Origin of the sequence: Geodermatophilus sabuli (genome assembly GCF_900215145.1) — a bacterium.
GTDB lineage: Bacteria > Actinomycetota > Actinomycetes > Mycobacteriales > Geodermatophilaceae > Geodermatophilus > Geodermatophilus sabuli.
On the sequence record NZ_OBDO01000012.1, the window covers coordinates 57400 to 114274 of the forward strand.

At 73.9% G+C, this 56875-nt stretch carries 54 protein-coding genes, 1 tRNA gene and 1 pseudogene (1 of these 56 cut by a window edge); 25 read left to right on the forward strand and 31 right to left on the reverse strand.

The features are described from left to right. Nucleotides 1–37: 37 nt before the first annotated feature. The 6 genes from CRP39_RS28180 to CRP39_RS27300 all read left to right on the forward strand — a co-directional run bounded on the left by CRP39_RS28180 (nucleotide 38) and on the right by CRP39_RS27300 (nucleotide 8478). The gene (locus tag CRP39_RS28180) at nucleotides 38–2641 is read left to right on the forward strand and encodes a putative bifunctional diguanylate cyclase/phosphodiesterase (protein ID WP_097208680.1); all 2604 of its coding nucleotides are present in this window, start codon (nucleotides 38–40) and stop codon (nucleotides 2639–2641) included. A gap of 85 nt (nucleotides 2642–2726) precedes the next feature. Further along, a complete protein-coding gene (locus tag CRP39_RS22755; protein ID WP_245854047.1) occupies nucleotides 2727–3662 on the forward strand; it encodes an MBL fold metallo-hydrolase in 936 nt (311 codons plus the stop codon). Beyond that, entirely contained in the window at nucleotides 3659–4288 is a 630-nt protein-coding gene (locus tag CRP39_RS22760; protein ID WP_097208682.1) for a DedA family protein, read from the forward strand. The genes CRP39_RS22755 and CRP39_RS22760 overlap by 4 nt, the downstream gene beginning before the upstream one ends. Beyond that, nucleotides 4285–6435, forward strand: a complete 2151-nt coding sequence (locus CRP39_RS22765) for a phage holin family protein (protein ID WP_097208683.1) — start codon at nucleotides 4285–4287, stop codon at nucleotides 6433–6435. Before CRP39_RS22760 ends, CRP39_RS22765 begins: the two co-directional genes overlap by 4 nt. 83 nt (nucleotides 6436–6518) lie before the next feature. Continuing rightward, nucleotides 6519–7511: a glucosyl-3-phosphoglycerate synthase gene (locus tag CRP39_RS22770; protein ID WP_097208684.1), complete on the forward strand. Its 993-nt coding sequence runs from the start codon at nucleotides 6519–6521 to the stop codon at nucleotides 7509–7511. A 253-nt stretch (nucleotides 7512–7764) separates the two neighbouring features. Continuing rightward, nucleotides 7765–8478: a TetR/AcrR family transcriptional regulator gene (locus CRP39_RS27300; RefSeq protein WP_216359886.1), complete on the forward strand. Its 714-nt coding sequence runs from the start codon at nucleotides 7765–7767 to the stop codon at nucleotides 8476–8478. Between the two features lie 15 nt (nucleotides 8479–8493). Here the strand turns inward: CRP39_RS27300 and CRP39_RS22780 are convergent, their stop codons facing one another. From CRP39_RS22780 to CRP39_RS22790, 3 genes are all read right to left on the reverse strand, one after another. Continuing rightward, complete coding sequence (locus CRP39_RS22780) at nucleotides 8494–9087, reverse strand: TetR-like C-terminal domain-containing protein (protein WP_097208685.1); 594 nt, start codon at nucleotides 9085–9087, stop codon at nucleotides 8494–8496. A 143-nt stretch (nucleotides 9088–9230) separates the two neighbouring features. Continuing rightward, entirely contained in the window at nucleotides 9231–9563 is a 333-nt protein-coding gene (locus CRP39_RS22785) for a hypothetical protein (RefSeq protein ID WP_097208686.1), read from the reverse strand. Nucleotides 9564–9602: 39 nt separating this feature from the next. After that, on the reverse strand, nucleotides 9603–10490 hold the full coding sequence (locus CRP39_RS22790; RefSeq protein ID WP_097208812.1) for a 1,4-dihydroxy-2-naphthoyl-CoA synthase: 888 nt from the start codon (nucleotides 10488–10490) through the stop codon (nucleotides 9603–9605). Between the two features lie 12 nt (nucleotides 10491–10502). On the opposite strand from CRP39_RS22790, the gene CRP39_RS27070 reads away from it, so the two are divergent. Continuing rightward, on the forward strand, nucleotides 10503–10649 hold the full coding sequence (locus CRP39_RS27070) for a nucleoside triphosphate pyrophosphohydrolase family protein (RefSeq protein WP_172442589.1): 147 nt from the start codon (nucleotides 10503–10505) through the stop codon (nucleotides 10647–10649). A 1009-nt stretch (nucleotides 10650–11658) separates the two neighbouring features. Further along, nucleotides 11659–12465, forward strand: coding sequence for an endonuclease/exonuclease/phosphatase family protein (locus CRP39_RS22800; RefSeq protein ID WP_245854048.1), 807 nt, complete (start codon nucleotides 11659–11661; stop codon nucleotides 12463–12465). Between the two features lie 63 nt (nucleotides 12466–12528). Here CRP39_RS22800 and CRP39_RS22805 read toward each other — a convergent pair whose 3' ends face one another. Continuing rightward, nucleotides 12529–12993, reverse strand: coding sequence for an NUDIX domain-containing protein (locus CRP39_RS22805; RefSeq protein ID WP_097208689.1), 465 nt, complete (start codon nucleotides 12991–12993; stop codon nucleotides 12529–12531). Nucleotides 12994–13079: 86 nt separating this feature from the next. On the opposite strand from CRP39_RS22805, the gene CRP39_RS22810 reads away from it, so the two are divergent. Both CRP39_RS22810 and CRP39_RS22815 read left to right on the forward strand, forming a co-directional pair. Next, a complete protein-coding gene (locus CRP39_RS22810) occupies nucleotides 13080–13649 on the forward strand; it encodes an LOG family protein (RefSeq protein ID WP_097208690.1) in 570 nt (189 codons plus the stop codon). Nucleotides 13650–13712: 63 nt separating this feature from the next. Then, the gene (locus tag CRP39_RS22815; RefSeq protein WP_216359887.1) at nucleotides 13713–14834 is read left to right on the forward strand and encodes an NAD(P)/FAD-dependent oxidoreductase; all 1122 of its coding nucleotides are present in this window, start codon (nucleotides 13713–13715) and stop codon (nucleotides 14832–14834) included. On the opposite strand, the gene CRP39_RS22820 is transcribed toward CRP39_RS22815, so the two are convergent. From CRP39_RS22820 to CRP39_RS22835, 4 genes are all read right to left on the reverse strand, one after another. Then, nucleotides 14821–15867, reverse strand: a complete 1047-nt coding sequence (locus CRP39_RS22820; protein WP_245854049.1) for a GGDEF domain-containing protein — start codon at nucleotides 15865–15867, stop codon at nucleotides 14821–14823. The two genes, CRP39_RS22815 and CRP39_RS22820, sit on opposite strands and share 14 nt — an antisense overlap. A gap of 107 nt (nucleotides 15868–15974) precedes the next feature. Beyond that, a complete protein-coding gene (locus CRP39_RS22825; protein ID WP_097208692.1) occupies nucleotides 15975–16646 on the reverse strand; it encodes a GerMN domain-containing protein in 672 nt (223 codons plus the stop codon). After that, nucleotides 16643–18016: a sensor histidine kinase gene (locus tag CRP39_RS22830; protein ID WP_097208693.1), complete on the reverse strand. Its 1374-nt coding sequence runs from the start codon at nucleotides 18014–18016 to the stop codon at nucleotides 16643–16645. Before CRP39_RS22830 ends, CRP39_RS22825 begins: the two co-directional genes overlap by 4 nt. Before the next feature lie 120 nt (nucleotides 18017–18136). Continuing rightward, the gene (locus tag CRP39_RS22835) at nucleotides 18137–18856 is read right to left on the reverse strand and encodes a response regulator transcription factor (protein WP_097208694.1); all 720 of its coding nucleotides are present in this window, start codon (nucleotides 18854–18856) and stop codon (nucleotides 18137–18139) included. Nucleotides 18857–19020: 164 nt separating this feature from the next. On the opposite strand from CRP39_RS22835, the gene CRP39_RS22840 reads away from it, so the two are divergent. The 3 genes from CRP39_RS22840 (at nucleotide 19021) to CRP39_RS22850 (ending at nucleotide 20978) form a co-directional block, all read left to right on the forward strand. Then, entirely contained in the window at nucleotides 19021–19368 is a 348-nt protein-coding gene (locus tag CRP39_RS22840) for an STAS domain-containing protein (RefSeq protein ID WP_245854050.1), read from the forward strand. After that, nucleotides 19365–19613 (forward strand): STAS domain-containing protein, encoded by a 249-nt coding sequence (locus CRP39_RS22845; protein ID WP_097208695.1) that lies wholly within the window; start codon nucleotides 19365–19367, stop codon nucleotides 19611–19613. The genes CRP39_RS22840 and CRP39_RS22845 overlap by 4 nt, the downstream gene beginning before the upstream one ends. A 78-nt stretch (nucleotides 19614–19691) precedes the next feature. After that, the gene (locus CRP39_RS22850; protein ID WP_216359888.1) at nucleotides 19692–20978 is read left to right on the forward strand and encodes an Nramp family divalent metal transporter; all 1287 of its coding nucleotides are present in this window, start codon (nucleotides 19692–19694) and stop codon (nucleotides 20976–20978) included. 15 nt (nucleotides 20979–20993) lie between these two features. On the opposite strand, the gene CRP39_RS22855 is transcribed toward CRP39_RS22850, so the two are convergent. From CRP39_RS22855 to CRP39_RS22865, 3 genes are all read right to left on the reverse strand, one after another. After that, on the reverse strand, nucleotides 20994–21233 hold the full coding sequence (locus CRP39_RS22855) for a hypothetical protein (RefSeq protein WP_097208696.1): 240 nt from the start codon (nucleotides 21231–21233) through the stop codon (nucleotides 20994–20996). A gap of 180 nt (nucleotides 21234–21413) precedes the next feature. Continuing rightward, complete coding sequence (locus CRP39_RS22860) at nucleotides 21414–21857, reverse strand: CBS domain-containing protein (protein WP_097208697.1); 444 nt, start codon at nucleotides 21855–21857, stop codon at nucleotides 21414–21416. A 212-nt stretch (nucleotides 21858–22069) separates the two neighbouring features. Next, a complete protein-coding gene (locus CRP39_RS22865) occupies nucleotides 22070–22651 on the reverse strand; it encodes an NADPH-dependent FMN reductase (RefSeq protein ID WP_097208816.1) in 582 nt (193 codons plus the stop codon). 534 nt (nucleotides 22652–23185) lie between these two features. Between CRP39_RS22865 and CRP39_RS22870 the strand changes: the two genes are divergently transcribed. The 7 genes from CRP39_RS22870 to CRP39_RS22900 all read left to right on the forward strand — a co-directional run bounded on the left by CRP39_RS22870 (nucleotide 23186) and on the right by CRP39_RS22900 (nucleotide 31654). Further along, nucleotides 23186–26023, forward strand: coding sequence for an ATP-binding protein (locus CRP39_RS22870; protein WP_097208698.1), 2838 nt, complete (start codon nucleotides 23186–23188; stop codon nucleotides 26021–26023). Nucleotides 26024–26135: 112 nt separating this feature from the next. After that, nucleotides 26136–26744: a molybdopterin-dependent oxidoreductase gene (locus CRP39_RS22875; protein WP_097208699.1), complete on the forward strand. Its 609-nt coding sequence runs from the start codon at nucleotides 26136–26138 to the stop codon at nucleotides 26742–26744. Continuing rightward, nucleotides 26714–27472, forward strand: a complete 759-nt coding sequence (locus CRP39_RS22880; protein ID WP_097208700.1) for an FAD-binding oxidoreductase — start codon at nucleotides 26714–26716, stop codon at nucleotides 27470–27472. Before CRP39_RS22875 ends, CRP39_RS22880 begins: the two co-directional genes overlap by 31 nt. Next, nucleotides 27469–27786 carry a DUF6510 family protein gene (locus tag CRP39_RS22885; protein ID WP_097208701.1) on the forward strand — a complete coding sequence of 106 codons (318 nt, stop codon included), beginning with the start codon at nucleotides 27469–27471 and terminating at the stop codon, nucleotides 27784–27786. Before CRP39_RS22880 ends, CRP39_RS22885 begins: the two co-directional genes overlap by 4 nt. Nucleotides 27787–28009: 223 nt before the next feature. Next, nucleotides 28010–29050: a thioredoxin family protein gene (locus CRP39_RS22890; RefSeq protein ID WP_097208702.1), complete on the forward strand. Its 1041-nt coding sequence runs from the start codon at nucleotides 28010–28012 to the stop codon at nucleotides 29048–29050. A 43-nt stretch (nucleotides 29051–29093) separates the two neighbouring features. After that, nucleotides 29094–30320 carry an epoxide hydrolase family protein gene (locus CRP39_RS22895; RefSeq protein ID WP_245854051.1) on the forward strand — a complete coding sequence of 409 codons (1227 nt, stop codon included), beginning with the start codon at nucleotides 29094–29096 and terminating at the stop codon, nucleotides 30318–30320. A 92-nt stretch (nucleotides 30321–30412) separates the two neighbouring features. Continuing rightward, nucleotides 30413–31654: an epoxide hydrolase family protein gene (locus tag CRP39_RS22900; protein ID WP_097208704.1), complete on the forward strand. Its 1242-nt coding sequence runs from the start codon at nucleotides 30413–30415 to the stop codon at nucleotides 31652–31654. Nucleotides 31655–32107: 453 nt separating this feature from the next. On the opposite strand, the gene CRP39_RS22905 is transcribed toward CRP39_RS22900, so the two are convergent. The 9 genes and pseudogenes from CRP39_RS22905 to CRP39_RS22935 form a co-directional block, all read right to left on the reverse strand. Beyond that, nucleotides 32108–32194, reverse strand: a tRNA-Ser gene (locus CRP39_RS22905). 80 nt (nucleotides 32195–32274) lie between these two features. Then, entirely contained in the window at nucleotides 32275–34428 is a 2154-nt protein-coding gene (gene helR / locus CRP39_RS22910; RefSeq protein ID WP_097208705.1) for an RNA polymerase recycling motor ATPase HelR, read from the reverse strand. Between the two features lie 148 nt (nucleotides 34429–34576). Beyond that, on the reverse strand, nucleotides 34577–35473 hold the full coding sequence (locus CRP39_RS22915; RefSeq protein WP_097208706.1) for a fumarylacetoacetate hydrolase family protein: 897 nt from the start codon (nucleotides 35471–35473) through the stop codon (nucleotides 34577–34579). Nucleotides 35474–35481: 8 nt separating this feature from the next. Then, the gene (locus tag CRP39_RS28425; RefSeq protein WP_375791632.1) at nucleotides 35482–36339 is read right to left on the reverse strand and encodes a cupin domain-containing protein; all 858 of its coding nucleotides are present in this window, start codon (nucleotides 36337–36339) and stop codon (nucleotides 35482–35484) included. A gap of 265 nt (nucleotides 36340–36604) precedes the next feature. Further along, nucleotides 36605–37315 (reverse strand): 2Fe-2S iron-sulfur cluster-binding protein, encoded by a 711-nt coding sequence (locus CRP39_RS28430; RefSeq protein ID WP_425432568.1) that lies wholly within the window; start codon nucleotides 37313–37315, stop codon nucleotides 36605–36607. Further along, a pseudogene (locus tag CRP39_RS28435) lies at nucleotides 37267–37548 on the reverse strand (FAD-binding oxidoreductase); the annotation flags it as partial. The pseudogene CRP39_RS28435 and the gene CRP39_RS28430, both read right to left, overlap by 49 nt. Then, a complete protein-coding gene (locus CRP39_RS22925) occupies nucleotides 37542–38639 on the reverse strand; it encodes an aromatic ring-hydroxylating dioxygenase subunit alpha (protein ID WP_097208708.1) in 1098 nt (365 codons plus the stop codon). The gene CRP39_RS22925 and the pseudogene CRP39_RS28435, both read right to left, overlap by 7 nt. 74 nt (nucleotides 38640–38713) lie before the next feature. Then, a complete protein-coding gene (locus tag CRP39_RS22930; RefSeq protein WP_097208709.1) occupies nucleotides 38714–39871 on the reverse strand; it encodes an LLM class flavin-dependent oxidoreductase in 1158 nt (385 codons plus the stop codon). A gap of 27 nt (nucleotides 39872–39898) precedes the next feature. Next, the gene (locus tag CRP39_RS22935; protein WP_097208710.1) at nucleotides 39899–40687 is read right to left on the reverse strand and encodes an alpha/beta fold hydrolase; all 789 of its coding nucleotides are present in this window, start codon (nucleotides 40685–40687) and stop codon (nucleotides 39899–39901) included. A gap of 224 nt (nucleotides 40688–40911) precedes the next feature. On the opposite strand from CRP39_RS22935, the gene CRP39_RS22940 reads away from it, so the two are divergent. The 5 genes from CRP39_RS22940 to CRP39_RS22960 all read left to right on the forward strand — a co-directional run bounded on the left by CRP39_RS22940 (nucleotide 40912) and on the right by CRP39_RS22960 (nucleotide 45065). Continuing rightward, entirely contained in the window at nucleotides 40912–41463 is a 552-nt protein-coding gene (locus tag CRP39_RS22940; RefSeq protein ID WP_097208711.1) for a flavin reductase family protein, read from the forward strand. Next, entirely contained in the window at nucleotides 41460–42722 is a 1263-nt protein-coding gene (locus CRP39_RS22945) for a bifunctional 3,4-dihydroxy-2-butanone-4-phosphate synthase/GTP cyclohydrolase II (protein ID WP_097208712.1), read from the forward strand. The genes CRP39_RS22940 and CRP39_RS22945 overlap by 4 nt, the downstream gene beginning before the upstream one ends. Beyond that, nucleotides 42719–43333 (forward strand): nuclear transport factor 2 family protein, encoded by a 615-nt coding sequence (locus CRP39_RS22950; protein ID WP_097208713.1) that lies wholly within the window; start codon nucleotides 42719–42721, stop codon nucleotides 43331–43333. The genes CRP39_RS22945 and CRP39_RS22950 overlap by 4 nt, the downstream gene beginning before the upstream one ends. Nucleotides 43334–43381: 48 nt before the next feature. Then, nucleotides 43382–44239, forward strand: a complete 858-nt coding sequence (locus CRP39_RS22955) for an alpha/beta fold hydrolase (protein ID WP_097208714.1) — start codon at nucleotides 43382–43384, stop codon at nucleotides 44237–44239. A gap of 172 nt (nucleotides 44240–44411) precedes the next feature. Further along, nucleotides 44412–45065, forward strand: coding sequence for a Crp/Fnr family transcriptional regulator (locus CRP39_RS22960; RefSeq protein ID WP_172442591.1), 654 nt, complete (start codon nucleotides 44412–44414; stop codon nucleotides 45063–45065). Between the two features lie 82 nt (nucleotides 45066–45147). Here the strand turns inward: CRP39_RS22960 and CRP39_RS22965 are convergent, their stop codons facing one another. The 11 genes from CRP39_RS22965 to CRP39_RS23015 form a co-directional block, all read right to left on the reverse strand. Further along, nucleotides 45148–46437 (reverse strand): MFS transporter, encoded by a 1290-nt coding sequence (locus CRP39_RS22965; protein ID WP_216359889.1) that lies wholly within the window; start codon nucleotides 46435–46437, stop codon nucleotides 45148–45150. Between the two features lie 428 nt (nucleotides 46438–46865). Beyond that, nucleotides 46866–47573: a class I SAM-dependent methyltransferase gene (locus CRP39_RS22970; protein WP_245854052.1), complete on the reverse strand. Its 708-nt coding sequence runs from the start codon at nucleotides 47571–47573 to the stop codon at nucleotides 46866–46868. Nucleotides 47574–47616: 43 nt separating this feature from the next. Beyond that, nucleotides 47617–47907 (reverse strand): hypothetical protein, encoded by a 291-nt coding sequence (locus tag CRP39_RS22975; protein ID WP_097208718.1) that lies wholly within the window; start codon nucleotides 47905–47907, stop codon nucleotides 47617–47619. 33 nt (nucleotides 47908–47940) lie between these two features. Further along, on the reverse strand, nucleotides 47941–48354 hold the full coding sequence (locus CRP39_RS22980; RefSeq protein ID WP_097208719.1) for a TIGR03668 family PPOX class F420-dependent oxidoreductase: 414 nt from the start codon (nucleotides 48352–48354) through the stop codon (nucleotides 47941–47943). 90 nt (nucleotides 48355–48444) lie between these two features. Beyond that, nucleotides 48445–49479, reverse strand: coding sequence for an ABC transporter ATP-binding protein (locus CRP39_RS22985; RefSeq protein WP_172442592.1), 1035 nt, complete (start codon nucleotides 49477–49479; stop codon nucleotides 48445–48447). Further along, nucleotides 49472–50479 (reverse strand): ABC transporter ATP-binding protein, encoded by a 1008-nt coding sequence (locus CRP39_RS22990; protein WP_097208720.1) that lies wholly within the window; start codon nucleotides 50477–50479, stop codon nucleotides 49472–49474. The genes CRP39_RS22985 and CRP39_RS22990 overlap by 8 nt, the downstream gene beginning before the upstream one ends. Next, entirely contained in the window at nucleotides 50476–51501 is a 1026-nt protein-coding gene (locus CRP39_RS22995; protein WP_245854053.1) for an ABC transporter permease, read from the reverse strand. The genes CRP39_RS22990 and CRP39_RS22995 overlap by 4 nt, the downstream gene beginning before the upstream one ends. Beyond that, on the reverse strand, nucleotides 51498–52439 hold the full coding sequence (locus CRP39_RS23000; protein WP_097208819.1) for an ABC transporter permease: 942 nt from the start codon (nucleotides 52437–52439) through the stop codon (nucleotides 51498–51500). Before CRP39_RS23000 ends, CRP39_RS22995 begins: the two co-directional genes overlap by 4 nt. Beyond that, nucleotides 52436–53962 (reverse strand): ABC transporter substrate-binding protein, encoded by a 1527-nt coding sequence (locus CRP39_RS23005; RefSeq protein WP_097208721.1) that lies wholly within the window; start codon nucleotides 53960–53962, stop codon nucleotides 52436–52438. The genes CRP39_RS23000 and CRP39_RS23005 overlap by 4 nt, the downstream gene beginning before the upstream one ends. 265 nt (nucleotides 53963–54227) lie before the next feature. Beyond that, nucleotides 54228–55991: a glycoside hydrolase family 2 protein gene (locus CRP39_RS23010; protein WP_245854070.1), complete on the reverse strand. Its 1764-nt coding sequence runs from the start codon at nucleotides 55989–55991 to the stop codon at nucleotides 54228–54230. A gap of 128 nt (nucleotides 55992–56119) precedes the next feature. After that, on the reverse strand, nucleotides 56120–56875 hold the 3' portion of the coding sequence (locus CRP39_RS23015) for a MaoC family dehydratase (RefSeq protein WP_097208820.1). The gene runs 99 nt beyond the window's last position; 756 of the gene's 855 nt are visible here — the last part of the coding sequence; its start codon lies off the right edge, out of view; its stop codon occupies nucleotides 56120–56122.

Genomic DNA, 56875 nt, shown 5'->3' on the forward strand with positions numbered 1-56875 from the left:
CCTCCAGCGCGGCCGGAGCCGTTCCGATGGCGGTCTCGTGACCTCCGCACGCGTCCCCCTCGGACCGGCCGCCGCCCTGGCGTTCCGGCCCCTGCGCGGCCGCACCGGCCTGCCGGCCGTCGCCTGGATCGCCGTCCTCAGCGCCGCGGTCTCCGTCGTCGGCGCCCCGGCGCACGTGGCGGGTGCCGCGGACGTCGTCCTGGGCCTGACCACCGCGACCGTCCTGCTCACCCGCGCCGGCCGCACCGTCGTGCCCTCGGGCTGGCGGTGGTTCGCCGCGGCGGCCGTCGTCACCGGCGCGGCCTCCGCGGGCGTCCCACTGATCACCGGCGTGCCGGCCAGCGCGGTGCTCGGCGGCGGCCTCGGCCACCTGCTCACCGTGGTCGCGCTGCTGCGCCTGCGCGAGCGCTCCCCGGGCGGCGGCCGCGCCCAGCAGGTGACCGCGGCCGCGCTGTTCGTCGTCGCCTCGCTGCTGGCGGTGCACGTCGTCCTGCGCCCCATCGCGGGCGTCGGCTCGTCGGCCGCCCTCGCCGTCGCCGTCCACGTGGTGCCGGTCGTCGTCGCGCTCAGCACCGCGGCCGCGCTGGTGTTCCTCGGCGGCGTGGCCCCCGGGCGTCAGCGGGTGGGCCTGCTGCTCGTCGGTGTGCAGTCGGCCCTGGCCGGCACCGGCGTCTCCTCCGTGCTCGCGTGGGGACTGGACTCCCCCGAGCTCGGCGCGTGGGTCCGCCCGGTCATGGGGCTCGCGGCGGTCCTGCTGTGCACGGCCTGCCACCTCGATGTCCCCCGGGGCCCGGCCGGCGACCCGCGACTGTGGCCCGTGGGGGCGGTAGGCGCCCTGCTGCCGCACGCGACCGCGCTCGTGGCCGGCACGCTGTTCCTCCTGCAGAGCTCCGTCACCGGCGCCGTCGACCGCTTCGACCTCGTCCTCGCGATCACCGGCCTGCTCCTCGTGCTGGTCCACCAGGTCGTGACCTGGCGCGCGCAGCACCGGCTCACCGCCGAGCTGCTGAGCAGCCAGGCCTACTTCCGCACCCTCGTGCGCAGCAGCGCCGACCCCGTCGTCATCCTCGACGACCGGTTGCGGGTCACCTTCGCCTCCAAGGCCGTCACCGACCTGCTCGGCCACGCTCCCGACGACGTCCTGGGCCGTTGCCTCGACGAGGTGGTGCACCGCGACGACACCGGCCACCTGACCGACGCCCTCCGCGGGACCGCGCCCGGCGGCGTGCCTGCCGTCCGCACCGCGCGGGTCCGGCACGCCGACGGCAGCTGGCGGCTCCTCCAGGCCACCGTGCGCGACCTGCGCGACGACCCCGACGTCGGGGCGTTCGTCCTGTACTGCCGGGACGTCACCGGATCCGGGGCCGACGCCGCCAGCGAGCCCGCGCTGGTCGAGCTCGCCCTCACCGACCCGGTCACCGGGCTGCCCAACCGGGCGGCGCTGGTCCGGCGGCTGGCCGCGCTGCGGCTCGAGGCCCGCGGCCGGCCCCGCGCGCTGGCGCTGCTCGGCGTCCCCGGCCTGGCCGGCCGCGCGCCCGAGGACGCCGCCGTCGCCCTGCGCGCGCTCACCGCCCGGCTGGTCCGGCTGCTGCGCACCGAGGACTGGCTGGCCCGCACCAAGGACGGCGACTTCGCCGTCCTCGCGCACGGCAGCATCGCCGACGCCGAGGTCCTGGCCGCCCGGCTCGTGGCCACCGCGGGCTCCGATCTCGCCCCCTCCGCCGGTGTCACCGCCCTCCCCGACGACCTCGACCCCGGTGAGGCCCTGCGCCACGCCGACCTCGCCCGCCGTGCCGCCGGCCCCGGCCAGGTGCACCGGTACGACGACGCCGTGCGGCAGCAGCGCGACCGCCGCGAGGCCCTGCGCGCCGACCTGGCCGGCGCCCTCGACCGCGGCGAGCTGCGCCTGGTGTTCCAGCCGGTCGTGGACCTGGTGCTGCAGCGCACCGTCACCGTCGAGGCGCTGCTGCGCTGGCGGCACCCGGTCTACGGCGAGGTGTCCCCGGCGGAGTTCGTACCGCTCGCCGAGGAGTCCGCCCTCATCACCGAGCTCGGCCGCTGGGTGCTGCACGAGGCCTGCACCACCGTCGCCGCGCTGCCCGGCACCGAGCTGGCCGTGGCGGTCAACGTGTCGGCCCGCCAGCTGCACGGCGGCTCCCTCGGCGCCGACGTCCTCGCCGCGCTCGACGCCAGCGGGCTGCCGTCCCGGCGGCTGTTCCTCGAGCTCACCGAGTCGATGCTGCTCGACGACGACGCCGTGATCGAGGAGCTCGAGGCGCTGCGGCAGCTCGGCATCCGCATCGCCGTCGACGACTTCGGCACCGGGTGGTCCTCGCTGGCCTACCTGGTGGGACTGCCGGTCGACACCCTCAAGATGGACCGCCAGTTCCTCGCCGGCGTCGAGCACGACCAGCAGCGGCAGGCGCTGTGCCGGGCGGTGCTCCACCTGGGCGCGAGCCTCGGCCTGCCGGTGGTGGTGGAGGGCGTCGAAGGTGACGCCGAGGCCTCCCTGCTGCGCGACATGGGGCACCGCTACCTGCAGGGGTTCGCGCTGTCCCGCCCGATGGAGGCGGCCCAGCTGGCGGCGGGTGGGTGGCCGACCGGCCTGCCCACAGCCGCCGTCGCTCCCTCCCCGCGTTGACCCCCGCCGGCTCCCCGCCCCGCGTCGTCCCCCCATGCCCGCGTTGACCATGGGGTCGTCGTCGGCTGTTGCGGCGAGTCGTCCCGTGTCACCGGCGACCAGCCCCATGATCAACGCGGGGTGGGGTGAGCGGTTCGGCGGGTGGATCAGGGTCTTCCCGGAGGGGTTCAGCCGGTCCCGGAACGTCGTCGGCGGGGTCGATACTGGCCGGGTGGGGAACCCGGAGCTGCACTTCCTCGGCCACTCGACGGTGCGCGTCGAGCTGGCCGGGCACACCGTGCTGACCGATCCCCTGCTCACCCCCCGCGTCGGTCCGCTGCGCCGCGTGGTCCCGGCACCCGACCCGTCCACCTGGGCCGGCGTCGACCTCGTGCTCATCAGCCACCTGCACGGCGACCACCTGCACCTGCCCTCGCTGCGCCTGCTGGGCCCCGACGTCCGCATCGCCGTCCCCCGCGGCGCCGGTGAGTGGCTGCGCGCCCGCGGGTTCCGGCACGTCGTCGAGGTGCTGCCGGGCGAGGGGTTCACCCACGGCGCGCTGCACGTCACCGCCGTCCCCGCCCACCACACCGGGCACCGCTGGGGGCCGCGCCTCACCCACGGCCCGGACACCCGAGCCGTCGGCCACCTGGTCGAGGGCGCCGGGCAGACGCTCTACGTCAGCGGTGACACCGGCCTGTTCGACGAGATGCACCTGCTCGGCGAGCGCGGCCTCGACGTCGCCCTGCTGCCGGTGTGGGGGTGGGGGCCGACGCTCGGACCCGGCCACCTCGACCCGGACGGCGCGGCCGAGGCCACCGCGCGGCTGCGCCCGCGGGTCGCCGTGCCGGTGCACTGGGGGACCCTCGCCCTGCCCGGACACCGGGTGCTGCCCGGGCTGCGGGGCCGGATGCGCCCGCTGCTGACCGAGCCGCCGCGCGCCTTCGCCGCCGCCGTCCGAGCCCTCGGGCTGGCCACGCACGTCGCCGTGACCGAGCCCGGGCAGCCGGTCGTGCTGGCCGCACCTACGGGGACGGCGTGAGCGTGCTCGCCGCGTGGGCCGACGGGTCGGCGATCGGCTACCCCGTGCTGTTCGGTGGCGTGCTGCTCGGCTCGATCGTCCCCGTCGTGCCCACCGGCGCGGTCGTCGGTGCAGGCGCCGCGTTCGCCATGACCGCGAACGAGCTCAACCTGCCGCTGGTCCTCCTCGTCGCCACCCTCGCCGCCTGGACCGGCGACGTCATCACCTTCGCCGTCTGCCGGTTCGGCGGCCCGTCGGCGGTGCGCTGGGTGGCCCGCGGGCAGCACGCCGAACGGATCGAGGAGGTCCGCGAGCAGTTCCGCCGGCACGGCTGGCAGATCGTCGTCGTCGGCCGGTTGCTGCCCGCCGGCCGGATCCCGGTACTGCTCGCCGCCGGCGCCCTGGCCTACCCGTGGCGCCGGCTGCTGCCCGCCTCCCTGCTCGCCTCGTTCCTCTGGGCGGTCGCGTACGCGCTGCTCGGGGTGGTCAGTGGCGGCATCTTCGACTCGCCGCTCACCGCCGTCCTGCTGGCCACCGTGCTCGTGCTCGTCGTCGGCGCGGTGCTGAACCTCGTGAGCGCGCGCCGCCGCAGGTCGGCGCCGGAGGAGGAGCAGCCGGCCGAGCCGACGCACTGCGGGCCGGCATGAGCCGCCCCGTCCCCTCCGGCCGGGTCCTCCAGCGCGGCCGGACGCCGGCCCGCGTGCTCATCACCTGGGCAGCGACCACCGCCGCGCTGGTCGCCCTCGACGACTGGCTCCGTGACTTCACGATGGCCTCGTGGTGGCAGCCGCCGGTCATCGCGCTGCTGCTCGGCCTGCTCACCGCCGTCGTGTGGCCGTTGGTCATGCGGATCGCGCTGCCGCTGGCCTTCTTCACCCTCGGGCTGGGCAGCTTCCTGCTGCTCGGCGCCGCGGTGCTGGGGCTGTCGTTCCTCGTGCCCGGCGTGGTCGTCGAGGACCTGCGCACCGCCGTCTGGGTCGGGATCGCCATGGCCGGCGTCTCCGGGGTGGTCAGCAGCGTGCTGGCCATCGACGAGGACGAGCTGTTCTTCCGCCGGGCCCGCCGCCGCGCCCGGCCCACGGCGCAGGAGGGGCCCCGCCCGCCCGGCGTGCTGTTCCTGCAGATCGACGCGCTGTCGTTCGACACCGCCCGCCGCGCCGTCCGCGACGGGTCGATGCCGAACCTCGCCGCCTGGCTGCGCGACGGCAGCCACACGCTGACCTCCTGGCACACCGACTGGAGCTCCCAGACCGGCGCGGCGGTCTGCGGCATCCTGCACGGCTCCAACCACGACATCCCCGGTTTCCGCTGGCACGACAAGGAGCGCGACCGCATCGTCCGCGTCTCCTCCCCCGTCGACGCCGCCGAGATCGAGCGTGCCCACTCCGACGGGCGGGGGCTGCTGTCCGGGGGCGGCGCCAGCCGGGGCAACCTGTTCACCGGCGACGCCACGCACGTGAGCCTGACGATGAGCTCGCTGTCGCACGTCGTCCCCGCGGCCAGCCGCCGGCCGCGCCAGGCCCGGGAGCGGGTCGGCTCCGGCTACTACGCCTACTTCGCCAGCCCGGTGAACGCGCTGCGCACCATCGCGGTGTCGGCCGTCGACATCCAGCGCGAGCTGCTCGCCGCCGCCCGGGAGCGCCGCGACGACGTCCGGCCCCGCGTCCCCCGCGGCGGCATCTACCCCCTGGCCCGGCCGGGGACGACGGTCATCGCCCGCGACGTCGTGGTCTTCGCGCTGCTGGAGGACATGCTCGCCGGCCGCCCGGTCGCCTACGCGGACTTCCTCGGCTACGACGAGGCCGCCCACCACGCCGGGCTGGAGCGGGCCGACAGCCTGGCGGTGCTGCGCAGCATCGACCAGCAGATCGGCCGGCTGCACCGCGCGGCCCAGCTGGCGCCGCGGGAGTACCACCTGGTGTGCCTCTCCGACCACGGGCAGACGCAGGGCGAGGCGTTCACCGCCCGCTTCGGGGAGTCGATCGAGGAGTTGGTCGGCCGACTCTGCGGCGGGTCGCTGGAACTGCCCGAACGGCACCTGACCGGCCCCCGGGACAGCCGCCGGCTCACCGAGAGCTGGCAGGTGGGGGCCGCACTGGCCGAGGGCGGACCGATCGCGCGCCGGCTGCGCGAGCGGGTCGAGCGGGCGGGCAGCGTGCCGCACTCCCACGAGCTCCCGGCCGACCGCGAGGGCGGCGCGCCCCGGGCGGCCCCGGGCGTGGTGGTCGCCGTCTCCGGCCACACCGCGATGGTGTCCTTCGCCGACATCCCCGGCCGGGTCTCGCTGGAGGAGATCGAGCGGCACTGGCCGGCACTGCTGCCGGGGCTCGTCGACCACGACGGCGTCGGATTCCTGCTCGTGCACTCCGAGGAGTTCGGCCCGGTGGTGCTCGGCCGCGACGGCGTGCACCGGCTCGCGGCGGGGCTCGTCATCGGGGAGGACCCACTCGCGCCCTACGGGGAGCACGCCGCCCGGCTGGTGGCCCGCGCGTCGACGTTCCCGCACTGCCCCGACGTCGTCATCAACAGCCGCTACGACCCCGACACCGACGAGGCCTCGGCGTTCGAGCCGCACGTCGGGTCGCACGGCGGGCTCGGCGGCCCCCAGCAGCACGGCTTCCTCCTGCACCCGAGGTCGTTCCGCGCGCCCGGCGAGATCGTGGGCGCCGAGGCCCTGCACCAGGTGTTCCGCGGCTGGCTGACCGACCTGGGCCACCCCGAGCCGACCGGGGACGACGCGGCCATCGGCCCCCTCAGCGCGACCGCGCTGCACCCCACCCGCGCGGAGGTGTGACCCGAGCGGGACAGTGGGTGACGTCCTCGTGAACTCGGTCGCGGCGCGTGGCGCCGGTCGTCGGTGTCCCGGAAGGTGGACCGATGAGACCCGACGCGCGCGCCTGGTTCGACCACCGCACGACCTCGGCTCCGTCGCTGGACGCCCTGGACCCGGACGCGCTGCTGCGCGCCAAGCGCCGGGGACGGCACCGGGTGAGCGTCGTCCTGCCCGCGCGCGACGAGGAGGCCACGGTCGGGCGGCTGGTCACCGACCTGCGCGAGCACTGGGTGCTGCGGACGCCGCTGGTGGACGAGCTGCTCGTCGTCGACTCCGACTCCACCGACGCCACGGCGCGGGTGGCTCAGGCCGCCGGCGCCGACGTCGTCGCCAGTGCCGACGTGCTGCCCGGCCACGGCACCCGCCCCGGCAAGGGCGAGGCGCTGTGGAAGTCGCTGGCCGCGACGACCGGTGACCTGCTCGTCTTCCTCGACGCCGACCTCCTCGGCGACGTCACCCACTACGTGCCCGGACTGCTCGCGCCGCTGCTCACCGAGCCGCAGGTCAGCTACGTCAAGGGGTGTTACACCCGGCCGCTGGAGGTCCCCGGCGGCACCGTCCCCGCCGGCGGTGGGCGTGTGACCGAGTTGACCGCCCGGCCGCTGCTCAACGCGCTGTGGCCGGAGCTGGCCGGGTTCGTGCAGCCGCTCGGCGGGGAGTACGCCGGCCGCCGGTCGGTGCTGGAACGGGTACCGTTCGTCTCCGGCTACGGCGTGGAGGTCGGGCTGCTGGTCGACCTGCTGGCGCTGGTCGGCCTCGGCGGGCTCGCCCAGGTGGACCTCGGCGTCCGGCGGCACACCTCGCAGAGCCAGGAGGCGCTCGGCCGGATGGCGGGGCAGGTGGTGTCCACGGTGCTGTCCCGCGCGGGGCAGGGGCGGGCGGCCTCGCTGCACGACGGCGCGGGCGGGCTGCTCACCCAGTTCCAGCACGACGGGGCGCGGTTCGTGCCGCACAGCACGCCGGTCGCCGTGGACCAGCGGCCGCCGATGGGGAGCGTGGCGGAGTACCACGCCCTCCTCGTCGATGTCGTCGGCTGACGCCGCCGGGAGCATCGCAGGGAGCGCAGCGAGCGAGGAGCGGACCGGTGGCGGAAGCCGACTCATGGGCACCGTCGGCTGACGCCGCCGGGAGCATCGCAGGGAGCGCAGCGAGCGAGGAGCGGGAACCAGCACGCGTTCCGCTCGCCGAGTGGCGAGCTGGGGTGGTGTCCGGGGCGCGGAGACCACGGCAGCGCACCACTCGCCGCCGGTGCGGCACGCTTCGCTTACGTACCGCGTTTACGCTGGCACGGTGAGTGATCTACCGAGCCGCCGTGTTCGCAAGAAGGCCCAGAACCGGGCGCACATCCGGCAGATCGCCCAGAGTCTCTTCGCCGAGCGCGGCTTCGAGACCGTGACCATCGCCGACGTGGCCGCGACCGCGGGCGTCGCCGTGCAGACCGTCTTCAACCACTTCTCCAGCAAGGAGGAGCTGTTCTTCGACGGCCACACCCCGTGGGTGGCCGGCCCCGCGGAGGCCGTCCGCTCCCGCCCGGCCGGGGTCGCGCCGCTGGACGCGCTGCACGAGTACCTCACCACCCGGGTGGGCCTGCACGCACACCGCCTCGCCACCGCCGACGGCCGCGCGTTCGTGGCCACCCTCGAGGCCTCGCCCGCACTGCGCGCCCACGAGCGGGAACTGCACCACGAGTCCATGGCCTTCCTGGCCGAGGCGCTGCAGGAGGCCTGGGACGGCGACGGCGGCTCGCCCGCCCTCACCGAGGACCCCTGCACGGTCGCGTCGGTCACCGCGTCGGTGTGGCTGGCCGCCGTCCGCACCCTGATCCGCGACCAGCGCCGCGGCCTCAGCGAGGCGACCGGCCACTGCCCGCACGGGACCGAGCGGGGCGCCGCGGCCGCCCGCGCCACGGCCGACCGGGTCTTCACCGGCCTGGTCCGCGCCATGCCCCTGGCCGGGGCCGTGCCCGCGACGCCGGCGTCCGCCCTGCTGAGCCGCACGGGCTGACCGGCCGACATCTGCTCAGACGCGGGCGCCCTCGCAGGCCGGCTGCAGGATCGGCACCAGCACCTCGTCGACGACCCGCCGCAGCGCCTCGGCGGTCATGACGCCGGAGGCCGAGGTGAACCGCTGCCACCAGAAGGCCTCGAGCACCGAGCCGAGCAGTGCCAGGCGCTCCTCGGGCACCGCGTGACCCCGCTCCGCCTGGCGGGCACCGAGAGTGGCGACGGCCGCGGTCAGCGGGCGGACCAGCGCGTCGTCCAGGCCGGCCTGCAGGTCCTCGTCGTGCCGCGCGGCCCCGACCAGGCTCGCGGTGGCCCGCTCCTCGCGGTCCAGCGGCCGCCGCCAGCGGTCGACCAGGCCGGCGACGTCGTCGCGCAGCGAACCGGTGTCCGGCGGGACCCGCACCAGGGTGAAGCGGCCGACGGCGTGCCGGGCCATCGCCGCCATCGTCGGCCACCGCCGGTAGATGCCGGCCTTCCCGGCACGGGCACGGGCGGCGACGCGGTCGCTGTTGAGCTTCCCCCAGCCCTCCTCGGCGAGGATGTCGACAGCGACGGAGAGCAGCTGGTCGGACAATTCGGCGCTGAGCGGGCGACCCGGCGTACCCGTCACGTCGTGGCCCGGTCACAGGTGGACATCACCGCGACATCGTGGACGTTCGTTGGAGTGACCACAATGACCCGGCCCGAACTCCCAGCACTTTTCTTGACAGTCTCAAGTTTGTGCGCAGACCGCACACCGGACGGACGTCCGCGTCATCCGCTCGCGGCGCTCTCGACATGGACCTGCAGACTCGCACCGTCGTCGGCCAGCCAGCCCTTCCGCCCGGCGTACTCGACCATGCCGTCCCACTGCTGCGCCCAGTCCGCGGCGCCGGCCTGTGGCTCGGCCGCGGCCCGCAGCGCGGCGACGTCCAGGAAACCGGTCTCAGCGTCCTGCAGGCGGCCCAGCCCCGCCTCCCGGAGCACCTGGTCGGCCTCCTCGTCGGTCACCGCCCCCAGGGCCAGGTGCAGCTTCGTCAGGTCGTCGACGTTGACCACCCGCACCTCGGGCACCTCGTCGGTGCCGCCCACCACCTCGACGATCACGCTGTCCTCCTCATGGGACCTTCATGACCACTTCGGCCCCTAGACATGCCACGGGAAGCGGGAGAAGTCGGGGTCCCGCTTCTCCAGGAAGGCGTCCCGGCCCTCGACGGCCTCCTCGGCCATGTACGCCAGGCGCGTGGTCTCGCCCGCGAACAGCTGCTGGCCGACCAGCCCGTCGTCGATCAGGTTGAACGAGTACTTGAGCATCCGCTGGGCCGTGGGGCTCTTGGCGACGATCCGCCGTCCCCAGTCCAGCGCCGTCGCCTCCAGCTCGCCGTGCGGGACCACCCGGTTGACCATGCCCATGGCGTGGGCATCGGCCGCGGAGTACTCGTCGCCCAGGAAGAAGACCTCGCGGGCGAACTTCTGGCCGACCTGCCGCGCGAGGTAGGCCGACCCGAAGCCGCCGTCGAAGCTGCCGACGTCGGCGTCGGTCTGCTTGAACCGGCCGTGCTCGGCGCTGGCCAGGGTGAGGTCGGAGACGACGTGCAGGCTGTGCCCGCCGCCCGCGGCCCAGCCCGGGACGACGCAGATGACCACCTTGGGCATGAAGCGGATCAGCCGCTGCGCCTCGAGCACGTGCAGCCGGCCGCTGGAGCCCTGGCTGTGCTCGTACCCGTACTTCCCGCGCACCCGCTGGTCGCCCCCGGAGCAGAACGCCCAGCCGCCGTCCTTCGGGCTCGGCCCGTTGCCGGTGAGGATCACGCAGCCCACGTCGGTCGACAGCCGGGCGTGCTCCAGCGCGGTGATCAGCTCGTCGACGGTCTGCGGGCGGAAGGCATTGCGCACCTCCGGGCGGTCGAACGCGATGCGGACCACGCCCGCGTCGACCGCGCGGTGGTACGTCAGGTCCGCGAAGTCGAAGCCCTCGACCGGCTGCCACGCCGCGCTGTCGAAGATCTCGGAGACGTCGTTCCGGGCGGTCATCCCCCGAACGTAGTGCGCGCCGCGGAGCAGCACTCAGGGGAGGAGGCCGTCGACGAGGTCGCTCGCGCCGTCGGCGGCGCCACCGACCACGATCCCGGCGCCGCCCGTCATCCCGCCGATGACGTCGTCGAGGAGGTCACCGACACCGCCGCCGGATGAGCCCCCGGTCGACGGGGCCGGATCGGTCGACGGAGCCGGTGCCGGCGACGGAGCCGGTTCCGGCGACGGAGCCGATTCCGGCGACGGAGCCGGGGCGGGCGACGGAGTCGGATCGGGCGACGGAGCCGGGGCGCGGGGAGGTGCCGGGTGTCCGCCCGTGGAACCGCCGGACCCGCGGGTCGGATCCGCGGAGCCGCGGGTCGGATCCGCGGAGCCGCCCGTCGAGCCACGCCCCCGCCGGTTCCCGCCGTCCCGGTCCGGCTCGGGCGCCGCTGAGCTGCGGGCGGCCGGCCCGTCCCCGCGCGTCGGCGCAGGGGTGCCGGGGACCGTCGGTGCCGCCGCCCCCCGGGGCGGCGGCACCGTGCCCGGAGCCGCGGGGGCCGTGCCGGGTGCACCGCGCGTGACCGGGGCCGTCGTCCCAGGGACGGGCGCCGGCGCGCCCGGCGCCGTCGTCGCGCCGGCCGGGTCGCCACCGGCGGCCGGGTCGCCACCAGCGGCCGGGCCCGAACCGGTGTCCGGACCGGTGTCCGTGCCGGCGGACGGGAGGGCCGCCGTCCCGGGAAGCAGGGCGGCGGCCACCGAGCCCGCGTCGACCGCGCTGCCCGCCGCCTCGAGCGACGGGGTCACGGGGGCGTCGGTCGCGACGCGGGCCGCGGTGCCGATCCCCCGATCGCCGACGTCGCCACCGGCGGACCACGACGACGTGCCCGTGGCCGAGCCGGCCGAGGACGGCGTGACCACGATCATCACCAGCGCGGCGGCCAGCAGGAACCCGGCGAGGAACAGCAGGGTCAGGGGCGCGTGGACGCGGACGGTCGCCGGCCACCCGCCCGATACGGCCAGGTGGGCCGGCCCGGTGGGCTCGGCCGGGCGCGCGGGCCCGATGGGCTCGGCGAGGTGGCGGGGACGGCGGTGCACCGGTGAGCTCCTCCGGACGACGACAGCGGGGCCCAACGTAATCGTGCGCGCACGTAGCGGCACATCGATCACCGGCCGGTAGCGTCGGGCCGTGGCCGGACCGCCCGCCGTGCGGATCGGCACCCTGAACATCGCCTCCGGGCGCAGCGCCATCGGCCCGGTGCTCGCACCCGGCGAGCTCCGGGCGGCCGTGGCGGGTCTCGACGTCGACGTGCTGGCCGTGCAGGAGGTCGACGCCGACCAGCCCCGCTCCGCCCGCACCGACCAGGCCGCCGTTCTCGCGGCGGGGTTGACCGCCCCGCACTGGCGCGCCGCGGCGACCCTCGTCGGCACGCCCGACCCGTTCCGCAGCTGGTCGCCGGCCGTCCCCGCCCTGCGCGGTCCGGACGACGCGGCGAACGGGCCGGTCTACGGGATCGCGCTGTTCAGCCGGCTGGCGGTGCGGGAGTGGTCGGTGCTGGGTCTGGGCAGCGGGCGGGCGCGGCTGCCGGTCAAGGGCCCAGACCCGCGCACCGGCGGCCTGCGCTGGTGGTGGGTGCCCGACGAGCCGCGGATCGCCGTCGCCGCCCGGCTGGACGCGGTGACCGTCGTCGCCACCCACCTGTCCTTCGCGCCGCCCACCGCGGTACGGCAGCTGCGGCGGCTGCGCCGCTGGATGGCGGCCCTGCCCGGCCCCGTCGTCCTGGCCGGGGACCTCAACCTTCCCGGGTCGCTGCCGGCCCGGCTGCTCGGGGCCACGGCGCTGGTGCGCACACCGAGCTTTCCCGCCGCCGAGCCCCGGCTGCAGCTGGACCACCTGCTGGCGGTCGGGGCCGGCCTGCGCGGCCACGACGGCGCGGCGACCGTGCTCCCGGTGGGCGACCACCGCGCCCTGACCGTGACGGTCCTCCCCAGCTGACGCCGCTTTCCGCGGAGACCGACGCCAGGCGCCGTCGGTTTCCGCGGAAACCGACGGAAGGGATCAGGACAGCAGGTCGTGCAGGCGACCGAGCGATGCCTCGAAGCCCGGGTGCAGCGGCACCGAGGCGAGGTCCTCCAGCGCGATCCACGCGACCCCGTCGCTCTCGCCGTCCAGCCGCAGGTCGCCGGGCTCGATGCTGCGGACCGGCCGCGCCAGCACGGTCGTGTACGACCAGCCGCCGTGGTCGTCGACCGAACAGGCGCCGAGCTCGAGGTCCTGCGGCAGCAGCCCGAGCTCCTCCCCCACCTCGCGCAGCGCGCCGCGCTCCGGGGACTCCCCTGTGTGCAGCGCGCCGCCCGGGGTGCCCCACGTGCCGCCGTGGTGGGACCAGGCCGCCCGGTGCTGGAGCAGCAGCTCGGTCCCCCGGGCCCCGGCACGGTGCACCAGCAGCCCGGCCGCACCCAGCAGCCCCCAGTGCCGGTGGCCGAAGGAGCAGGTCACCCAGCCGTCGGTGGAGGAGAACACGCCTCCAGTGAACCCGCTGTCGAGGACACGGCGCGGACAACGCGCCCCTGACACCCCACCGGGCGACGCGTGACAGGCTCGGGACCGTGCGCGTCGCCGTCTTCACCGGGTCCCAGAGCGGGCCGCCGTCCCACCAGCAGGCCGCCGCCGACCTGGCCGCCGACCTCGCCCGCGCCGGGGTCGGGATCGTCTACGGCGGCGGGCACGTCGGGTTGATGGGCGTCGTCGCCGACGCCGCGCTGGCCGCCGGGGGCGAGGTGGTCGGCGTCATCCCCCAGCACCTGGTGGACGATGAGCTGGCGCACCCCGGGCTGCCCCAGCTGGAGGTCGTCGCCTCGATGCACGAGCGCAAGGCCCGGATGGCCGAGCTCTCCGACGCCTTCGTCGCCCTGCCCGGCGCCGCCGGCACCCTGGAGGAGCTGTTCGAGGCCTGGACCTGGGGGATGCTCGGCCTGCACGCCAAGCCGGTCGTGCTCGTGGACGTCGACGGGTTCTGGCAGCCGCTGCTCACCCAGCTGCGCCGCATGGTCGACGACGGCTACCTCGCCGCCCCGAGGTTCGACGCGCTGGGCGTGGTCGCCGACGCGGCCGGCCTGCTGGAGTTCGTCACGGCCTACGAGCACCCCGCCCGGAAGTGGACCCCCACCCCGCCCTGACTCCGAGGGGCACAAATGGCCATTTCCGCCCCTCGGGTCAGGACAACCCCTAGCGTCGGCGACGTGGAGCGCTGGGACGTCGTCGTCGTCGGGGGTGGTCCCGCGGGCTCGGCCGCCGCGCTGGCCGCGCGGCGCACCGGGGCCTCGGTGCTGGTGCTCGACCGGGCCGACTTCCCCCGCGACAAGGTCTGCGGCGACGGCATCGCCCCCGAGGCGATCGACGTGCTCGCCGCGCTCGGCGTGGACCGGCACGCGCTCCTGGACGGGTACCCGCCGGTGCCGCGGCTCGCGTTGCGCTCCCCCGGCGGGGCCACGGTCGAGCGCGCCACGGCCCGCCCGTCGCACGTCGTCCCCCGCGCGGTGCTCGACGCGCGGCTGCTGGGAGTGGCGCTGGCCCGCGGGGCGCGCTTCCGGCGGCGCACCGTCCGAACGGTGCAGGCGGACGCCGACGGCGTCACCGTGGACGGCGAGGTGCGGGCGTCGGTGCTGGTCGCGGCGGACGGCGCGGAGTCCGTCGTCCGGCGGGCCCTGGGGATCGGCAGCAACCGGGCCGACCGGCTGGCCGTCGCGATCCGCGGGTACGCCCCCGAGCCGCCGGGGGCACCCGGCACGCAGGTGCTGGTGACGACGGGGCAGCGCTGGCCGGCCTACGCGTGGTCGTTCCCCATCGGCGACGGCCGCGCCAACGTCGGCTACGGCGAGCTGGTGTCGGGCGGAGCCACCCGCGCGGACCTCGTGGACGGGCTGCACCGGCTGCTGCCCGGGGTGGCGCCGGAGTCGCTCCGGGCGCACCGGCTGCCGCTGTCCACCGGCCGGCCGCGCCAGCCCGACGGCCGGGTGCTGCTGGCCGGCGACGCCGCCTCCCTGATCAACCCGCTGACCGGGGAGGGCATCTTCTACGCCGTCGTCTCCGGGGCGCTGGCCGGCTCGGCCGCGACCGCCGGGCCGGACGCCGGTGCCCGCTACCGTGGCCTGCTGCACCGGCGGCTGGCCGGACACCTGCGCTCCACGCGGCTGGCGTCGGAGCTGAGCCGCTGGCCGGCGGTGATGGACGCTGCCTTCGACGCGGCCGCGGCCAGCGGGCGGGTGTTCGACGACGTCGTCGCCCTCGGGCTGGCCGACGGCCGGCTGACCCCGCGCACCCTCGCGGCCGCGGCGCGCCGGCTGACCCTCAGGCGGGGCTGACCGCGACCTCGACCCGGCCCCGGCCGGCCCGCTTGGCCTGGTAGAGCGCCGCGTCGGCGGCCGCGTACAGCTCGCGCATCCGCGTGGCGTGCTGCGGTGCGTGCGCGACGCCGACGCTGACGGACAGGGACAGCAGGCTCCCGTCCGGCAGGGTCAGCGGCGCCGCGTGCACCGCCTCGAGGATCTCCTCCGCCCGCCGGACGGCGACACCGGGCGCGCAGCCGGGCAGCAGGACCGCCAGCTCGTCCCCGCCCAGCCGGCTGATGACCGCGTCGCCGGCCCGCACCTGCCGGCGCAGGACCCCGGCCAGGTGCACCAGCGCGTCGTCGCCCACGGGATGCCCGTGCACGTCGTTGATCTGCTTGAACGAGTCGACGTCGACCAGCACCAGCGCCGTCCCGTCGCCGGGGCACCCGCCCGACAGCTCGACGTCCAGCGCCTCGTCGAGGACCCGCCGCGTGACGAGGCCGGTGAGGGAGTCGACGTCGGCCTGCCGCTGGAGCGCGGCGACCAGGCGGTCCTGGGCGCTCACCGCCCGGGTGAGCAGCCCTCCGATGACCGCGAGCATCGCGCCGAAGAAGAGGAGGTCGGTCAGGGCCTCGTGGAAGGTCCGCTCGTGCAGGAACATCACGCCGCCGCTGGCCACCGCCACCACCGTCGCCACCACCGCGCCGGCGGTGCGCAGGTGGAACCCCGCGTAGACGACGACGAAGGCGAGGAACGCCTGGACGCGGGTGGAGGAGCTGCCCGAGGCCAGGCTGAGCGCGGTCAGCACCGTGACGCCGACGACCGCCAGCCCGAGGAACGCCCCGACCCGGTCCAGCAGCTGCGGCGGGATCCGCGCGTAGCCCGCGGCGACGACGAGCAGCCCGACCACGCACGAGACGAGCACGCTGCGGCTGGCGTCGTCGGGTCCGAGCGGGCCGGTGAGGACCACCAGCGTGAGCATCGCCGCGCACACCGTCAGGACGGCGGCGGCGGTCCGGGCGGCGGCGCGGGGCTCGCGGGCCCTCAGCGCGGCGGGGATCTGCACACCCGCTCATCGGCCCGTGCTCCGCCTCGCTGGAGCGCCGCCTGCCCCGTGCGGGGGAGCACCCCTCCGGTGCCGCCCGCGGGGTCGCCACGCTCCGGGGAGCCCGCTCAGGACGGCGGCGCGGGCCCCGGTCCCGGCGCGGGCGTGACGGGGGGCGGCGGCGTGAGGTAGGTGACGTAGTCGTCGGCCGACAGCGGCGCGGGGCTCAGCTGACCCGACGGCAGCGGCGCGTCGACCGGCGCGCCGTCCACGGTCAGGACGACGGCGTCGACGCCGGGCACGCTGGTCGCGGACAGCACCAGCTGGGCCACCGCCCGCCGGCCGGCCGGCCCCGCCGGTGCGTCCGTCGGCCCGGCGAGGTCGATCGTCGCCGTCCCACCGGTGAGGTCGGTGACGGTCAGCTCCACGTCCGGCGGCAGCGCCGTGGACAGCTGTAGGTCGTGCTCGGCCGCCGTGGGACCGGCGGCGAGGGCGGCGAGCAGGCTGTCCAGCCGGTCCTGCGCCAGCCGACCGGTCACCTCCCGGGGCCGTGGCACGAGGCTGTCGTCGCGCGCCACCAGGTAGACCCGCGTGGGGTCGGCCTGCGGCTCGGGCGCCGGGGTGGCCGAGGTCTGTGCGCTGGGCGAGGTCAGCCCGAACGGCACCTCCGAGGCCGGGATGGTCTCCGCGGGCCCACCGGTCGGCACCCCGCAGCCGGCGAGCACGGCGCCCAGCCCGAGCGTGCCCAGGCCCACCGCGCCCAGCCCCACCAGACCGAGCCGCACCCGGCTCGCGGTCACCGGGCACCGCCGGGGAAGGAGAGGGTGAAGCGGGCGCCGCCGCAGGGCGCCGCGCTGCACCAGGCGGCGCCGCCGTGCCGGGCCGCGATCTCGGCCACGATCGCCAGCCCCAGGCCGGCACCCGGCAGCGACCGGCGGGCGGCCCGCGGACCCCGGGCGAACCGCTCGAACACCCGCTCCCGCTCCTCGACCGGGATGCCGGGACCCTCGTCGTCGACGTCCACCACCACCGCGTCGTCCCGCCGCTGCACGGTGACCGCGCACACCCCGCCGGCGTGCCGGTCGGCGTTGTCCAGCAGGTTGCGCACCGCCCGCTCCAGCCCACTCTTGTCGCCGGTCACCACCGTCTCCTCGTCCGGGTCGCCGGTCAGCAGGTCGGGGTCCCGCCCGGAGCCGGCCAGTACCTCCCGCACCAGGGCGGTCATCGACACCGGCGTCGCCCGGTCCGACGGCGGGGCGCCGTCGATGCGGGCCAGTTCCAGCAGGTCGTCGAGCATGCGGCGGAACCGGTCCAGCTCGCCCTCCACCAGGGCGAGCGCCTGGTCGGCACGCGGGGACAGCTCGGCCCGGCGGGCGGCGAGCACCTCGACACTGGTGACGACGCCGGTGAGCGGGCTGCGCAACTCGTGGCTGACGTCGCCGACGAACCGGGCGTCGCGCTCGAGCCGGGCCGCCAACGCGTCGACCATGCTGTTGAACCCCGCCACGATCGCCAGCAGGTCGGGGTCGTCGGTGGGCGGCAGCCGGGTGTCGAGGTCGCCGCCGGCGATCCGGGTGGCCGCGCCGGCGACCTGCTCCAGCGGCTGCAGCGCGCGCCGGCTGGCCCAGCCGCCGAACGCCGCACCGGCCGCGGTGGCGGCCAGCGCCCCCGCCGCCAGGACGACCGCCAGCGTGCGCAGCACCATCTCCAGCTCGCTGAGCGGGGACAGCTCGTAGAACTCCACGCCCGCGGCGGCCACCGGCACCCCGACCAGCAGCGCCGGGCCGGAGGCGGTCTCGACGCGGACGGTGCCGGCCGAGCCGCCGGCGACGATCTCCCGCAGTTCCTCGGGCACGTCGCGGGCGCCGACGTCCAGGCTCGAGGAGTACCAGGAGTCCCCGCTGCGGACGACGACGTCCGCCGCGCCCGACGGCAGCAGCTCCACCACCACGTCGCCGACCTCGGTCCCCGCCGTGGCCAGCCGGCTGCTGAGCACGTTGGCGTCGGCGAACGCCTGCCGGGTGAGCGACCGCTCCCGCTGGTCGAGGAGGTAGCCGCGGGCCAGCAGCCAGGTCGTCGTCACCAGCACGACCGAGACCAGCAGCGCGCCCGCGGCGAAGCCCAGCACGATCCGCGACCGCAGCCCCCGCGACCCGAGGACGCGGCTCACGGTGCCCCCGGGTCCGCTCCCGCAGGGCGCTCCGCTCTCACTGCGCCCCCGGTTCGCTGCCGCGGGGCGCTCCGCTCCTCGCTCGCTGGCGCTCGCTGCGATGCTCACGCCCCTGTCCGCTCACTGGGGGTCCAGCCGGTAGCCCAGGCCCCGCACGGTGACCACGATGCGCGGCGCCCCGGGGTCGAGCTCCACCTTGGTGCGCAACCGCCGGATGTGGACGTCGACGATCCGCTCGTCCCCGAAGAAGCCGTGCTCCCACACCCGCTCCAGCAGCATCTGCCGGCTGAACACCCGCCCCGGGGCGGCGGCGAGCTCGCACAGCAGCCGGAACTCGGTGAGGGTGAGCGGCACCTGCTGCTCGCCGCGGTGCACGGTGCCCCGCTCCTCCCGCAGCACCAGCGGCGCCGGCGGGTGCCGGTCGAGCACCACCTCGGCCGGCGCGGTCCCCTGCGCCGCGCCGGCGGCTCCCGCGCGGCGGCGCAGCGCCCGCAGCCGCGCGGTGATCTCCTTGACCTGGAACGGCTTGGTCACGTAGTCGTCGGCGCCGGCCTCCAGCGCGGCGACGATGTCGTGGGTGTCCGCGCGGGCGCTGACCACGATGATCGGCAGGTCGTGGTCGCGACGGACCTCGCGGATCACCGCGAAGCCGTCCATCGAGCCGAGCATCAGGTCGACGACCATCAGGTCGGGGGCGGCGGTGGCGACGGCGGCGACCGCCTCCTCGCCGCTCACCGCCTCGGCGACGTCGTAGCCCTCGTCCTCCAGTGCCCAGCGCAGGGCAGTGCGGATCGGGTCGTCGTCCTCGACGACCAGCAGACGCGGAGCCACTCCCACCATGCTGCCACCGGACACCGGACACCGGACACCGGACACCGGACACCGGACGTTCGGCTGTCCGTCATGCGATCGCAAACCCACGCCCAGCCGGATCTCAACCTGCACACACCAGGCTGTCAGTGGACGCCAGGAGGATCGGCGCGACGGCACCGAGGAGGAGCGAGATGACGATGGCCGCCCCGCGGCACCGGACCGACGTCGAGACCGGGTCCGACGTGGTCACGATCCACCTCGACGACGCCCTGCTCGCCGACGGCCTGGCCGACGTCCGCTGGCTGCTGCACGACGCGCTGATGGCCGGGGCGCGCCGGCTGGTGGTCGACCTCTCTGGCCTGCAGCACCTGTCCAGCCCCGCCGTCGCCAGCTTCCTGTGGGCGCACCGCACCTGCCGGGCCCGCGGCGGCGCGGTCGTGCTGCGCGGCGCCAACCGCCGGACCGAGGACCTCCTGCGCCGCACCGGCCTCCGACGGGTCATCGAGGTCGAGCCGGCGCACGCCGGGGCGGTGGCGTGACCGCCACCGCGCTCACCGAGGTCGTCGACCGCGGCGCCGGGCTCATCCGCGCCAGCGGCCACCTGACCTCCCTCGGTGCCGACCTGCTGCGCGGCACCGCCGACGGCCTGCGCGGCAGCGGCCACGCCCGCGTGGTGCTCGACCTGCGCGGGGTGCGGACTGCCGACGCCGGCGGCCTGGACATCCTGCGGGAGATGCGGCGGGAGTTCGCCGCGGACGGCGGGGAACTGGTCGTCCGGGCCTGAGCCCGCGGTCGCGGTTGCCGCGCACCGGCCCCTCGGCTGGACTGGTACGGGGCCGTCGACACCGCGGAGGTCGTACCCGTGCCGGACAACGAGCACCTGAGCCAGGACGTCGCGGCCGCGCCGGACGCGCCGCAGCAGCGGACCCAGAAGTGGCGCCTGGTCGGGCCCGGGATCGTCGTCGCCGCGACCGGCGTCGGGGCCGGGGACCTCGTCGCCACGCTCATCGCCGGCTCCCGCTTCGGGTACGCGCTGCTGTGGGCGGTCGTCCTGGGCGTCGTCGTGAAGATCGCCCTGGCCGAGGCGACCGGCCGCTGGCATCTGGCCACCGGGTCGACGATCTTCGCCGGGTGGCGCTCGATGGGCGCCTGGACGTCGGTCTACTTCGTCGTCTACGTGGTCGTGTGGGGCTTCGTCTACGGCGCCACCGCGATGACGTCGTCCGCCCTGCCGCTCGCCGCGCTGTTCCCGGCGCTGTCCATCCCGGCCTGGGGCATCCTCTGCGGCCTGGTCGGCCTGGCCATCGTGTGGTTCGGCAACTACCGCGTGTTCGAGCGCGTCATGACCGTGCTCATCGGCGTCATGTTCGTCATCGTCGTGGGCCTGGCGGTGCTCGTCGTCCCCGACCTGGGCGCCACCCTCGGCGGCCTGGTGCCGCGGCTGCCGGAGGGGTCCGCCGTCTACACGCTGGGCCTGGTCGGCGGCGTCGGCGGGACGATCACCATGGCCGCCTACGGCTACTGGGTGAACGCCAAGGGCTGGCGGGACGCCTCGTGGATGCGGGTCATGCGGCTGGACAACCGCGTCGCCTACATCACCACCGGCGTCTTCGTCGTCGCCATGCTCATCGTCGGCGCGGACCTGCTCTACAACAGCGGCGTCTCCCTCACCGAGGGCGACCGTGGGCTGCTCGACCTCGACGGCATCCTCCGCGACCGGTTCGGCCCCGTCGTCGCCACGCTGTTCCTCATCGGGTTCTTCGCGACGTCGTTCTCCTCCCTCCTCGGCGTCTGGCAGGGCGTCAGCCTGCTGGTCACCGACTTCGTCCGGACGTCGAAGCGCGCGTCGGGCCAGCTGACCGAGGGGGTGGCCGAGCGCAGCTGGCCGTACCGCGGCTACCTGCTGTGGCTGACGTTCCCGCCGATGGCGCTGCTGTTCCTCGGGCAGCCGTTCGCGCTGGTCGTCGCCTACGGCGCGCTGGGCGCGTTCTTCATGCCGTTCCTGGCGCTCACCCTGCTGTGGCTGCTCAACAGCCGGCGGACGCCGGACCGCTGGCGCAACGGGTGGCTGTCCAACCTGCTGCTGACGGCGGCGGCGGTGCTGTTCCTGGTGCTGTGCGTGAACGAGCTGATGAACCTGACGTCGTGAGCGGGCGCCGCCCGGTCAGTCCCCCGGCGGGGCGGGCTCGTCGCGCGCCGCGTCCTGCTGCCGGCGGAACCGGAGCGACTCCACCAGCGCGTAGCCGAACAGCACGCCCCACGCGAAGCTGAGGAAGGCCTCGCCCCACTGGCCGTCGACGAGCTGGCGCACCAGCTGCACGAGGACGTAGAGGAGCGCGCCGACGGCGAGTACCTGGACCCCCCGGTTGCCGAACCAGGGCGGGCGGAACGGAGCGGCGGCCACGGCGTCACGCTAGCCCGGCATCGCACGCCCGCGGTCCCTGAGCGGCGGATGGACGCCAGACGCCATCCGCCTACGGCCGCACGGGACACTGCGGTGATCGGTGTGCCACAGCGGTCTGTTGTCTGCCGGGTACCGGCTCGGTCACCCGCGAGGCGCTCACAGTCGTACGCCGTTCATGGGTTACGGCTGCGCAGATCCGATCAGCGCCCGACACATGTCCATGGTGTCGACGATGCCCACGACCCCGGGGTCGCTGGCGACGACGAGGTGGTGGAGCCCCATCTCCAGCATCAACCGAGTTGCTTCGTCGACGGATGTGCCGGGTCTGACGGTCACCGTCTGCCGGGGCAGCAGATCACTGATCCGCACCGCCTCGAGGTCCTCGCCACGCGCAACGGCTTGGGTGATGTCCCAGTCGGTGATGACCCCCAGGGGCGCTCGGGGGCTGCCGTCGGTGGTGACGACGAGGGCACTGTCGCCGGACATGCTCATGAGGTAGGCGGCAGCGGCCAGGTGCGCCCTCAGTTCCACGGTCATGGTGGCTGGTCGCATCAGGTCCCCGACCGTTGGTTGCCGGACCGGGCCTGCTGACGGCGTCGCTTCCGGGCGTCCGTTGGTGACCATCTCCGCTCCTCTCTGAGCGGCCCGTCGCTGCGGCGGTGGCCCACTCGACTACCGCCGGCTGGGCAGTGGTCCGCGGTGGTCCGCCACCGGCGATCGACGCTCGGGTGGCCAGGCTCGACCGCCGCCTGGAGTGCACGGCTGCGGACGGCTGTCGGTGAACGAACTCCCGCGCGAGGGGGCCGGCGCACGCGCGAGCAGTCCCTCGACTCCGGTCACGGCCGCGGCAGCACGGTCAAGACCCGCATCACGTGGTCGCGGAACTCGGTCATGTAGTCCTTGAGGAAGGCAGCCATCGTTTCGTCCGTGATCTCGCCGTCATCGCGGAAGGTCTGCGGCGAGTACCGGATGTAGGCCTCGGGTGCGGTCATCTGCCGTGCGTTGCAGAAGCAGAGAACGCCGCGAAGGCTCTGCTGGGCCAGCGCGGTGCCGATCGCACCGATGGATGCCCCGATCACGCCGGCGGGGATGTGGTGGAAGGAGTTCTGCCCCCACGGCCGCGACGCCCAGTCGATGGCGTTCTTGAGAGCCCCGGGGATGGAGCGGTTGTACTCGGGGGTCACGAACAGCACGGCATCCGACCGGGCGATCCCGTCCTTGAGGGCCATCGCCTCGGGCGGATAGGCCGTGTCGTAGTCGGGGCTGTACAGCGGCAGGTTGCCGATCGGGATCTCGGTGAACCGCAAGTCCTCCGGAGCGATGCGGATCAGCGCGCGGGAGAGGATCCGGTTGATCGACGTGGAGGAGAGACTCCCCACGAAGTAACCGATGTCGTAGGTGCTCTTCGGATCTGACATCTGCATCCCCCAGCACCGTCGGCGCCGCTCGGTTCCACGTCGCGACGGCCCCAGGGCAGGCGCCCCGCCGTGATCACGTGCGAGACATCGCACCCGGTGGTCCTCGCTTCGGGCAACGGTCAACCGACCCTCGGATGTGGTCGCCGCAGACGCCGTCAGGAGATGACCGACTCGGCCACGGTCCGGTGCGGAGGTGGACACCACGAATGGCGGCCACGGTCTCCAGCGACAGGCCTCGGCTCGATGCGCCGCCGCGTCGGATCGGCACCGGGACGAACGCCACGGGCCCGGACCCGCGGCGCACAGGGGGCATGAGCGCGGGCCGAGACCTCAGCGTTCGGCCTCAGGTCGAGACCGTGAGCGCCGGACCCTCTCGGCCGAGGGTGGTCGGCCGGGTCGACGCCCGTGGCGCTCGAGTCGATCGACTCGCCCGGCGGCCGGGCCGGAAGGCACTAGGCGCCCCCTCCTCGACCGACACAGACTTCCGTAACGCGTCCGTCCTGTATCCGGTTGCCCAGCCGAGGGGAAATCCTGATGACAGACCTGGACGGTTCGAGAGGCACCGAGTCCCTGGAGCTGATCGGACGGACGGCGGAGCTCGACCTGATGGAGACCTTCGTCGGCCGTGCGTTCGGGCACGGTGATGCGCTCCTGCTCACGGGGGAAGCGGGCGTTGGCAAGACCGTGCTCCTCGACGCCGCCTGCCGGATCGCCGCGACCGAAGGCGCGCACGTCGTGCGATCGGTATGCGTCCAGTTCGAGGCCGAGGTGGGGTTCGCCGGCCTGAACCAGTTGTTCCTCTCCCTGCGCGATCGTCTCGACAGGCTCTCCGAGCTGCACCGAGAGGCGCTGTCGGCCGCCCTCGGCATGGGTACCGGACGAACCGTCGGACCACTCGTCGTGTCCACCGCTGCGCTCGCGCTCCTCCGGGATGTCGCTCAGCGTGAACCCGTGCTCGTCGTCGTCGACGACGCGCAATGGCTGGACCGGTCGAGCGCCAGGGTCCTGGGTTTCATCGCCCGGCGGCTGGAGGGAAGCCGGATCGGGCTGCTCATCGCCGTCAGGATCCCGGCCGACAGCTTGCTCCTGCACGCCGGCCTGCCCCAGTTCGAGCTGTCGCCGCTCGACGAGCGGGCCACGACCGAGCTTCTCAGCAGCGAGTTCCCAGGCCTCGCCACGTCGGTTCGCCACCATGTCATGGCGGCTGCGCAAGGCAACCCCCTCGCACTTCGCGAACTGCCGGCGTCGATGACGGATGAACAACGGCACGCCGTCGTGCCCCTCCCGCCGGTCCTGCCCCTGAGTGATCGGCTCCAGCGGCATTTCGCGTACCGCCTGCACGCGCTTCCCGCCGTCACCCGACGAATGCTGCTGGTCACCGCTCTTGACGGCACGGGTGACCTCCGGGCGCTACGCCATGGTTCATCCGGGGACAACTGGCTGGACGGCCTCGCGCCGGCCGAGCGGGACCGACTGATCCAGGTCGAGGCGAGCACCAACCGCTTCCGCTTCCGCCATCCGCTCATCGGCGCAGCGGCGGTCGGGCTGGCGACCAGCGCTGAACGCCGACGGGCTCACGCCGTCCTGGCCGACCTGTGCACCGACGATCCCGAGCGGCGCGCCTGGCACATCGCCGAGGCCGTCGTCGGTCCCGACGAGCCGGCGGCCGCGCTGCTGGAGGTCGCCGCCGAGCGCTCCCTGCACAAGGGGGACGCCGTCCGCGCCGTCCACGCCCTCCTGCGCGCTGCCGACCTCAGCCCGCGCGGGGCCGATCGAGCCCGCCGCCTCGCCACCGCCGCCTCCGTCGGTGCCGACGCCGCCGGGTACCTGAGGAGCGTGCCAGAGTGGCTGGCGGCCGCCCGCAAGGCGGACCCGGACACCGAGGGATCCCCCGAGGTCACGGTGGCTGCCGCACACCACCTGCTCAACAGGGAGGGCGATGTCGACACTGTCCACTCCATGCTCGTCCGGGCGCTCGAGAGCGCTCTCCTGCGCGGGCTCACGGGGCGGGCGGTCGAGGAGGCGCTGCACCTGCTGATGCTGGTGTGCCACGTCAGCGGGCGGGACGAGCCCTGGCGGCCCTTCACGTCGGCGCTGGCGCGCCTGGGGGACGACGCCCCGCCGGTGCTGTCGCTGTCGGCTCGGCTGTACGAGGAACCGGTGCATGCCTCCGCGGCGGATCTCGACCGACTGGAGGGCCTCGTCGCCACACTCCGGGACGAGGTGGACCCCACGCGTACCGTCCGCGTTGCCCTCGCGGCCTTCTACGTCGATCGGCTGGCCGGCTGCCGATCGTCGCTGTGGCAGGTGGTGGAGAGCGGGCGCGACGGCGGCGCGGCCGCATCCGCCATCAACGCCCTGGTCATGCTCGCCCACGAGGCCTACCGCGAGGGCCGTTGGGACACGGCCGCAGGTGCAGCCGCGGAAGGGATCGCCTGGAGCGAACGGCTCGGGTACCGGCTGATCGCCCTGCCCGGTGTCGCCTGCCACGCTCTGCTCTCGGCGGCCCGGGGCGACGACCAGGCCACCCGCTCCTCGGTCGACGAACTGGTCGCCTGGGCCACCCCACGTGGCGTGAGGATGCTCGATCACTTCGCCGCCTGGGCACGCGCCCTGGCCGCGCTCGGTCGACGGGACTACGAGGACGCCTACTGGCTCCTGACCGCCATCAGCCCGCCCGGGCGTCTGGAACCGCATGTCCCGGTCGCCCTGTGGGTGGCCAAGGACCTGGTCGAGGCTGCGGTCCGGACCGGGCGCTCGGAGGAGGCGCGGGCGCACGTCGCCGCGATGCAGCGGACCGAGATCTTCCGGCTGAGCCCCCGGCTCACCCTGCTGTGCGCCGGCGCGGCGGCCCTCGTCGCCTCGGGGGACGACGCTCGGGACGGCCACTTCGAAGCTCTCGCCGTCCCCGGCGCCGAACGGTTCCCCTTCGAGCATGCCCGGGTGCGACTGGCCTACGGCGAGCACCTCCGGCGGGCTCGATCGACCTCGGCTGCCCGGGTGCAGCTGGCTGCGGCCCTCGAGACCTTCGAGCGACTCGGCGCCCGTCCCTGGGCCGACCACGCATTGCACGAGCTGCGCGCCACCGGCCAGACGCACCAGTCACCCGTCGAGCAGAACGGGGATCCTGCGGCGCTGACCCCGCAGGAACACGAGATCGCCTCCTTGGCCGCGTCGGGGCTGTCCAACAAGCAGATCGGCAGCCGGCTCTACCTGTCCCCACGCACGGTCTCCGGCCACCTCTACCGCATCTTCCCGAAGTTGGGGATCACGACTCGGGCCGCGCTCCGCGATGCACTGTCCCAGGCAGTGCCTCCGCCGGTGACCCGGACGACCGGCCTCCGTGCGCGAGACGGGTCAAACGGCGCATGAAGCCCACGCCGCCGAGCCCATACCGTCGCGGCCGTCGTCAGGGATCGGGCTCCGGCGGGCTGGGTGCAGTCGACGCTGCGCCATCTTCCGCCGACGAGCGGGGAGGGCCGTCATGTCGGTGCTGTCACGTGGGTTCCGCCGCGGGAGGAGCCAGGAGCGCAGCGACGGGCGGCTGCCGCCCGGCCAGTACGACGCCGGAGACGGCTTCCCGGTGCTGTCCGCCGGGCCCACGCCATCCACGCCGCTGGACCGGTGGGACCTGACGGTCCACGACGAGACCGGCGAGCGACACCGGTGGAGCTGGGAGGAGTTCCGCGTCCTGCCGCGTGAGGCGGTGTCGGTCGACATCCACTGCGTCACCACGTGGTCGAAGTTCGACACCCGGTGGGAGGGCGTCTCCCTCGACACGCTGCTGCAGGACGCGCCGACGACGGCGCGCTTCGTCCTGGCCGGGTCCGACGGCGGCTACACCACCAACCTGCCGCTGGACGACGTGACCGGCGGCCGCGCCTGGGTGGTCGACACCTACGACGGGCGGCCGCTCGCGCCCGAGCACGGCGGCCCGGCCCGGCTGCTCGTGCCGCACCTGTACTTCTGGAAGAGCGCCAAGTGGGTGCGGCGGCTGACGCTGCTGCCCCACGACCGGCCCGGCTTCTGGGAGACCTTCGGCTACCACAACCACGGTGACCCATGGCTGGAACAGCGCTACAGCGGCGACTGACCTGGCTGACCGCCCAGGTGCGGGACAACCGGTCCGAGAGCCCGTCGGTGCACCGGCTGGTCCTGGACGTCCCCGGGTGGCCGGGGCACCGGGCCGGCCAGCACGTCGTCGTCCGGCTGACCGCCGAGGACGGCTACACCGCCCAGCGCAGCTACTCCCTGGCCTCACCCCCCGAGGAGCCCGACCTGCACCTGCTGGTGGCCCGGCTCGACGGCGGCGAGGTGTCGCCCTACCTGACCGACGAGCTGCGCGCGGACGACCAGGTCGAGCTGCGCGGCCCGATCGGCGGCTTCTTCGTGTGGTCGGCCGCGGCCGACCGGCGCGACGCCCAGGAGGGACGGCGGCCGGTGCAGCTCGTCGCCGGAGGATCCGGCGTGGCCCCGTTCGCCGCCATGCTCGACCACCACCGCCGGACCGGCAGCCCCACCCGCCTCCGGCTGCTGTACTCCGCCAGCACGCAGGAGGAGATCCTGGCCCGGGACGTCCTCGGCCCCGAGACGACGGTGACGTTGACCCGGGGGGTGCCTGCGGGCTGGTCCGGGGAGGCCGGCCGGATCGACGCCGACATGCTGCGCCGGCGCACCTTCCCGCCGGACGAGGACCCCCGGATCTTCGTCTGCGGCGCCACGATGTTCGCCGAGGCCGTGAGCTCGTCCCTGCTCGATCTCGGCCACTCACCGTCGTCCATCAGGATCGAACGCTACGGAAGCTCAGGGGAGCCGTCATGACCGAGCCCGCAGGTCCCTCGGACACCACCGCCGCCCGGCGCCTGGACGGCAACGCGGCCGCCGGCGCGCTCGCCGACCTGTTCGCGGTCGACGTCACCACCGCACGGTCCCGCTGCCCCTCCTGCGGTAAGACGTCCATGCTGGGCGCGCACCACCTGTACGCCGACGCGCCGGCCCTCGTCCTCCGCTGCCCGCACTGCACCGACGTCGTCCTCCGCTACGCGACCCAGCAGGGACGGATCCTCCTCGACCTGCGCGCCCGGCTGCTGACCATCCCCGCACCCGCTCCGGCGAACGAGTCGAATGGCGCATGAACGCGTCGCCTGATCACCCCTAGCGTGGCGCCCTCCGCATCTCCCGCACCCCCCGCGGCGAGGAGGCGTCATGGAACGAGGTCGACCGTGGCGGGCACTGCGCCGCCCGCGAGCAGACCGACGCGCCCCGGGTGGAACCGCGGGAGGCGGAGCGCCGCTGCGCCGGATGCAGCGGGGGGCGCCGGTCGGCGGCCCTCCCGGCACCTGAACGGAGGGACGCGTCATGGACACGCAGCCATCCCTGCTCGCCGCGATCCGCGAGGCGGTCCGCGGCCCGGGCTGGGCCCCCGGACGGCGTCCCGCCGGCGGGAGGATGCCACCCCTGGACGGCGCCACCGGGTGGCTCAACTCGCCCCCGCTGACGACGGAGGGTCTGCGCGGCCGGGTGGTGGCCGTCGACTTCTGGACCTACACCTGCATCAACTGGCTGCGCACCGTGCCCTACGTCCGCGCGTGGGCCGATGCCTACCGGGACGCCGGACTGGTCGTGGTCGGCGTGCACACCCCGGAGTTCCCGTTCGAGCACGACGTCGACAACGTCCGCCGGGCGATCGAGGACCGCCGGATCACCTACCCCGTCGCGCTCGACGCCGACTACGGCGTCTGGACCGCCTTCACCAACATGTACTGGCCCGCCCTCTACGTCGTCGACGCGGACGGGCGCATCCGCTACACCCACTTCGGCGAGGGCGCCTACGAGGAGTCGGAGCAGGTCATCCGGCAACTGCTCGCCGAGGCGGGCGCCGGCGACGGGCTCCCGCCACCGGTCACCGTCGACGCCGACGGCATCGAAGCGGCGGCGGACTGGGCCGCCCTGGGCTCGGCGGAGACCTACCTCGGCGCCGAGCGCACCGAGAACCTCGCCTCGCCGGAGCGCGCGACCACCGGCAGTCCACGCCGGTACACCGCCCCGGCACGGCTCGCCCCCGGCTCCTGGGCCCTCGCCGGGGAGTGGACGGTGCAGCCGGACGCCGTGCGGCTGGACGGACCCGGCGGAGGGATCGCCTACCGGTTCACCGCCCGCGACCTGCACCTGGTCATGACACCGCCGTCGTCGGGGACCCCGGTCCGGTTCGGCGTGCGCCTGGACGGAGCGCCGCCCGGCGCCGACTCCGGGGACGACGTCGACGACGACGGCGCGGGCACGGTCCGGGAGCCGCGGCTGTACCACCTCGTCCGTCAGAACGGCCCGGTCGCGGAGCGCACGTTCGAGATCACCTTCCTCGACCCCGGCGTGCAGGCCTACGCCGTGACCTTCGGCTGAACCGGCCCGCCGGATGCCGACCGACCCACAGAGAGGCAGAGCCGTGACCGCAGTCGCACAGGAGACCGGCAGCGCGATCCGCCCGTTCCGGGTGGACGTGCCCGACGACGCGCTCACCGACCTGCGCCGGCGCATCGACGCGACGCGCTGGCCCACCGGGGAGCTGGTACCGGACCGCGAGCAGGGCGTGCAGTTGGCGACGATGCAGGAGCTGGCCCGCTACTGGACGACCGAGTACGACTGGCGCCGGTGCGAGGCGAAGCTGAACGCGCTCCCGCAGTTCGTGACCGAGATCGACGGCGTGGACGTGCACTTCATCCACGTGCGCTCGCCACACGCGGACGCGCTGCCGCTGATCATGACGCACGGCTGGCCCGGCTCGGTCGTCGAGCTGCTGGAGACCGTCGGGCCCCTCACCGACCCGCCCGCGCACGGCGGACGCGCCGAGGACGCCTTCCACCTGGTGCTGCCGTCCCTGCCCGGCTACGGCTTCTCGGGCGAGCCCACCGAGCTCGGCTGGAACTCCCCCCGCGTCGGGCAGGCCTGGGCGGAGCTGATGCGCCGCCTGGGCTACCCCCGCTACGTCGCGCAGGGCGGCGACGTGGGCGCCGGCGTCACCGACGCGATGGGCCGCCAGGCCCCTGAGGGCCTGCTCGGCATCCACCTCAACCTGCTCGTCACCGCGCTGGCGGGCCCGCTGTCGGGCGACACCGAGCAGGAGCGCGCGGCGCTCGAGTCGATCAAGACCTTCCAGGCGAGCGGCTTCGCGTACTTCCTGGAGCAGGCCACCCGGCCGCAGACGATCGGCTATGCCCTCCTGGACTCGCCCGTCGCCTTGGCCGCCTGGATGCTCGACCACGACACCGACAGCTACTACAAGATCTCCCGGGCCTTCGTCGACGGGCAGCCGGCGGGCAACCTCACGCGGGACCACGTCCTCGACAACATCACGCTGTACTGGCTGACCGGCACGGGCGCCTCGGCGGCCCGGTCCTACTGGGAGGACTTCGGCGTCGCCGCCACGGCGGCTGCGGCGGGCCAGGCTCGACCGGAGGTCTCGGTCCCGGTCGGCTTCACCACCTTCCCCGGCGAGATCTGGCGGACACCGCGCAGCTGGGCCGAGCAGAGCTACCGCACGCTCGCATACTTCAACGAGGTCGACCGGGGCGGCCACTTCGCCGCCTGGGAGGAGCCGGACCTGTTCACGGCCGAGGTCCGGGCCGCGTTCCGTCCGCTGCGCGCACCCCAGGTCCCGGAACCGCGCCGCTGATCCTGGGGCGGCTCCGGGGGCACCGACACCGTCCCCGGAGCCGCCCTGCCGAGCCCGACTCCCCACAGTGTCGCGAGTGAAGGGACAGGACCATGACCGCAGTCGCCCAGGAGACCGGCAGGGCCATCCGCCCGTTCCGCGTCGACGTGCCGGAGGAGCAGCTCACCGAGCTGCGCAGACGGGTCGCCGCGACGGTGTGGCCCGAACGGGAGACGGTGCTGGACTCGTCCCAGGGCGTACCGCTCGCGACCATGCAGGAGCTCGCGCGCCACTGGGCGACCGACTACGACTGGCGCAGGTGCGAGGCGAGACTGCAGGCCCTCCCGCAGTTCGTCACCGAGATCGACGGGCTGGACATCCACTTCATCCACGTCCGGTCCCGGCACGAGGACGCGTTGCCGCTGGTCGTCAACCACGGCTGGCCCGGGTCGATCATCGAGCAGCTCAAGATCATCGACCCGCTGGTGGACCCCACCGCGCACGGCGGCAGCGCCTCCGATGCCTTCCACCTCGTCATCCCGTCGATGCCGGGCTACGGGTTCTCCGGCAAGCCCACCACGACCGGCTGGGGCCCCGAGCGCATGGCCCGCGCCTGGGCGGAGCTGATGGAGCGCCTCGGCTACAGCCGCTACGTCGCCCAGGGCGGCGACTGGGGCGCGTTCGTCGTCGACCAGATGGGGTTGCAAGCGCCGGAAGGACTGCTCGCCGTCCACACCAACATGCCCGCCACCGTCCCCGCTGACGTCGACGAGGCCCTCCGGGCCGGCGCCCCTCCGCCCTCCGGTCTCACGGACGACGAACGCCGGGCCTACGACCAACTGGTCAGGACCTTCCAGCAGGTGGAGTACGCCAAGTACATGGCGGCTCGCCCCCAGACCCTGTACGGCATCGTGGACTCCCCCGTCGGCCTGGCCGCCTGGCTCCTCGACCACAACGACGCCGACGGCCAACCGGCCGCGGCGGTCGCCTCGGCCCTGGACCGGACGACGAGCGACACGGGCGAGCTCACGCGTGACGAGATCCTCGACAACATCACGCTCTACTGGCTGACGAACACGGGGGTCTCGGCGTCCCGCCTGTACTGGGAGTACAAGGGCGGCTTCTTCAACGCAAAGGGCGTGTCCATCCCGGTGGCTGTCAGCGTCTTCCCCGGCGAGCAGTACGAAGCTCCGCGCAGCTGGACGGAGCGGGCCTATCCCCAGCTGATCCACTACAACCGGCTCGACCTAGGCGGACACTTCGCGGCCTGGGAACAGCCGCAGCTCTTCGCCGAGGAGGTCCGCGCCGGCTTCAGGTCCCTCCGCGGACCCGAGATCCCGGGACCGCGTCGCTGACTCCCGCTGCCCGTAGGTCCCCGAAGGCCAGGTCCCCGGCGCCCGCCGGGGATGCCGCCCGACGCGGAGGCCGTGACCGGAAACAGGCAGTCGCTCCTCTCCGACCGGTGACCGACTGCTGCCGGGAGCGGCCGCTCGACCGGGCGTCTGACGCGCCGCGGAGCAGGCGCCGGGGCCGACCACATGAACTGGAGGTCCGAGATCGGCCCGTCGATGCCGCCGTCACGCTCACCTCCCGGCCGGGACGACGAGAAGCCTGAGGGGACTTGGACGCCGGAGAGGACACCGCGGACGACTGACGTGCAGATCCACACCAGGCTGACTACACGAGCGAACGAACCACTGATGGCAATCGCCGACGCCAGTGCCGTCGCGTTCGGCTCCGCGAGCGGTTCCGGCCCTCACGACGACGCGTTCGGACCGGCGCAGGTGACGCGGAACGGCTGCGCAGAGCGGAGGGCGTGGGATTCGAACCCACGATGGGTTTGACCCCATAGCGGTTTTCAAGACCGCCGCCATCGGCCACTAGGCGAGCCCTCCTGGCGCCGTCGAGGTTAACCCGAGTCACGCGTTCTCTCGCCCTGTGCCCCGTTGAGCGGGAGGCGAGGGCGGCCGGCCCGTCAGGAGCTGGTGAGGAGGACGAGTCGCTGGGTCGCCCGGGTCATCACGACGTACCGGTCGACCGCCCCCTCGATGCCCTCGCCGAAATCCTCCGGGTCGACGAGGACCACCAGGTCGAACTCCAGGCCCTTCGCCAGCTCCGGGGTCAGCGACCGGACGCGGTCGGTCGCCTCGAACGTGGGATCCCCGATGACGCAGGCGATCCCCTCGGCGTGCGCGGCGAGCCAGGTGTCGAGCACCGACGACAGCTCCGACACCGGACCGTGGACGACGGGGACGCCGCTGCTGCGGATGGAGGTGGGCACGTTGGCGTCCGGCAGCACGGCCCGGATGACCGGCTCGGCCTCGGCCATGACCTCGGCCGGCGTCCGGTAGTTGATCGTCAGCGAGGCCTGGCTGACCCGGTCGAGCCCGATCCGCTCGAGCCGTTCCCGCCACGACTCGGGGAAACCGTGCCGGGCCTGGGCACGGTCCCCGACGATGGTGAAGCTCCGGGACGGGCAGCGCAGCAGCAGCATCTGCCATTCGGCGTCGGTCAGCTCCTGGGCCTCGTCCACGACGACGTGCGCGAACGGGCCGGCGAGCACGTCCGGGTCGGCAGTGGGCAGCGCCGCCTCGTCGACCAGGGCGTCCCGGAGGTCCTGGTGGCGCAGGCTCGTCATCAGCAGGAGCTCGGAGTCGTCGGCCTCGATCAGCTCCTCGATGACGCCGGCCATGCGCTCGCGCTCTGCGGCGACGATCGCGGCCTGCCGGCTCCGGCGCCGGGAGGTCTCCGGGTCCCCGAGCCGCTGCCGCGCGGCGTCCAGGAGCGGCAGGTCGGACATGGTCCAGGCCCGGGGGACCGGGCGCTGCAACGCCCGGACCTCGTCGCGGCTGAGCCAGGGCGCGCACCGGCGCAGGTAGGCGGGCACGGACCACAGGTCGGCGACGACGTCCGCCGCGTCGAGCAGCGGCCACGCCCGGGCGAAGGTCCGGCGCAGCGTCTCGTCCTGCTCCAGCGACCGCCGCAGCTGGTCGGGCGGGACGTCGTCGTCGAGGTCGTGCGCGTCCGCCAGGATCGTGAGCAGCTCCTCCCAGACCTGCTCGCGCGCCTCGTTGTGGGGCGTGCCCGGCTCGGCCGCCTCGAACGCCTCGGCCCAGTCGTCGGCGGTCAACCGGACGTCGTCCCAGTGGGTCGGAACCGTGATCGCCGCGGTCGGGGGCTCCTCGTGGAACCGGACGGCGGCCTCGATCGCGCCGACGAGCTCGGCGGACGACTTCAGCCGGGCCACCTCCGGGTGGGTCTCGACCGCCGCCGCGGGTCCGCCGGGGACGAGGTCCCGCAGGGTGCAGATCTGCACGCCCTCCTCGCCGAGGCTGGGCAGCACGTCGGCGACGTACGCCAGGTAGGGCTGGTGCGGGCCGACGAACAGCACCCCGCCCCGGCGGTGGCCCAGGCGCGGGTCGGAGTAGAGGAGGTAGGCGGTGCGGTGCAGCGCGACGACGGTCTTCCCCGTCCCCGGACCGCCGTCGACGACCAGCGCGCCGCCGGACCCCGCGCGGATGATGGCGTCCTGGTCGGCCTGGATGGTGCCCAGCACGTCCCGCATCCGGGCGGAGCGGTTGCCGCCCAGGCTGGCGACGAAGGCCGACTGGTCGTCGAGGGCGGCGTGCCCCTCGAGCCCGTCCGCGGTGAACACCTCGTCCCAGTAGTCGGTGATCCGGCCGCGGGTCCAGCGATACCTGCGGCGACTGGCCAGGCCCATCGGGTGGGCGTGGGTCGCCCCGAAGAACGGCTCGGCCGCCGGGCTCCGCCAGTCGACCAGCAGCCGGCGACCCGCGCTGTCGGTGAGGCCGAGTCGTCCGACGTACACCGGCTCGGGGTCGTCGGCGCGGACGATGCGGCCGAGGCACAGGTCCAGGCCGAACCGCCGCAGCGCCCGCAGGCGCGCGGTCAGCCGGTGGACCTCGAGATCGCGGTCCAACGCCTCCTGGCCGGTGCCGCCGGGCGCCCTGCGCTCGGCGGCGAGCCGGCCGGACAGGTCGGCGATCGACTGCTCGAGGCTCTGGGCGACGGCCGCGAAGTGCTGCTCGTCGCGGGCGACCAACGCCGGGTCGGCCTTGGCGGCGAGGGTGTCGGGGAGGTCGAAGGTGCTGGTCTGCAGGCGGTTCACGGCATCAGCTCCGATCGGGGGTCCGTGGACCCTAGATCGAAAAACGGAGCCTCATGAGCGCCGGGAAAAACTGCTACAACTGAGGTGGCGAGAGCTGCGCCATCCCGCTGCGCCCGGTGGACCGGGGTGGCGCCCCGGCCGGCACCGGTCAGCTGGCCGTCGCGGTGACGCAGGCAGCGCCCGCAGGCTCACCCCCGCGGCCTGGGCGCCGGCCGTGTGGCCGGGCCCCCACGGCAGTCACGGTCACCTCGAGGCGGCCCACGCTGGAGATCTCCACCTCGATCCGGTCGCCGTCGTGAACCGGACCCACGCCGGCGGGGGTGCCCGTGAGGATGAGGTCGCCCGGCCACAGCGTCATGACCGAGCTCGTGTAGGCGATGAGCTCGGGGACGCCGAAGACGAGGTCGGCCGTCGACGTCTTCTGCCGTACCTCCCCGTTGACCCGACAGACCAGTTCGAGCGCCCCGGGGTCGGCGATCTCGTCAGCGGTCACCACGGCTGGTCCGACGGGCGTGAAGGTGTCGAAGGACTTCCGGGTGGACCGGTCCTCGGTCGAGCGCACGGTCATGTCCAGGCTGCAGGTGTAGCCGAACACGTGGTCCAGCGCGTCCTCGGGGGCAACGTCACGGGCGGTGCGGCCGATGACGACGGCGAGCTCCCCCTCCTGGTCGGTGCGCACGTCGTCGTAGGGCAGCCGGACGGCCCTCCCCGGACCGATGACCGACGAGGGGGCCTTGAGGAACACCCCGAGGTCCGTGATCGAGTGCACCACGCTCATCTCGGCCTTGTGTTCGAGGTAGTTCACCGGCGCACCGATGATCTTCGGCGGCCGCGGCAGCGGTGCCTGCAACCGGACGTCGGACAGCGCCAGGCGGGGCAGCTCCCGATCCTCCAGGGCGGCGTCGAGCCCGGTGATCCCGGCCTCGATCAACCGGTGGAGGGGACCCGCCGGCGTCGCCGGTCCGGGCACCAGCGAGGTGACGTCGATGACGGTGTCACCGGTGACGCAGCCCAGCTGGACGTCGTCGAAGACCACGAAGCGCACGCTTGCTCCTATCGGGTCGGCCCGTGGGCGGCGCCGAACTGTTCGCGGTAGAACCCCAGCGCCCGGAGGGCGGGCTCGTTGGTGAAGCTGAACAGGAAGGCGTCCTCGTCGCCGTCGTTGCACAGCTGCAGGGCGGCCCACGGAGGGACGGCGAAGACGTCCTTGTCGGCGAAGGACAGCTCCCGGTCCCCGACCAGCGCCGACCCCGAGCCGCGCACGACGTGGTAGATGCTGCTCGATGTGCGGCGGACGACGGTGCCGCGGAACTCGGGGCGCAGTCGGCTGATCCGGCAGGACATCGTCGGCAGCACCGGCCCGCCGGTGAGCGGGTTCTTGTACTCCAGCAGAACGCCCTCGGCCGCGCTGCCCGAGGCGTCGTCGGCGATGGCCGCGAAGGCACGCTCGGTCTCCCGCCACGGGTAGTTGCCCACGGGCGAGGCCGCGGACGCCGTGGCGCGAGGCACCTCCCACGCCGGGGCCAGCTGTCCGTGGATGAACTGCCGCGAGGACAGGTCGTCGGGCCCCAGGCTCCGCTGCGTGCGCTCGCCGAACAGCTCGAAGAAGTTCGCGTCGAAGGCGTTCGTCATGGGGTAGTCCAGCGCGTCGAGCCACACCATCGGCCCGTCGCCCTGGTGCTCGTGGTCGTGCCAGTGCCATCCAGGCGTCAGGAGCAGGTCACCGGGGTGCATGTGCACCCGCTCGCCGTTGACCGTGGTGAACGCGCCCGAGCCCTCGATGACGTACCGGAAGGCGTTGGCGACGTGCCGGTGCGCCTGGGCGGTCTCCCCCGGCCCAATGATCTGCAGGCCCGCGTAGAGCGACGTCGTCGTCGCCGGCGGCTCGGTCAGCCCCGGGTTGACGAGCATGAGCACCCGGCGTTCGGCGTCCTCGAGCGAGAGTGTCTCGAGGAAGTGCAGCAGGTGGGGACGCAGTGCGGCGTACCGCCAGAGGTGAGGTACGGCCCGCGGCGTGGGTCGGGCCGGGAGCACGTCACCGTAGTAGCGCCACAGGGCCGCGGCCTGCAGGTCCGCGATCGACCGGTACGGGTCTTCGACGGCGGCGGGCTCCGCGGCGACGGGGTCGTCGGTCTGGGTGGACACGGGGTTTCTCCTCGCGGGGTTTGAGGGACGGTCAGCAGTCGATCTCGACGCGCGTGCCGGCGACGCGGGAGACGCAGACGCACATCTCGGTGGTCGCAGCCCGCTGCCGCTCGGACAGGAACACGTCGCGGTGGTCGAGGACGCCCTCGACGGCGCGCACCCGGACCCGGCACAGCCCGCACTCGCCGCGCAAGCAGTCGTAGAGCACCTCGAGACCGGCGCCTCCAGCGCGTCGAGCATCGTGGCGTCGACCGGCACCTCGCACGTGACGCCGCGTGCGGGCACCTCGACGGTGAAGCTCGTGGTCGGGAACCGGCCGCTGGTTCCGAAGGTCTCGAAGCGCAGGTGAGTGGCGAGACGGCCGACCACCTGCCAGTGCCGTCGCACCTCGGCCAGTAGTGACCAGGGCCCGCAGACGTAGAGGACGCCCTCCGCCGGCAGGCCGGACACGACTGCCGCCACGTCGATCCGCCGTCCCGACGAGGAGGGGTGCACCTCGACCCGGCCGGGGTGCGCCGCCTCCAGGTGGTCGACGAAGGGCATCGCCGCCCGCGTCCGGCCGCCGTAGACGACGCGGTAGTCCACGCCCCGCTCGCGCAGCGCGCGGGCCAGACCCAGAACGGGCGTGATGCCGATCCCGGCGGCGAGCAGCACGCTGGACGCGCCGCCCGGGCTCGGCGGGAAGTCGCTGACCGGCTCCCGGCACTCCAGGACGGCGCCGGGCCGCAGCCCGTGCATCCACACCGACCCACCCCGGCCGTGCGGCTGCCGGCGGACGGCCAGCCGCAGCAGACCGTCGTCGGTTCCCAGGTCGACCAGTGAGTACGACCGGTACTCCGCGGACCCGTCCAGGGGCACACGGACGTCGAGATGGCTGCCCGGCGGAGGGGGGTCCACCCGTCGGGAGGGGCGCAGCGCGAGCAGCACCACGTCCGCGGTGACCTGACCGCGGGTCTCGACGACGGCCGTCAGCATCCGCTCGGCCGCCGCGTGCCGGCGGCCACGGCGGTCAGCTCGCTGGGGTGAGCGCGCTCGCGGCCCTGCTCCACCGCCACCTGGGCGTCGATGACCCGGCGCACCCACATGCCACCGGCGTCGATGTTGAGGTTGTAGAACTCGTGGTCGGGGTTGGCCTCGATGGCCCGCTGCTGGGCGTTGAGCATCGCGGTGTCCTCCCGGAACACCCGGGAGACGCTGTTGCGCAGCAGGGTGGTCAAGCCCTGGTCCCCCAGGTGGTAGTTGCGGACGAAGGCCCAGAAGTAGTGGCAGGCGCCGGCGGCGCTCGGGGTCACCGTGTTGAGCACGTAGCCGTTGATGCCGGCGCTGCGGTCGCCCTCCGGGGCACCGGAGCCCTTCGGGGCCACCCCCACGTCGATCGCGATGGTCGCGGGGGCCTCGAAACGGATCACCTGCCAGCGGTCCACCGGGCCGGTGTGGCCGGGGTCCTTCCGGGCCAGCTGCATGCCGAGGAACGGCGGGGCGTCGATGCCGAGCATCCAGCGGGTCAGGGTCACGTGCCGGTCGCCGTGCTCGACCTCGGGCTCGCAGTCCGACAGCTCCTGGCTCGCCAGGCTGCCGGCGTGGAGGAACTGCTCGTGGGTGAGGTCCATGAGGTTGTCCAGGACCAGCCGGTAGTCGCAGTCCAGGTGGATGGTCTCGCCGTCCCCGGTCCACTCCGGGTCGTCGTTCCAGTGCAGGTCAGGCACGAGTGCGGGGTCGGCCAGTGACGGGTCCCCCGGCCAGATCCAGACGAACCGGTGGCGTTCCACGACCGGGTAGGACCGCACCGCCGCCGACGGGTTGAGCGTCTCCTGGGCCGGCATCCGCGTGCAGCGACCGTCCCGGCCGAAGCCGAGGCCGTGGTAGCCGCAGACCAGGTCGTCGCCGTCCACCCGCCCCATCGACAGGGGGACCAGCCGGTGCCAGCAGGCGTCGGCCAGGGCCACTGCCCGCCCGTCGGCGGCCCGGTAGAGGACCAGCGGGCGCTCGCATATCGTCCGGGCCAGCGGCGCGCGTCCCACCTCGGCGTCCCAGGCGGCGGCGTACCAGGCGTTGAGCGGGTACACGAGAGTTCCTCCTCCGTGCTCGTCGGGCGTGGACAGGCCGGCCTCCGTGGGCCGGCCCGTCCGTCCGTGTGGGGTCAGACGCCGACCGGGGCAGCGGCGGGGAGGAGGTGCTCCAGGCCGGGCTTGACGTGCTCGGCGAAGGCGCGGATGCCGGCCACGGTCTCCTCGTGGTCCATGTGACCGGCCTGGCCCATGAGGAGCAGGTGACCGAACCCGCCGACCCGCTCGTAGAACCGCTCGATCTGACCGCGCACCGTCGCCGGGCTGCCGGCGAACACGATCCCGTCGGCGATCAGCTCGTCGAGGGTCTTGGTGTGGAAGTCGTACGGCGAGGACTGCCCGGCCAGCCCCGCGGCCCGCTGGGCATAGGGGATGTAGCCGGGGGGCAGCACGAACTGCGAGGGGACCTTGTTCGAGGAGATGTACCACATCAGCTTGCGGGCCCCCTCGAGTCCCTCCTCGTCGGTCCTCCCGGTGTACACCAGGGCCGCGTAGGCGAAGCGGTCGTCGGCCGGGAGCTCCCCGCCCGTGGCCAGCCGCCGGTCGCGGTAGGCCTGGAACACCTTTCGGGTGCCCTCGTAGCCGGTGAGGAACGTGGCCAGCACGTGCCCGGCGTCCGCGACGCGGGCCGCGCCTCCGGTGCTGGTGCTGGTGACCCACATCGGTGGGGCCGGCTGCTGGAGCGGCCGCGGCCAGATGTTGACCTGCCGGTGGGTGAAGAACTCGCCCTCCCAGTTGAACGGCCCGTCGTGGGTGGTCCAGGCCTTGTGGATCAGGTCGATGGCTTCCCACATGCGCTCGTTCATCCGCACCGGGTTGCTGTTCACCGCCGAGACCTCGTAGGGAACGCCCCGCACGAACCCGACGTCGAGCCGACCGTGCGAGAGCAGGTCGACCAGTGCCATCTCCTCGGCGATCCGCACGGGGTCCTTGCGGTTGGCCACCGGGTTCCCCAGCAGCAGGATGCGGGCCTGCTTGGTGAGGCGGGCAAGCGCGCCGGCCACGACCGGCCCGGCGGGGTCCATGCACGTCGCGGTGGAGTGGTGCTCGTTGAGCATCACGTTGAGGCCCGCGTCGTCGGCCACCTGCCATTCGGCGAGGTAGCGGTCCCACAGCCGCGCGGCCAGCGCGGGGTCGAGCACCCGGTTGGGCAGGGTCACGCGGATGGAGTCGAACTCCGGCTCCGGCGGCAGGTCGGGGTAGGGCGTCTCACTGAAGTGCCAGAACTGCATGGTCGCTCCTTCGGGCGGGAGAGGTCGTCAGGCCGAGAAGTCGCGAATGCGAGCCGCGATCTCGTAGGGCTGATCGATCTGGGCGCGGTGCGCGGCGCCCGGGACGAGGCCGAACCGGGCTCCCGGGATCGCCTCGGCGTAGCGACGGCCGTACTCGGGGGAGACGATGCCGTCGGCCTCGCCCCACAGGACGAGGGTCGGCACGTCGATCCGGTCCAGCCAGCGCCGCAGCCGGGGGTTGTGCAGGTAGGGCTCCCAGCCATAGAGCGCGAGAGCCTCTTCGTTGCGGGCGATGTGGAGCACCTGCTCGCGCGGGGCCAGGCTCAGGTCGCCGGGCGCCGTCTCGGGCACCGCGTGCTGACGCGCGTCGAGGTCGGTCCGGGACATCGCGAACACGTCGGCGATGTCGCGGTCCCCGCGGCTGCCGACCTTGATGCCGACGGCGTCGACCAGCACCAGGCGGCTGATCCGCGGGCTGCGTCGGACCGCGATCTCCGCGGCCAGCCACCCACCGAACTGCAGGCCCACCAGCGTCACGTCGTGGGCGTCGATGCGGTCGAGCCAGTCGAGGTAGAGGTAGCTCAGGTCCTCCACGCTGGTGCACCAGTCGGGCCGGGGTGACAACCCGAAGCCGGGGTGACTGGGTGCGATCACGCGCCGCTCGTCGGCCAGCGTCTTCAGGAACTCGTAGTCGGCCTCAGCGCCCTCCGAGCCGTGGAGCACGACCACGGGAGCGCCGCTGCCCAGCTCGGTCACGTCCAGGACGACGCCGTGGCCCGCTGGGGTCCCGGTCGTCTCGTCTACGAGGGTCAGCATCGGTGTCTCCTCCATGGCAACGTCGGTCCGCCAAATGTGGGCCGGATCACCTGCCCGGTCTGTGACCTAGGTCGCCGCCCGCTGTGACCCGCGCCCAGCCCGCCGGCGCTCGACCGAAGTGGGCCGCGGTAGCGACCCAGGTCACATACGGGCTCCCCCAGGGCCCGCATGCTCGTCGCGTACCGAGCCGGCCCGCCGCGGCCGACGGAGAAGGAGGCCCGCGCATGAGCATCACCCCCCTGGACGCTCCCGCGCCCGCCCGGTCCGCCGGACCGGCAACCGCGGACGTCCTCCTGCAGCAGCGCTTCCGTGAGGCGATGGCGGGTGTGGCCACACCGGTGTCGGTGGTCACGTCGATCGACGACGGCCTGCCGGTCGGGACGACGGTGAGCGCGTTCGCATCGCTGTCGATGAATCCCCCGATGGTGCTCGTGTCCCTGGACCGCGGGTCGGACCTGCTCGCCGTCGTGCGTCAGGCCGGCCGGTTCGGCGTGAACGTCCTCGGTGCCACCCAGTCCGCACTAGCGCTGGCCTTCGCCCGCAAGGGCGGCACCGGCAAGTTCGCGGGGGTGCGGTGGGAACGCGACCACGACCTCCCGCGGCTACCGGGAGCGCCGGGCTGGCTGGCCTGCGAGGTGGCCGCCCTGGTTGATGGCGGGGACCACGTCGTAGCGCTCGGGACGGTCGTCGCCGCCGACACCTGCGCGGCAGCGCCGCTGACCTACCACGGGCGGGCCTTCGGCACGCACTCCGCGCTGGGGGAGCTGTCCTCGTGAGCGCCCGTCGCTCGCCGGCCGAGGCGGTCCAGCACGCGGTTGCCGCACTCTCGGCCGGCCGCATGGTGATCGTGGTCGACGACGCCGACCGGGAGGACGAGGGCGATCTCGTCGTCGCCGCGGAGCTGGTCACCGAGGAGCAGTTGGCCTTCCTCGTGCGGCACACCACCGGCATCGTCTGTGCACCGATGACGGCGGCGCGGGCGCAGGAGCTGCAGCTGCCGCAGATGGTCGAGGTCAACACCGACGGGCACGGCACCGCATTCACCGTCACCGTCGACCACGTCGACACCGGGACCGGGGTCAGCGCCGCCGATCGGGCACGCACCGTGCACGCGCTGGCCGAGTCCGGAACGCGCCCGGAGCACCTGCGACGCCCGGGGCACGTCTTCCCACTGCGGGCCCGCAGCGGCGGCGTCCTCGTCCGGGCCGGCCACACGGAGGCCGCCGTCGACCTGACCACGATGGCCGGCCTGAGCGGTGTGGGCGTCATCGGGGAGATCGTCGACGAGGACGGCTCGATGCGCCGTGGGGCGTCGCTGGCGGCCTTCGCCGCCGAGCACGACCTTCCCGTCCTGGCGATCGCCGACCTGGTCCGCTACCGGCGGGCGACCGAGCGGCTGGTCGAGCAGGTCGCGAGCTCGCAGATGCCGACCGAGTTCGGCGCCTTTCGCGCGGTGGCCTACCGCAGCAGCCTGGACGGGACCGAGCACCTGGCCCTGGTCATGGGCGACGTGGCCGCCGCCGGCCGCACCTCCGCGGGCGCCCTGGTGCGCGTGCACTCCGAGTGCCTCACCGGCGACATCCTCGGGTCGTTGCGCTGCGACTGCGGCGGCCAGCTGGAACAGGCGCTACGGGCGGTCGCGGCCGAGGGCTGCGGTGCGGTGGTCTACCTGCGCGGCCACGAGGGCCGCGGCATCGGCCTGGCGCACAAGATCCGCGCCTACGCACTGCAGGAGCAGGGGTTCGACACCGTCGACGCCAACACCGTCCAGGGCCTGCCGGCCGACTCGCGCAGTTACGGCGTCGGCGCACAGATCCTGGGCGACCTGGGGATCTCACGGTTGCGGCTGATCACCAACAACCCGGCCAAGTACCGGGGCCTGGAGGGTCACGGGCTCACCGTCGTCGGCCGGGTCGCGCTCCCCACCGTCGAGACGCCGCACAACGTGCGGTACCTGCGCACCAAGCGCGAACGGATGGGACACGAACTCGCCGGGCCAGAGGTCGGCCGATCACCAGCGGGAGGACAGCAGTGAGCAACGACGCCGCGGCGCGGCAGGCGATCCGCGAGACGGTCGACAACTGGGCCGTCTGGCGCGACGCCGGGGACTGGGCGCGGTTCGCCACTGTCTGGCACTCCGACGGGTACATGACCGCCACGTGGTTCCAGGGGCCGGCCGAGGAGTTCATCCGCGTCAGCCGCCAGGGCTTCGAGAGCGGCGTGAGCATCCTGCACTTCCTCGGCGGCACCAGCGTGAACGTCGCCGGCACCCGGGCGATCGCCCAGACGAAGATGACCATCTCCCAGCGCGCGGCGGTGGACGGCGTAGAGGTCGACGTGACCTGCACCGGGCGCTTCTACGACTTCTTCGAGGAGCGCGACGGCGCCTGGCGGATCGTCCGCCGCCAGCCGATCTACGAGAAGGACCGGCTGGACGTGTTGGACCCCGCCGCCGACGTGGCACTGGACCCCGAGCTGCTGAGCCGGTTCCCTGCCGGCTACCGCCACCTGGCCTACCTGCAGACCAAGGCCGGCTTCACGGTGAAGGACGGCCTCCCCGGGTTGACCGGCGCGGTGGTGGAGGACCTCTACGCCGAGGGGGCCGCCTGGCTCGGCGGGAGCCCGACGCCCGGCGTCCCGCTCTGACCCGTTCCCACGCACTGACCACCACCCGACGACGAAGGAGGCTCTGTCGTGACCCCGGCGACCAGCCGCTACGCCACTCTCGACGGCATGCGCACCCACCTGCTGGAAGCAGGGGTGGGCGGGCGCCCGTTGCTGCTCTTGCACTCGGGTGAGTACGGCGGCTGCGCGGAGACCTCCTGGCAGCACGTCATGGCCCCGCTCGCCCAGGCCGGCTACCACGTCGTCGCACCGGACTGGCTCGGCTTCGGGCGGACCGACAAGGTCGTCGACTTCGCCGACCCCAGGGGCCGCCGACTCCGGCACATCGCCGCGGTGATCGAGAGCCTGGGCTGGGCGGCGCCGGCGATCGTCGGCAACTCCATGGGCGGCACGTACCTGGCGCAGGACCTCGCGTCGGACCGCCCCGTGCTCCCCGCCTCCGCCGCCGTGCTGGTCAGCGGCGGTGGCTTCGTGCCGGACAACGACGCCCGGCGGGCGACCCTGGACTACGACCTCAGCCGCGAGGGGATGCGCCGCATCCTCGCCACGGTGCTGTACTCCCCGGCCCTGTCGCAGGACGAGGACTACCTCACTTGGCGGCACGAGCTCAGCCTCATCCCGGGCGCATGGCAGTGCACCGCGTCGGCCCGTCTACGGCCGCCGGGGCAAGGGGTCGGCGGTGGCGAGTTCGGCAAGCCCGACGACACGCGCTACGAGCGGATCGGCTGCCCTACCCTGGTCGTCGCCGGAGCGCAGGACCCACTGCGGCTGCCCGGGTACGCCGACGAACTGGCCGCCCGCATCCCGGACGCCGAGCTGCTCACCTACGAGGACTGCGGGCACATGCCCAACATCGAGCAGCCCGACCGGTTCGTCGACGACCTGCTGTCCTTCCTGGACCGTCGGTACGCCCGACGCGCTGCCTGAGCCTCGACCGGACGGTCCCGGTCCCGCCGGCCCCCAGCCCGCGGAAACCGCGAGTCCTGCCGTGCCGGCGGGCTCCGGTCGGCGCGTGTGGATCGTGGTTACGCTTCGGTGTCGACAGTTCGTGCCCGACGGGAGGCCGCGCATGTCCCCGAGGGGACCGGATCCAGCGGTCGTGGACGCCTGGGAGAACAGCTACCTCGCTGAACTCAGTGAGCAGGTTCGTGACCTCGTGCTCGCGGACTCCTTCGTGCTGACCATCCCGCCCGGCAACGTGATCTACGAGGCCTACGGCCAGCCGCGGCTGGCCCTGATCCTGTCCGGCCACGCCAAGGTGCAGGTGCTGTCCCAGGGCGGCCGGGCGGCCACCATCCGGTACGCCGGGCCCGGTCAGGTCATCGGCCTGCCGGCCGTCATCTCCGACGGCGCGCCCTACGGGGCCAGAGCCATCGGCGCGTGCCAGGTGGCGATGCTCAACGTCAGCGTCCTCCGGCGGCTCGCCAACACCGACGTCTCCGTCGCCTGGCTGTTCGCCCGCAAGGTCACCGAAGGGTCCTACGAGTCGATCGAGCTGCTCGGGATCAGCCTGTTCGGGACCGTCCGACAGCGGGTGAGCCGGCACCTGCTCGACCTGGCCGAGCGAAAGGACAACCAGCTGGTGGTCCAAGTCAACCAGCAGGAGCTCGCCGACGCCATCGGCTCAGTCCGGGAAGTCGTGGCCCGCGCACTGCGCCAGCTCCAGGACGACGAACTGGTCGCCCGGACGCCGGGCGCCCTGGTGCTGCTCGACCCGGCGGCGCTTCACGCGGTCGCCAGCGGTGGCGACTGACGGCAGCGAGACCACCCCGTGACGTGACAGTGCGCCTCCGCAGCCGGCCCGGCCGCGGAGGCGCACCCTCATGCGGCTGCTGCTACCCCACCCACGTGTCGTGCCGGGTCTCGCGAACCAGTGGCAGGATGACGCAGAGGCTGACCAACGCGGCGACCATGACGTACCAGGCCGGGGCGAGACTGCTGCCGGTCACGTCGACCAGCAGGGTGGCCACGAAGGGCGCGGTACCGCTGAACAGCGCGGTGCCGAACCCGTAGGCCACCCCGAACCCGGAGACGCGCACCTTCGTCGGGAACATCTCGGCGAAGGTCGCGGGCGTGACGCCGCAGAAGCTACTGACCGGGATCCAGAGGATGACCATGCCCAGGAGCGCGGACCCGAAGGTGCCGTTCTGCAGGAGCAGGAAACCCGGATAGGGCAGGGCGAGCCCGGCCAGGCAGGCGAAGATCAGGATCGGTCGCCGGCCGAACGCGTCCGACAGGGCGCCGAACACCGGGGTCATGCAGGAACCGATCGCCGTGGCCAGCACGACCGCGGTGAGTGCCTGGATCGGGGTGAACCCGATGACCGTGATCAAGTAGCTGAGGATGAACGAGAGCACGGTGTACGAGGTGATGGCGAAGGCGACCGCGATGCCGACGATGGTGAGCATCGCCTTCCAGTGCTCCCGCAGCACCGTCGACAGCGGACTGCTGACCTGTTCGTCGGTGGACTTGACCGCCTCGAACTGCGGCGTCTCCGCGATCCTCGCCCGCAGGTACATCCCGATCGCCAGCAGCGGGAAGCTGAGCAGGAAGGGAACGCGCCAACCCCAGCCGGTCATCGACTCGGCCGAGAGCAACAGCGTGAACAGCAGGACGACCAGGCCGCCGAGCATGCTGCCGGCGTTGGCCGAGAAGTACGCCAGGGACCCGTAGAAGCCTCGACGGTGCGGCGGCGCGTACTCCACCAGGAAGGACGCCGACGCCCCGAACTCACCGCCCACCGACAGGCCCTGCAGCATGCGCGCCACGACCAGCAGCGCCGGAGCCAGGAGCCCCACGGAGGCGTAGGTCGGCATTATCCCGATGAGCAGCGTGGCTACGCCCATCAGCGTCACCGACACGATCAGCGCGACCTTCCGACCCCGCTTGTCCGCGATCCGGCCGAACAGGATGGCGCCGATGGGGCGCATCACGAAGCCGACCGCGAACACGGCGAAGGTGGACAGGATCGCGGCGATGCGGTCCTCGCCCGGGAAGAACAGTTGGGACAGGACGGGGGTCAGGAAGGCGAAGACCGCGAAGTCGTACCACTCCAAGGCGTTCCCCGTACCCGCCGCGAGGATCGCCTTGCGCGCCCCCTTGCGGTCGACCGGAGCGGATGTCACCGAGCGAACAGCCTCGGGATCACTCGTCGCTGGACTCGCCACCATGTTTCCCTCACCGACTCTGATTGGTGTGATGATCCGGGGTGTACGGCGCAGCGATCGGGGTTTGCCAACTCCTACAGCGGGAAGAAGTGTGACGCTCCGCACGTAACGGCCGTCACAGTCTCTTGTCCGGCCTCCGTCGTCTGTGACCGAAGTCCGCGACGGGTGTGACTGCTGTAACACGTCTGCCCCCGAGGCGCCTGCCGTGTCGGTTCCGGCGGACCACGTGGAGAATGCGCTCCGGGCAGATCACGCTGGCCCCATGTGCGCCCCGGCGCACCCGCCCAGGCCCCTGGGTCACGGGGTCGTTACGCGCACCCCGCCGTCCACCGGCCTGTCGGCAGGCCACCACCCCATGGTCAACGGCCGAGCGCGGCCGGGAGCAGTCAGCTGGCCGTCGCCGTCACGAAGGTGCAGATCCCGTCGCCGGAGTGGGCCCGCTGCCGGACGCCGATCAGCTTGAGCAGCGCGATCTCCAGCCGGTACCCGAGGTGCACCAGGCCCTTGTAGAACGTGTTGCCGCCGTTGCGCACCTCGATCTGGTCGAACCCGGCCAGCCGGATGTGCTCGGTCAGCATCCACTCCGGGAGGATCGTGATGTGCCCAGGTGAGTGGTAGAAGCCCGGGCCGAAGATGTACGGCGCCCCCTTGAAGAACATCTTCAGCCGCGAGTGCGGGTGCGTGATGTTCGGCGTGCTGACCAGCAAGCGGTCCCCGGCGCGCAGCAGCGAGCGGATCGCCCGCAGCACCTGCCGGGGGTTCTCCACGTGCTCGAGGGTCTCGACGCACACGACCATGTCGAACGGGCCGCGGGTGTCGTCGGTCCACTGCGGGTCGTCGAGGTCCAGCCGGTGGATCCAGTCGTGCGGGGGGTCGAGGTCGGTCGGGACGACGTCGAAGCCGGCGTCCCGCAGCCGCAGCGCGAGGGCACCGCACCCGGAACCCACCTCGAGGATCCGTCCCCCCTCGGGCAGGGCCGCCCGCACGAGTTCCACGGCGTACTCGTGCACCCCGGGGGCGGCGTGGATGCCGTGGCCCCGGTAGGAGGTGACCGCTGTCGTCCGTTGCCCGCTCCGGTGTTCTGTCACAGCCACCGCGTCAGCCTGGCACAACGGAGCCGTCCCCACCTGGGCTGAGCTACAGGGCGACCTCGGCGAGCAGGCCCACCTGCGCCGGATCGGAGACGGTCGGGTCCAGGACCAGCTCGTCGACGCCGATCTCGGCGAAGCCCGCGATGACCTCCTTGATCGCCTGCGCTGACCGGTGCGCGCCGCCGGCGATCATCTCCGCGACCTCACGGCCCATCGGCTCGTAGTAGTCGAGCAGGTAGGCCCGCGACTGCTCCTCGGTGTCGCCGAGCGAGAAGTGGTTCAGCGCGGCGAACCGCGGCTCCCCCTCCCGGCCGGCGTCCCGCCACGCCGCCCGCACCCGCTCGACGAACGGCGCGGCCGCCTCCTGGGGCTAGGACGTGCTGGACCAACCACTCCACCGCTGCACGGTGACGACGAGCAGCGGCCCGGTCGGGGGCTGCTCGCGGTACTGGGGGTGCCGCCGCGCCAGCGCGGTCAGTCCGGGGTGCCCGGCGGGCGGGGCGTCGACGACCTCAGCCGTGCCGTCCGCACGGACCCACCACAGCCGCGACCAGTCGTCCTCGTAGTGGTCCACGAGGAGGGCGCAGCGCGGCTCGGCGCGGACGTTCGCGAGGCGCTGCAACTGCGTCGACCGCTTGGGCTTGGCGTCGACCGCCGAGTAGACCGCGTCGTCGACCAGCGCGAACACCAGGGGGACGAGGTGCGGGGCGCCGTCCGGGCGCACGGTGGCCAGCCGGGCCACGGCGCTGGAGGCGAAACGCTCGCGCAGTTCCGCCGTCCGCACGCGGCGTTCCTACCAGGGACGGCGCCCCCGCGGCCGGCTCGCGACCGCCTCGTCCCCGTCGAGAGAGGGTGACACCTCGGGCGCCGAGCGTCACGAGCCGACGTCGACCCCCTCGTCGTGCCGCACCGGGGTGCCGACCACGCCGTGCAGGTGGCAGGCGGCGACGTGGTCGGGGGCGGCGCCGACCGGCTGCAGGGCCGGGTCGACGTCCGGACACGGCTCGAACACGTACGGGCAGCGGGTGCGGAACCGGCAGCCGCTGGGCACGTTCGCCGGCGAGGGGACGTCGCCGCCCAGCACGATCCGCCGGCGGGAGCGCTCCAGCGCCGGGTGCGGCACCGGGACGGCGGACAGCAGCGCCTGCGTGTACGGCATCTGCGGCTCCGCCCCCACCGCCGACGCGGGCCCGATCTCGACGATCCGCCCGAGGTACATGACGGCGATCCGGTCGGAGATGTGCCGGACGGCGGACAGGTCGTGGGAGATGAACAGCAGGGTGAGGCCGAGCCGGCGCTGCAGGCGGCGCAGCAGGTTGAGCACCTGAGCCTGCACGCTCACGTCCAGCGACGCGATGGCCTCGTCGCAGACCAGGAAGTCCGGCTCGCCGGCCAGGGCCCGGGCGATGCCCACCCGCTGGCGCTGCCCGCCGGAGAACTCGTGCGGGTAGCGCCCGGCCACCGCGGGATCCAGACCCACCAGCTCCAGCAGCTCACCGACCCGCTGGGCGCGCTCCCGGCGTCCGCCGTGCAGCCCGTGCACCTCGAGCGGCTCGGAGACGGTCTGGGCGACGGTGCGCCGCGGGTCGAGGGAGGCGAACGGGTCCTGGAACACCATGCCGGCGCGCCGGCGCAGCTGCCGCATCCGCCGGCGGTCGAGGGAGGTGACGTCGATGCCGTCGAAGGTCACCGTGCCCCCGGTGGGCGGCACCAGCCGCAGCAGCGCGTTGCCCAGGGTCGACTTCCCGCAGCCGGACTCCCCCACCAAGCCCAGCGTCTCCCCGCGGCGGATGTCGAGGTCCACCCCGTCGACGGCGCGCAGCACCCCGGCCGTACGGCGGCCGACGCCCTTCGCCCGGACGGGGAAGTGCACCTCCAGGCCGCGCGCGGACACCAGCACGTCATCCACGGGGCGCCTCCTCCGCACACCACGTCGCCGCCCGGTGCGGCAGCACACCCGTCGACGCGGCGACGACGGCCAGCGGCGGCTGCTGGGTCTCGCACCGCGGGTCCGAGCGCACCGGGCAGCGCGGCCAGAACACGCAACCGGGCGGCAGGTCGGTGGGTGCCGGTGGCACGCCCGGGACGGTGGTGAGGTCGGGCACCTCGCCGTCCACGGCCGGCGCGGCCAGGTCGGGCAGCGCGCCCAGCAGCCCGCGGGTGTAGGGGTGGGCCGGGTGCTCGAGGACGTCGTCCACCGTGCCGTCCTCCACGCAGCGGCCGCCGTACATCACGAGCACGCGGTCGGCGATGCCCGCCACCACCCCGAGGTCGTGGGTGATCCAGACGACCCCGGTGCCGTGGTCGGCCTGCAGCCGCTCCACCAGGTCGATGATCTGCGCCTGCACGGTCACGTCGAGCGCGGTGGTGGCCTCGTCGGCGATCAGGAGGGACGGCGAGTTCGACAGCGCGATCGCGATGACCACCCGCTGCCGCATCCCGCCGGAGAGCTCGTGCGGGTACCGGTCCAGCGTCCCCCGGGGGTCGGGCAGCCCGACCTCGCCGAGCAGCTCGGCGGCCCGGCGCCGCGCGTCGGCCTTGGAGACCTCCCCGTGCGCGCGGATGCCCTCGACCAGCTGCCGGCCGATGGTCAACACCGGGTTCAGCGACGTCATCGGGTCCTGGAACACCATGCCGATGCCGGGTCCGCGCACCTGGCGCAGCCGCTCGGGCGGCATCGTCAGCAGGTCCTCGCCGTGCAGCAGCGCCCGGCCGGTGACCGTGGCGGAGCGGGCCGGCAGCAGCCCGAGCAGGGCCAGCACCGAGACGCTCTTACCGCTGCCGGACTCGCCGACCACGGCGACGGTCTCCCCCTCGCCCACCGAGTAGCTCAGCCCGTTGACCACCGCCGCCGGCCCGCGCGGCGTCCGCAGGCGCACCCGCAGGTCCTCGACCTCGAGCAGGGTCACCGCCCACCCCCGGACATGAGCGTGCGCTGCCGCGGGTCCAGGACGTCGCGCAGCCCGTCGCCGAGCAGGTTGAAGCACAGCACGGTCAGGAAGATCGCCATCCCCGGGAAGAAGGCCAGCCACCAGGCCAGGTCGATGTAGCCGCGCCCCTCGGCCAGCATCAGCCCCCACGCCGGGTTGGGCGGCTGGGTGCCCAGCCCGAGGAAGGACAGCGCCGCCTCGGCCAGGACGGCGAACGCCAGGCTGATCGAGGTCTGCACGATGATCGGCGGCGCGGCGTTGGGCAGCACGTGCCGCGTGAGCAGCCGCAGGTCGGAGGCCCCGACCGACCGGGAGGCTCGCACGTACACCTCCTCGCGGACGCCGAGCACGCTGGCGCGGGTGACGCGGGCGAAGACCGGGATGTAGACGATCCCGATCGCCAGGGCGGTGTTGCCGGCGCCCGGGCCGCGGACAGCGAGCACGGCGATCGCCAGGAGCACCGCCGGGAAGGCGAAGAGGACGTCCATGGCCCGCATCAGGACGTCGTCCACCCAGCGGCCGTAGAACCCCGCGAGCAGCCCGGCGAGGCTGCCGACGACGAGCGCGAACGCGACGGCGAGGAAGCCGACCCGCAGCGAGACGCCGGCACCCAGGATGACCCGGCTGAATATGTCCCGGCCGAGGTCGTCGGTGCCGAACGGGTGCTCCAGGCTCGGCGACTGCAGCCGGTCGGCAACGGAGATCTCGTTGGGGCCCGATGGCGCCAGCGTCTCGTCGAAGACCGCGACGAGGACCAGCAGCAGCAGGAGCACGGCGGAGACGGCGGCCGACGGGTTGCGCGCCAGCAGCCCGAGGGTCTCCTGCCAGCGCGGGCGCGCCCGGCGCGGAGCGGGGGCCGGCGCCGCCGACGACCACGCCGTGGCGTCCGGCGCCGCCGACGACCACGCCGTGGCGTCCGGCGCCGCCGACGACCGCGCCGGGGCGTCCGGCTCCGCCGGCGACCGCGGCGCCGGCCCGGGGGTGGGGGCGGCGGCGCTCATCGGCGGATCCGCGGGTCGATGGCGGTGTAGAGCAGGTCGACCACCAGGTTGATCAGCAGGAACACCACCGCGAACAGCAGGATCGCCCCCTGCAGGACGGGGTAGTCGCGGGCCTGGACCGCCTGCAGCGCCAGCTGTCCGAGCCCGGGCCAGGAGAACACGATCTCCACGACGACCACCCCGGAGAGCAGGTAGGCCAGCTGCACGCCGGTGACGGTGACCAGCGGCAGCAGGGCGTTGCGCAGCGCGTGCCAGGTGAAGACCTGCCGGCCCGGCAGCCCCTTGGCCTGCGCCGTCCGGACGTGGTCGGAACCGAGCGCCTCCAGCACGCTGGACCGGACGAAGCGGGTGATGACCGACCCGGACACCACGCCGGTCACCACGGCAGGCATCACCAGCCGCTCCAGCCAGCCCAGCGGGTCCTCGCTCAGCGGCACGTAGCCGCCCGAGGGCAGCCAGCCCAGCGTCCCGGAGAAGACGAGGATGAGCACGATCGCCATCCAGAACTCCGGGACCGAGATGCCGATCTGGCTCAGCACGGTGGCGATCCGGTCGACGACCGACCGGGGTCGTAGCGCCGACAGGATGCCGAGCGGGACGGCGATCAGCAGCGCGACGAGGATCGAGGCGAACGCCAGGGTCAGCGTCGCGGGCAGCCGCTCGGCGATCAGCGAGGTCACGGTGTCGCCGCTGCGGAAGCTGACCCCGAGGTCCCCGCTCAGGGCCCGGCCCAGCCAGCCGGAGAACTGCGCGAGGAGCGGCTGGTCGAGCCCCGACCGCTCGCGCAGGGCGTCGTAGGTCTCCTGTGAGAAACGTGTGCCGAGCGCCAGCCGCACCGGGTCGCCGGGCACGAGGTGGACCAGCGCGAACACGATCACGCTCACCCCCGCCAGCACCACCACCGACTGCCCGGTGCGGCGGAGGAGGTACCCGGTCAGGGCAGCTCCACGGTCTCGAAGTTGATCGCCTTGTCCGCCCGGATCTGGTAGCCGGACAGGCCCGGCGCCCAGGCCTGCACCACGTCGGGGTTGTACAGGTACAGGTAGGAGACGTCGTCGACGATGAGCTGCGCCGCCTGGTCGTAGATCGCCTTGCGGGCGTCCGGGTCGGTCTCGGCGGCACCGGCCGCGAGCAGCTGGTCGACCTGCGGGTTGCTGTAGCCCTGGTAGTTGTTCGACCCGCCGGTCTTGTGCTGCTCCTCGTAGTAGGCGGCCGGGTCGAGGTTGCCCAGCCAGCCGAGCAGGAAGGCGTCGTAGTCGCCCTTGCCCTGCCGGTCCAGCCAGGTGGCGAAGTCCAGGGTCTCGATCTCGACGGTGATGCCGACCTGCTCGAGCTGGCCGGCGACCACCTGCGCGGCGGTGACAGTCTCCGGGTACTCGTCGGTGACCATCAGCCCCATCGTCAGCGGCGTCTGCACGCCGGCCTGCTGCAGCAGCTGGCGGGCCTGGTCGGGGTCCGGGGAGAACGGCGCGTAGTCGGAGTGGAAGAAGCTGTCCTGGGGGATCGCCGTCTGGTTGGGCTGGGCGGCGCCGAACCACGCCGCCTCGGCGACGGCCTCGCGGTCGACGGCGAAGGAGATCGCCCGCCGCACGTCCCGGTTGTCGAACGGCGGCCGGGCGTAGTTCATGGACATGTACCAGGAGTCCACGCTCGGCGTCGTCTGCAGTTCGACGGTGTCGTCGCCCTGCAGTGACTCGATCTGCTGCGGCGGGATGTTGTCGGTCCACTGCACCTCGCCGTTCTGCAGCGCGGTCAGCGCGGCGGCCGGCTCGGTGATGTATCGGAACTCGACGCCGTCGATGCTCGGCGCCCCACCCCAGTAGTCCTCGTAGGCGGTGAGCACGGTGCTGCTCGCATCCGAGCTCTCCAGCCGGAACGGCCCGGTGCCGATCGCCTCGGTGGTCAGGTCCAGCTCGTCGGCGGCGCCCTCTGGGATGATCGACATCCCCTTGAAGGCGCCGATGCGCTCGAGCAGGTTCGGCGTCGGCTGGGTCAGGGTGATGACGACGGTCTGCGGCCCGTCGGCCGCCACGGACTCGACGTTGGCGAACCGGTAGGCGTTGCTCAGGTCCTCGTCGATGATCCGGTTGTAGGAGTAGACGACGTCGGCGGAGTCGAACTCGCTGCCGTCGTGGAAGGTGACGCCCTCCCGGAGTGTGAACGTCCAGGTCAGGTCGTCCTCGCTGGTCGCCCACTCCGTCGCCAGGCTCGGCTCCATCGTGAGGTCCTCGGGGTTCGGGACGACGAGGGTGTCGTAGACGTTCTCCAGCACCTGGAAGCTCGCGTACGCGTTGGTCGAGTGCGGGTCGAACTGGTCCGGCTGGGCGCTGACCGCGGCCGCCAGCACGTCGTCCCCGCCACCGCCGCCCCCACCGGTGTCGACGCTCTCGCCGCCCCCTCCGCAGGCGCCGAGCACCAGCGCTCCGGCGGCGAGCAGGGGCAGGAGTCGGTTCGTGCGCAAGGGGACCTCCGGCAGGCTGGGCAGTTGCGACCTGCACCGACCCTGCTACCGTCCGGCCGACCTCGCAGGTCGGGACGGTGATCGTTGCCTCTCCGCAACACGAGCGGCCGCCGGCCTCGGGTGGGACGACGGCCGCTGAGACCGTTGATCACGGGGTTCTCACGGTGGGACACGCCGGCGTGCGCGTGTCGTCGAGCACCACCCCCGGGATCGACACGAGAGGGCAGGCCCGCCTCGGTGAGCAGCTCGGTGATGCGCAGCGCGGTCAGCCTTCCCCGCAGGTGGCCCGCCGGAGGTCCTCGAGATCGCACTTCGGCACCCGGTCCATCGTCAGCAGCCCGTTGACCTCCTGGTAGGTGTCGGTCAGCTGCGTCCAGCAGGCCCCGGCCAGCGCGTCGGTGGCGCGCACCGCCGCCCACTGCTCGCGGTACCGCACGAGGAGGTCCTCCGGCGACGAGGCGTCGGCGTACCCCCACGCCTCGGTGCGATCCCCGGCGTCGGGCCGGCCGCGCAGCGCCGCCGCGTTGAGCGAGATCCCGCCGAACTCCGACAGGACGACGGCGCGACCCGCGGTGCCCGCCCTCTCCAGGTCGGCGAGGCGGCCGTCCTCGCGCCGGCCGGTGGCGGCCCGCTCCAGGTCCGGCTGCGTGCGGTAGCGGTCGGCCAGCCCGGCCGGGTCCTGCCGGTAGTCGTGGATGCCGAGCACGTCGCCGCCGAGGGCCTCCCAGCCGTCGTTGGCCGACACCGGCCGCGTGCCGTCCAGGGCGTCGGCCTGCGCCGCGAGCGCCCGGATGAGCGCCCGCTGCCGCGGATCGCTCTCCGCCTCGGGCACGCCCCACGACTCGTTGAGCGGCACCCACGTCACGACGCTGGGGTGCCCCCGGTGGGCGGCGACGACCTCCGGCCACTCCCGGAGCAGGCGGGCGGCGGCCGTGGGGCCGGGGCGGTACGCCGAGGGCATCTCCGCCCAGACCAGGAGCCCCATCCGGTCGGCCAGGGCGAGGTAGCGGGGGTCCTCGGTCTTCTGGTGCTTGCGCGCGCCGGTGAAGCCGAGGGCGCGGGTGAGCTCCAGGTCCCGCCGCAGCGCTCCGACGTGGGGCGGGGTGGCTCCGGTGTCGGGCCAGTAGCCCTGGTCGAGGACCAGCCGCAGCCACGCCGGGCGGCCGTTGAGCAGGAACCGCCCGTCGTCGACCTCCATCGAGCGCAGCGCGGTGTAGCTGCGCACCTCGTCGAGGATCTCCCCGCCCCCGGCGACCAGGGCGAGGTCGGCGTCCAGCAGCGTGGGCGAGCCGGGCTCCCACAGCAGCGCCCCGCGGTCGTCGAAGCCGCCGTCCCCCACCTGGACGGTCCGCTCGACGACCGCACCGTCCACCCGGACGACGTCGTCGACCAGCAGCCGCTCCCCCGCGCGCAACCGCAGGTGCAGCCGCGCGCCGGTCACCGGGACCGACAGCTCCACCCGGACGTCGACGCGCAGCGTCCGCGGGTCCCCACGCCACTGCACGTCGGCGATGTGCTCCCGGGACACCTGCTCCAGCCAGGCGGTGCGCCAGATGCCGGTGGTGCGCGGGTACCAGATCTCGTGCGGCTCGTCCCGCCACTCCTGCTTGCCCCGCGGCGCCTCGAGGTCCAGCGGGTCGTCGTCGGCCCGGACGACCAGGTCGGCCCCGTCGCCGAGGGCGTCGGTGACGTCGACACTGAACGCGGTGTAGCCGCCCTCGTGGTGCGCGACGTGGGCGCCGCCCACCCAGACGTCGCAGACCCGGTCGACGGCACCGAGGTGCAGCACCGTGTGGCGATCGCCGCCCGGAGCCGGCAGCGGCCGGCGATACCAGGCGCGGTTGAGCAGGCCCTTCCAGTGCACGCCGCTGGCCGGCGTCTCGGGGGCGTACGGCACCCGGATGCGCCGGTCGAACGCGATCCCGCCGGGCGTGCCGGTCCGCTCCGGGTCGGCGGCGAACTCCCACTCCCCGTCCAGGGACGTCCAGGGGCGGCGCAGCAGCGGGCGCGGGTGCTCGGTCGGGTCCATCGGGTCCACGTCCCCACCTCACCGGAGTCGGCGTCCCCGCGCAGCCCCGATTGCCCGAGTTGATCATCGCCGAGTGGCTGCCCGGCACGCCGACCACGACCGCCATCCGCCGATGATCACGGCGCCGCTCAGAGGGGGCGGACCGTACCCCGCAGGTGCTCGGTGCCGGCCACCGCGTTGCGGAGCGCGAGGTCCCAGCCGCCGTCGGCCGGCGCGGTCGCCAGCGTGACCGTCGACGGCAGGAACACCGGCTTGCGGAACGCCACGTCGGCGGTCAGCGCCTCGGGCAACCGGCCCTCCAGCGCCGCCAGCGCCCGCGCCTCGAGCCACATGCCGTGCGCGATGGCGCGCTTGAAGCCGAACGCCTTCGCGGTCAGCCCCGACAGGTGGATCGGGTTCACGTCGCCGGACACCCCGGCGTAGCGCCGGCCGGCGTCGGCGGGCACCCGCCAGTGCACCGCGCCGTCCGGCAGCGCGCCGCCGCCCACCTCGACGTCGGCGTCGGGCGCGCCCTCGGGGGCGGTCGCACCGCGGGCCAGGTAGGTCGACCGGCCGCGCCAGACCTCGACCCCGGCGGCGGACACCGAGGCGCACAGGTCCACGGTGGCCCCGCTGCGGTGGCGGGCGAACCGCTCGGCCCAGACCTCCAGGTCCAGGGCCTCCCCCAGCCCGATGGGGCGCAGCGCGTCGATCCGGTTGCGCACGTGCACCAGGCCCGGCAGCGCGAGTGGGAACGCGCGGTCGGCCATCAGCGCCACCTGCAGCGGGAAGGTCAGCACGTGCGGGTGGGTCACCGGCAGGGCGCCGGTGAGCCCGAACCCGCAGACCCGCGCGTAGGCGGCGACGTCCGCGGGATCGGCGACCACCCCGGTCCGGGCCAGCCG

Bases quoted from the DNA above. Each gene is read 5' to 3' on its own strand.
- CRP39_RS22880 (WP_097208700.1), top strand. From the start codon at position 26,714: ATGGCTGGAACAGCGCTACAGCGGCGACTGACCTGGCTGACCGCCCAG.
- CRP39_RS22860 (WP_097208697.1), bottom strand. From the start codon at position 21,857: ATGGTCACCAACGGACGCCCGGAAGCGACGCCGTCAGCAGGCCCGGTC.
- CRP39_RS23010 (WP_245854070.1), bottom strand. From the start codon at position 55,991: ATGGACCCGACCGAGCACCCGCGCCCGCTGCTGCGCCGCCCCTGGACG.
- CRP39_RS22840 (WP_245854050.1), top strand. From the start codon at position 19,021: ATGACGATGGCCGCCCCGCGGCACCGGACCGACGTCGAGACCGGGTCC.
- CRP39_RS28425 (WP_375791632.1), bottom strand. From the start codon at position 36,339: ATGCTCGTCAACCCGGGGCTGACCGAGCCGCCGGCGACGACGACGTCG.
- CRP39_RS22870 (WP_097208698.1), top strand. From the start codon at position 23,186: ATGACAGACCTGGACGGTTCGAGAGGCACCGAGTCCCTGGAGCTGATC.
- CRP39_RS22930 (WP_097208709.1), bottom strand. From the start codon at position 39,871: ATGCAGTTCTGGCACTTCAGTGAGACGCCCTACCCCGACCTGCCGCCG.
- CRP39_RS22940 (WP_097208711.1), top strand. From the start codon at position 40,912: ATGAGCATCACCCCCCTGGACGCTCCCGCGCCCGCCCGGTCCGCCGGA.
- CRP39_RS22790 (WP_097208812.1), bottom strand. From the start codon at position 10,490: ATGACCGCCCGGAACGACGTCTCCGAGATCTTCGACAGCGCGGCGTGG.
- CRP39_RS22885 (WP_097208701.1), top strand. From the start codon at position 27,469: ATGACCGAGCCCGCAGGTCCCTCGGACACCACCGCCGCCCGGCGCCTG.
- CRP39_RS22770 (WP_097208684.1), top strand. From the start codon at position 6,519: ATGAGACCCGACGCGCGCGCCTGGTTCGACCACCGCACGACCTCGGCT.
- CRP39_RS22835 (WP_097208694.1), bottom strand. From the start codon at position 18,856: ATGGTGGGAGTGGCTCCGCGTCTGCTGGTCGTCGAGGACGACGACCCG.
- CRP39_RS22765 (WP_097208683.1), top strand. From the start codon at position 4,285: ATGAGCCGCCCCGTCCCCTCCGGCCGGGTCCTCCAGCGCGGCCGGACG.
- CRP39_RS22900 (WP_097208704.1), top strand. From the start codon at position 30,413: ATGACCGCAGTCGCCCAGGAGACCGGCAGGGCCATCCGCCCGTTCCGC.
- CRP39_RS22935 (WP_097208710.1), bottom strand. From the start codon at position 40,687: ATGCTGACCCTCGTAGACGAGACGACCGGGACCCCAGCGGGCCACGGC.
- CRP39_RS22875 (WP_097208699.1), top strand. From the start codon at position 26,136: ATGTCGGTGCTGTCACGTGGGTTCCGCCGCGGGAGGAGCCAGGAGCGC.
- CRP39_RS22890 (WP_097208702.1), top strand. From the start codon at position 28,010: ATGGACACGCAGCCATCCCTGCTCGCCGCGATCCGCGAGGCGGTCCGC.
- CRP39_RS22995 (WP_245854053.1), bottom strand. From the start codon at position 51,501: ATGAGCGCCGCCGCCCCCACCCCCGGGCCGGCGCCGCGGTCGCCGGCG.
- CRP39_RS22865 (WP_097208816.1), bottom strand. From the start codon at position 22,651: ATGTCAGATCCGAAGAGCACCTACGACATCGGTTACTTCGTGGGGAGT.